Here is a 56,911-nt window from a genome sequence, read left to right as displayed (position 1 = left end):
GTTTGAGCGCGGCGGCCCGCGCGTTGGGCATTTCCCGACCGATGGTGAGCCGCTACCTTGAACAAATGGAGAAGTGGGCGGGAACGCGGCTGGTAAACCGCTCCACGCGCAAGCTGACGCTGACCGCGGCAGGGGAAAAGGTGCTGCAAAAAACGCGGACGCTCTCGCAGATTTCGCAGGAAATCGAGGGCCAGTCGGAGAAAGATCTGCCGTCCGGCACGCTGCGGGTGGCCTGCGCCCATTTTACCGCCATGCACCTGATTGCGCCGGTCCTGCCCGGTCTGCTCTTGCGCTACCCGCAGCTGCGCATCGAGCTGGACGTGAATAACCACCCGGTCAGCCTGGTGGGAGAGCGCATTGATGTCGCCGTGCGCATTACCGACAACCCCGAACCCGGCATGATTGCCCGCCGGCTGGGGGAATGTCGCTCGGTGCTCTGCGCCTCGCCGGCGTATCTGGCACAGCACGGTATCCCCGTCAGCCCCGAAGAATTAGCGCAGCACAACTGTCTGCACTACAGCTTTTTCGCCGGGCAGTCCTGGCACTTTCTGACGCCGGAAGGGGAAAACCTGAGCGTGGCCGTCAGCGGCAACCTGAGCGCCAGCATCTCTTCGCTGTTGATGGACGCGGCGATTAAGCACTGCGGCATCGCTATGCTGCCGGAGCGCGAAGCGTCTGCCGCGCTGGAACTGGGATTACTGGTGCCGGTGCTGGAGGCGCTTGAGCCGAAACCGCTTGCCATCCATGGCATTTATCAGTCCCGGGAATACCAGCCTGCCGCGCTGCGCGTGTTCCTTGACGAAGTGTCGCGCTACCTGGCATAAGAAGGGATTACTTCGCCTTTAGCCAGGGAGACGTCGTGCTCCAGAAAATAATATCGGCACCGAGATAACTTTCGCCGAAGCGGACAAATTCCGCTTTGGTGAACGGTTTTCCGGTCTGAGGATCCTTATAGGTCAGGGTCGGTTCCTGAACCGCCATGGCGATGAGCGGCAGCGTCTGTTTATTTTTATTAAAGAAGGGATAGGCATTCTTCATGTGTGCCTTGCGGTTGGGAACAATGTCCGGCCCACCCAGGCCGATATTGTTGGCGCTGGCATACGCAAACAGACGCCCCATGTAGTTGTGGTCATTATCCCATTCGCACGGCCAGAAGTTCACGTACTGCACCACGTGTGATTTCTGAAAAGCCTTTCGCGCAAAGGCCAGGTTTTCCATTTCACCCGCGAAATAGCTGTCGCAGGTAAATCCGGCGGGCGGATTTTTTCCGTCGATATCAATGGCGGTTTCGGGCAGGTTTACACCATACACCTCGCCATCAAAGCGTTTCGCGAGGGCGGCCAGCAGCGCCTGATAGCGCTGGCGTACGGCAGGATCCCACTGACGCGCCACCCACCCTGAACCGACCGGCTTGCCTTCGCCGGGGTTATCGAACTGCGGCGCAATCCCGCCACCGTACTGCGTGTCGCGCATCAGATAGTCCGGAACGTAGCGGGCGTCCGGCTCAAAGAAACGATCCTGGATTTGAATGAAGAGCTTTTTTCCGGCGGCATTTACACGCGCCAGATCCTGTTCAATCCGCGAGAAGTCATAGCTGTCCTTCTCGGGTTCCAGCAGGCGCCAGTTGTAAACGATCTGCACGCCGCCGATATCGCTTCGCGCAACGAGCGGAAACGCTGCGTCGAGATCGCCAGAGCTGGTATAGATAAAGTTCTCCGGCGTTTTCGCCAGTGAAGAGAGCGACAGAGCCAGCGTGGTCACGGCAACGGCCATCCTGATTTTTAGCGCCATATCATTATCCTTTTTGTTGGTACAGCAGGTGAAAGTCCCGGAATTGTCTGTGTTCCAGGGAGGGGCAGATGCGTAGTCTATACTTAACCCTTTGTAAGCCAAAAGGAGAGCAAGAATGACTATTCATAAGCACGGTTCGGCACACTGGTCTGGCGACATTAAGCGCGGAAAAGGAACGGTTTCCACCGAGAGCGGCGTTCTCAATCAGCAGCCTTATGGTTTCAATACCCGCTTTGAGGGTGAAAAGGGGACCAACCCCGAAGAGCTGATTGGCGCGGCACATGCGGCCTGCTTCTCAATGGCGCTGTCGCTGATGCTCGGGGAAGCGGGCTATACCGCCGATTCCATTGATACTACCGCGGACGTCTCTCTGGATAAAACCGACGGCGGCTTCGCCATCACTAAGGTTGCCCTGAAAAGCAAGGTAACCGTTCCCGGCATCGCCCCGCAGCAGTTCGACGGCATTATTCAGAAAGCAAAAGCGGGCTGTCCGGTCTCGCAGCTCCTGAAAGCTGAGATTACGCTGGACTATAAGCTTAACTAAGCCCCAGCCGGGTTCGCGCCCGGCTACCCCTTCAGCGCGGCGGGGAACACCTCCGCCAGCCAGGCGATAAATACCTTCAGCCTGTGCGTCAAATGCCGGTTCTGCGGGTAAACCACATGAAACGGATAGGCGGCAGGGCGCCAGTCGCCCAGGATCGCCGCCAGCGTTCCCGCCTGCAAATACGACTTTGCCGAATACTCAAAGGTTTGAACGATCCCCAGCCCCGCCGCGGCAGCCGCCAGATGGGCATTACTTTCATTGACGCCGAGATAGTGCGGAATGTTGATTTCCAGCGCCTCGCCGTTCTGCCGGAAGCGAAACGGAAACGGCCGTCCGGTGACGGGAGATAGATAGCTAATCAGCTTGTGGCCGTTGCGCAGCTCCTGCGGATAGGCCGGGACGCCGTGATTTTTCAGGTAACCCGGCGTCGCGCAGGTGACCATTTCGGCGTTACCGAGATGACGGGCGATGAGGGTCGAGTCGTCCAGGGGCCCGCCGCGGATCACGCAGTCTACGTTACCGCTGATGAGATCGACCGGCCGGTCGGCCACGCCAAGGTCGATGCGGATATCCGGGTAGCGCTGCATAAATTCCGGAAGCAGGGGAATGAGCACGTCCCGGGCGGTGGACCCTCCCACGTCAACCCGCAAATGCCCTTTTGGCGTCGCGCGGGAAACGCGAAACGAGGTGTCGATATCTTCGATATCAATCAGCACCCTGAGCGCTTTTTCATAGTATTCCATCCCTTCAGGCGTCGCGACCACCCGGCGAGTGGTGCGGTGCAGAAGGCGTATCTCCAGGTGCGACTCAAGCGATTTGACCAGCTTGCTCAGCGTGGCGATCGGCATATTCAGCGAGTCCGCCGCGCGGGTAAAGCTGCCAGACTCCACGACCCGCGTAAAGGCGCGCATCGCCATGAGCTGGTCCATAATGACCTCGAATTATTTCTGTGTGTGAATAGTCATTTTCATTTTTGCCTGTTTTTCACTAATGCCGCAAGGGCTAAAGTTTGTTCAACGCGAGCGAAAGCGCGCACCGCAAACACAACAAAAGGTAAATGACATGAACACGACTCTCTCAGGAAAAATCGCACTGGTCACCGGCGGCAGCACCGGTATTGGTCTTGCCACGGCGCAGGAGCTGGCGGCGCAGGGCGCGAAGGTTTATATCACCGGTCGTCGTCAGGCCGAACTGGACGCCGCGGTAGCAGAGATTGCTTCTGACGCCGTGGGCATTCGCGCGGACGTTTCAAAGCTTGCCGACCTGGATGAGGTTTATGCCCGGATAGCCAAAGATGAAGGCCGTCTTGATATCCTGTTCGCCAATGCCGGTGGCGGCGATATGCTGCCGCTGGGCGCGATCACCGAAGAGCAGTTTGACCGGATTTTTGGCACCAACGTCCGCGGAGTGCTGTTCACGGTGCAGAAGGCGCTGCCGCTGCTCTCCGCCGGATCGTCGATTATTCTGACCGGCTCGACGGTGTCCATTAAAGGGACGGCCAACTTCAGCGTCTACAGCGCCAGTAAGGCCGCCGTGCGCAACTTTGCCCGCTCCTGGGCGCTGGATTTGCAGGGCCGCGGGATCCGCGTCAACGTGGTGAGCCCGGGCCCGATCAAAACGCCAGGTCTCGGCGATCTGGTGCCGGAAGAACACCGTCAGGGGCTGTACGACGCGCTGGCCGCCCAGGTACCGCTGGGGCGCTTAGGCGCGCCGGGCGAGGTGGGTAAAGCGGTGGCGTTTTTGGCCTCCGACGCGGCCAGCTTTATTAACGCCATCGAGCTGTTTGTGGACGGCGGAATGGCGCAAATCTAATCCAGACTGCGCCAGCATCGGACGTTACGGCCCTCGCGTGAGGGCTGTAGCGGCTGCGGGCGTTCACACCCCTGCGTTGCCATCGGGCAACGGTCGCGGAAAAAACAGCCTTCGGGCAGATGACGGTTGCCGGGAAGTTCCGTTTTGCGTAACGCCAGATTTTCATCCAGCGGTTCACCGGTGCGGGGAACCGAGTCGAGCAGCAGACGGGTATAGGGATGGCGCGGCTCGCAAAGGACCTGCGCGGCGCTGCCCAGCTCCACAATCTGCCCAAGGTACATCACCGCCACCCGGTCGCTCATGTGTCTGACCACCGAGACGTTATGCGAGATTAACACGTAGGTCAGATTACGCTGCTGTTGCAGGTTCACCAGCAGGTTGAGGATCTGCGCCTGCACGGAGATATCCAGCGCGCTGGTGGGTTCATCAAGCACGATAATATCGGGATCGGACGAGAGCGCCCGGGCGATGGCGATGCGCTGGCGCTGGCCGCCGGAGAAGGCGTGGGGAAGCCTGTCGAGGTATTCCGGGCGAATGCCCACCTGCAGCGCCAGATCCTCCGCCAGCTGACGGCGCTCGCGCTCGCTGCTGCGTTTTTGCACCCACACCGGCTCGGTGATGATGCGCCAGACCGGCAATCGCGGATCGAGCGAGGAGAGCGGATCCTGAAACACCATCTGCATGCCGCCCGCGTGGTGCGCCCGCTGGCACGCGCCGGTGCTGGGCTTAAGCATGCCCATCAGCAGCTGGGCCAGCGTGCTTTTCCCGCAGCCGGATTCCCCGACGATACCCAGCGTTTCCCCCCGATGGATCTGAAGATCGAGCCCGTTGAGGGCATGGACCTGTTCCGTTACCCGGCCCAGCCAGTTTTTGCGCGCCGCAAAGTTCACGTGCACGCTATCCAGTTCCAGCAGTACATCAGACATGGTGTTTCTCCCGTTGTGGATACCAGCAGGCAGCCTGTTGGCCCTCTGCACCGTTGGGCTGTAAGCGCGGCGTTTCGCTGCATTTCGCCCCGGCGGCAAAGCAGCGCTCGCGGAAGGCGCAACCCTGCGGAAGCTGGCTGAGGTTGGGCACCGTACCGGGGATGGCGGGAAGCAGGTCGCGCGGCTGACCGTTTTCCGGCGCGCACCGCAGAAGGCCGATGGAGTAGGGATGCACGGGTCGGTGGATCAGCGTTTGCGTGGCACCGCTCTCGATCACGCTCCCGGCATACATCACGTACATTCTGTCGCAGAGCTGCGACACCACGGCCATATCGTGGCTGATAAATAACACCGAGGTCCCGCTGGCCCGCGCCTTATGCTTCAGCAGGCGCAGCACCTGGAGCTGGACGGTGACGTCCAGCGCGGTGGTCGGTTCGTCGGCGATAATCAGCTCCGGCTCGCAGGAGAAGGCAAGGGCGATCATCACCCGCTGGCGCATGCCGCCGGAGAGTTCAAACGGATAACGCTCCATGACCTGCTTCGCGTCCGGGATTTGCATCTCTTCCAGCAGGGTAATCGCCTTCTGCTGTGCCTCGCGCCGCGAAAGCGGCTGATGCTGGCGGATCACCTCCACCATCTGTTTGCCAATCCGCCGCGTCGGGTTGAGGGCGGTCATCGGCTCCTGAAAAATCATCGCCACTCGGGCACCGCGCCACTGGCGAAGCTGCTTCTCGGACGCCGTCAGGACGTTTTCACCGAGTAACTTCACCTGTCCGTGATGAATACGGTAGCTGCCCTCGGGCAGCAGCCGCATGGCGAGCATGGCGGTCACGGATTTACCCGAACCCGACTCGCCCACCACGCCGACGATTTCACCCCTGCCGATCTCCAGCGAAACGTGGTTCAGCGCGTGGACCTCACCGCGAAAAATCGGGAAGCTCAGGTGCAGGTCCTCAATACGTAATACCGGTTCGGTCATTACTGTTTTCCTCCCGATTTCGGATCCAGCAGGTCGCGGATACCGTCGCCAAACAGGTTAAAGCCTACGGCGGTAATCAAAATAGCCGCACCGGGAAAGGCGCAGTACCACCACTGGTCCAGGACGTAGTTACGGCCAACGGCCACCATCGCGCCCCATTCGGCGGTCGGCTGCTGCGCACCCAGGCCGATAAACCCCAGCGTGGCGGCCATCAGAATGGCGCTGCCGATGTCCAGCGAAGCCTGCACAATCAGCGGCGGCAGGGCGTTGCGCAGGATATGCCAGCGGATCAAATGCCAGCGGGACGCGCCAAACGTGCGGGCGGCCTGAACGTAGGTAAACTGGCGCACCACCAGGGTTTGCCCGCGCGCCAGGCGGACGTAAAACGGGATGCGGACAATCGCAATCGCCAGCATGGCGTTGAACAGGCTCGGACCGAGCGCGGCGGCCAGCGCCATGGTCAGCACCAGGGAGGGAATGGAGAGCATGATATCCATCACCCGCATGATGATGGCGTCGCCGCGCCCGCCCAGAACGCCGGAAAAACAGCCCAGCAGTGAGCCAATGCCGCCCGCAATCGCCACCACCGCCAGCCCGGCGGTAATCGACTGCTGGCTGCCCGTCAGCACGCGGCTGAACAGGTCGCGTCCCACCTCGTCGGTACCAAACCAGTGTTGTGCTGACGGCGCCTGCAGGCGGGCGGTCAGATCCAGCGCGTTCGGGTCATGCGGCACGATCCACGGTGAAGCCACCATCAGGAAGAGCATCGCAATCATAATGACGCCGCCAACGATCGTGAGCGGGCTTTGACGCAGCATCCAGAACAGCTTTGCCCAGTTGATGCGTCGTCCGGCGGTTTTAGCCGGGACGAGCGTTTCCTGCGTTAACATCATTCGGCACCTCCGCGCCCGATTCGCGGGTCAATCCACAGGTAAAGCAGATCGACCACCAGATTAACCAGCACGTAGGCCAGCGAAACGACGACGGCAAAGCCCATCACGGCAGGGAAATCGAGCGCCTGAATGGACGTCACCACCCAGGCGCCCATGCCCGGCCAGGCAAAGACGGTTTCGGTCAGCACGGCGCCGTAAAGCAGATCGCCCAGCGCCAGCCCGAGCACGGTAATGGACGGGATCATCGCATTCGGCAGGGCGTAGCGCAGGACGATGTACCAGCCGGGCAGCCCGCTGGCGCGCGCGGTGCGGATGTAGTCCTCGCTGAGCTGCTCCAGCATCGCCGAACGAACCTGGCGCGCTACGATCCCCAGGTGAACAAACGCCAGCGTCAGCGAGGGCAAAATCAGGTGCTGAAGCGCGTTGAAAAAGACCTCACCGTTGCCCTCGAGCAGTGCGTCCAGCAGATAAAAGCCGGTGACGTGCGTCGGCGGATCGAGCCAGTCGTCCAGCCTGCCGCCGCCCGGCAGGATCTGCAGGTGCCCGTAGAACAGCACGATGACGCCCAGCCCGAGCCAGAAGGCCGGCGTGGAGATCCCGGTCATCGCCATTAAACGCACCAGGTGATCCAGCCAGCGGTTGCGGTACACCGCCGACAAAATCCCCAGCGGCACGCCGATGACCAGCGCCAGCAGTAGAGAACAAAAGGCCAGCTCCAGCGTGGCGGGGAAAAGGGCCTTCAGGTCTTCCGCGACCGGGCGTCCGGTACGGATAGACGTGCCTAAATCGCCGTGGGCAAGAGCGTCCACGTAGCGGCCAAACTGAACATACAGGGGCTGGTCCAGCCCTAGCTGCTGGCGGATGTTCTGCACGATTTCGTCGCTGGCGCGGTCGCCGGCCAGCAGACGGGCCGGATCGCCGGGGATCAGGTGTGAAATAATAAAGGTGATAATACAGACACCGGCCACCACCAGGATTAACCCCCAGCAGCGCTGGCGCACTATGCTCCAGAACGTCATACGCTTTCCCCCGGCGAGAACCGTTATTTGCTCATGGTGGCGATGTTGAACACCTGCTCGAGCATCGGATTAAAGGTGAAGCCTTTGACCTCTTTGTTCATCGCCAGCTGGTAGTTTTTCTGGAACAGATAAACGTAGGCCGCCTCGTCGATAACCACCTTTTGCGCCTGCTGATAATCTTTGGTGCGTTCCGCCTGGTCGGTGGTTTTCAGCGCGGCCTGCAGGAGCGAATCGACCTCTTTGTTCTCATAGAACGAACGGTTGCCCGGCAGCCCTTTTTTGTCCGATTCAAACCAGTAGTTCATGAACATGTACGGGTCGGCAAAGTCCGGGCTCCAGTTGCCGATGGCAATGTCGTAATCGCCTTTTCCGACGCGGTCGCGCATGGTGGCATTGGCCAGTTTTTCCAGCTTGACGCTAATACCGATCTTGCCGAGGCTGGCCTGAGTGGAGAGGGCGATAGGCTCCCAGTTCGGGTCGTTATCCGAGTAGAGGAAGGTCAGGCTGGCGGGTTTGTCTTTGACCTTCTCCAGCGCCGATTTTGCTTTGGCCTCATCGAAGCTGTACTGCATTGCCGTGGCGTCAAAGCCCCACATGCCTTCCGGGATCGGGCCGCGCATCTGCTTGCCGTTGCCGCTCAGGATGCCTTTCACCATGCCCTGGTAATCCGTCGCCCAGGAGATGGCCCGACGTAAATCCACCTGATTGAGCGGCGCTTTGCTGTTGTTGAGATAGAGGTAAGTCACGCGCAGGGACGGGTATTCCGCGACGGCGACTTTGCCTTCCTGCTTCAGCGCTGCGAGCTGATCGACCGGCAGGGAATCGGCAATGTCAAGATCGCCGCGGGAAAGCTGCAGTCGGCGCGAGGCGCTCTCACCGATAATTTTCACCGATACGCGCTTAAAGTGCGGCTTTTCACCCTGCCAGTGAGGGTTAGGGACCAGAATCAGCTGCTGGCCTTTCTGCCAGCTTTTCAGCATAAACGGCCCGGAACCGGCGGTGTTTTGCGCCAGAAAACCGCGCGCATCGTCCGCCGCATTGGCCTTCAGCACCGCCGGGTTAATAATGGACGCCCCGTCGTTTGCCAGCGTGTAGAGGAAAGGCGCGAAAGGCTGGCTGAGGGTGAACTTCACCGTATGGTCATCGACGGCATCAACTTTCAGGTCTTTCGGGAAGGCTTCAGACGGCCCCTGGCCGAGCTTCAGCAGGCGCTCAAAGGAGAGTTTTACCGCCTCGGCGGTGACCGGCGTGCCGTCGGAAAATTTCGCGTTATCCGCCAGGGTAAAGGTCCACTCTTTCTGGTCTTCAGACGCCTTCCAGCCCGTCGACAGATCGCCTTCCACCTCGGTAGAGCCCGGCTTGTACTTGACCAGACGCTGGTAGGACGGATAGGTGACGGTCCAGTCGTTGTTATCAATGGTGATGGCAGGATCGAGCGTTTGCGGGTCGGCGGCTTTACCGATCGCCAGCATGTCTTTCGGAACGGCAGCCAGCGCCAGCGGGGCGCTCAGGGCCAGCGTGGCGGCGATCAGGGTCGAGACAAGCGATGTTTTCATGGCAGTGCTCCAGGTTTAAAGAGAAGTGTGCGTCAGGGGAAAACAGGCAAAACGGTCGTCAAGCAGCGGGTAGCTGGCGGCGTTCGGCAGTTCGAAGTGCCACCATTCGCTGCTGATACCGACAAAACCACCGCCGAACATGATGGCGTTCAACAGCAGACGGTTGCGCTGGGCGTGCGGCGGCACGGAAGGGTGATACGGATGCGAGCGGTCGTGCATTTCGTCAAAACCGGCACCCATATCCAGCACGGCGTTATGTTCATCCATCAGGGTGACGTCGATGGCCGTACCGCGGCTGTGATTGGAGCCAATCGCCACGTCGACCACGTATTCCGGGTTCGGGCAGGCATCCCACAGCTGGGCCTGCGCCTGCTGCGGCCGATAGGCGTCGTACACCACCAGCTTCAGCCCGGCCAGCGAGGCAATGCTGATGGCTTTTGCCAGCGCGGTGGCGGCATCGGTATGCAGCAGGCACAGCGCCTCCTGATAGATCGGACGGCCGGTGATGTTGTCGGCGGTGGCGTATTTCAGATCGATATGCAGCGTGGGAAACGTCTTCGCCACATCAATCAGTTCACTCTCTTCGGGCATAGCTCCGCTCCTTTAGCGTTCGAATTGACCAAACTCTTGTTGTAATTGCCGGTTTACCGCCAGACGCGCCGGGAGCGCATCACCCAGCGCTTCCACCACGCCCGACAGCAGCAGGTTGAACAGACAGCTCACGGGGGCAAGCGAATCCCAGAAGTGACCGGTATCGGTTTTCACCTGCAGTAAATCCATCGGGTAATCCCGCGCCCACGGGCACCAGATGTCGGTGATTAAGGCCAGCGGAATGCCTTTCTCGCTGGCGACGCGGCAGTACTGACGGGCCATCGCGGAGTAGGTGCGCGTATCGGTCAGCACGACGTACGGGTGTGAAAACCCCGAGTTGAGGGATTCCACCCAGCTGCCGGAAGCGCCTTCTGAATAGCTCACGCGCGGGCGGAGGTACTCGAGGTGGCTGAAGAAGGCGTTGGCAATCCCGCGCGTGGACTGGATCCCCAGCACGAACACCGCGTCGGCGTGGGCGAGGTTGTGCACCACCTGACGGAAGGCGTCCGTTTGCGCCAGCTGGTACACCTGCGTGATGGCATCCACTTCCAGCGACAGGGCATGCTGAAGGCGGCTGGAAAGGGGGCGCTGCTGCTGCCAGGAGTCCAGCCGCTCGTTCATACCCCAGGGCTGATACGGATCTCGCAGGCTCTTTTTGGCATCTTCCAGGTTGCGATACCCCAGCTTGCGCAGGAAGCGTCCGACGGTAATTCCGCTGGTCCCGCTCGCCTGACCGATGCTCTCCGCCGTTTCAAACGGGATTTGCGCGGCGTGCGCCAGCAGCCAGCTTCCGACCCGCTTTTCGCTGGGCGTGAGCTGGCTGAACGTCGCTTCGATACGGCTTAACACCTCAGGTTTCGTCGTCATACCGCCTCGCTGTTAACAGGCTGTCAATGGCCGAATTTTTGTTACCTGGTTAACAATGCATGACGCGTGCCATGTTCACAGGGCGGGTGAAACCCGCTGTGCAGTAAACTTCATGCAATATTTGTTTAACCAATGATCAACATTTGTGCAGCGTAGTTCACTTTTGGTGCACTGTCTGACGCGGCAGGTATGAATTTGGTGAATACGTCAGTCCGTTCACATTTTTGATAAGATAGATGTACTGTGAATATAAAAGGGATCCCGGCATGGCAAATCTGCCCTGGCGAGTCAGCGTGCGCCTGATGGCGCTTGCAAAGAAAATAGGGATTGTCGTCGGGATCGTACTGGTCGTCCTGCTGGCGGTTAGGGTCTATCTCTCGCAGCAGGGACCGGAACTGCACCTCTGGCATACCTGGCGGGCCGATGAGATGTCCGTGCGCGAGATGGATAACGCCAATTTTGCCGGGTATATCGCCCGGGAAAACGCCATTTTCGCCGATCTTGATAATGCGGTGACGGCGAAAACAGAGGGCGAGGAACGCACGCCGTTAAACCGCTATTATCGCCAGAGCCTGGTGTGGCCGGGACAGTTTACGCCCGATGCCAACCGCTCCTTTGTGCTGATGCCTGCCGGAAAGCCGCGCGGCGCGGTGGTGCTGCTGCACGGTCTGACGGACTCGCCTTACAGCGTCCGACGCCTTGCGGTGAACTATCAACAGCACGGCTTTGTGGCCGTGGTCCCGCGCCTGCCCGGGCACGGCACCGCGCCCGGCGCGCTGACGGACGTTGACTGGGAGATGTGGCTCGCGGCGACGCGTCTTGCGGTGCGGGAGGCCACGCGTCTGGCGGGCGAGGCTGCGCCTTTGCATCTGGTGGGTTACTCCAACGGCGGGGCGCTGGCGATGAAATATGCCCTCGATGCGCTGGACGCGCCTTCTCTGCGTAAACCGCAGCAGGTGATACTGCTCTCACCGATGATTGGCGTGACGGCCTTTGCGAGGTTTGCCGGTTTCGCCGGGTTACCGGCGCTGCTGCCGGCGTTTGCCAAAGCGGCGTGGCTGAATATCTCTCCGGAATATAACCCGTATAAATATAACTCGTTCCCGGTGAACGCCGCCCGCCAGTCATGGCTTCTGACGAAGGCCCTGCAGGAGCAAATCGGCCGCGAGGCGCGTGACAACAGGCTGGCGAATTTGCCGCCGATCCTGGCGTTCCAGTCGGTCATGGATTCCACGGTCAGCACCCGCGCGGTGGTGACCGGCCTGTTTGACCAGCTTCCGGCAAACGGCAGCGAGCTGGTGGTGTTTGACATCAATCAGGCAGCCAGCTTCCGTCCGCTGTTCAAACCGTCGTCGTGGACGGCAACTTCGGCGCTGCTTCCGGTTGCGCAGAGACGTTACGGTGTCACGATTATTACCAATGCCAGCGAGCATAGTTTCTCGACGGTGGCGAAAATCACTCCGGCAGGCAGTACCCGGGAGACGGTCGTGCCGCTTGCGCAGGCCTGGCCGCAGGATGTCTATTCGCTGTCGCACGTTGCGGTGCCGTTCCCGCCGGATGACGATCTCTATGGCCGTGAGCCTGGGGTGAAAAACCGCTACGGCATCAGCCTGGGGACAATTGCGCTCTGGGGCGAAACCTCCGTGTTGAGCGTCGGAAAAGAGGCGCTGATGCGGGTCACCTCGAACCCGTTTTACGACTATATGCAGGAGAGGATCGACAGCCGAATTGGCAACGGGGAAAAGTAACGTTCCCCTGTGGTGTGAATATGTTAGGTCGCATTGATTAAGTATGTTAAATAGTAACTTCAAGGCACCTCTCTTTCTCATCGGAACCCATTTTTGTGCTGACGACTCTGATTTACCGAAGCCAGTTGAATTTATCCCGCCCCTCCACCGAGCTGCGGGAACTGGTGGAGCGCGCCCGGATCCGCAATGCCAGTCTGAATATCACCGGGGTTCTGCTCGCAAAAGGCAGTGACGTGCTGCAAATACTCGAAGGGTCGGAAGAGAGCGTGCTTAAGCTGTTCCATAAAATCCGTGACGACAAGCGGCACAGTGGAGTGGTTGAGCTGATGCGGGACTATGGCCCGCGCAGACGCTTCGAAAACGTCGGTATGCTGCTGTTCGATCTGCAGACGCAGTCACCGAAAGAGGTGCTGCAGTCGGTTCTGAATTACAGCAAGCTGGAAAGCTATCTCACATCCGATGACCGGGTGTTCAAATTTATCCAGACGTTTATCACGGGTAAACGTCCGGCCCTGTCGGGTGCACGCTACGTACCTGAAAAATGGACGCTTTCACCCGAGGCGTTGCCCTTTGGCGAACACCTGGGGCTGATGGCCAACCAAACCTGTCAGTTTGCGCTCCAGCCCATCGTTGAGCCCTCGGAAGGGAAGATCAGTTCGCTTGAAGCCCTTATTCGCGGCAACGAAGGCGGCAGCCCGGAGCATTTCTTCAGCGCCCTCGACCCGGACAAAATCTACGAAGTCGATCTCCAGACGAAAGCGTATGCCTTTGCTCTCGCGGAAAAGCTGGGCATTGGCAGCCATAAGATTGCGGTAAACCTGCTGCCTATGTCGCTGGTGAATGTCCCCAACGCCGTGGAATTTCTGGTCAGCGAGATAAAAAAACATGGCCTTCAGCCGGAGCAGGTGGTCATTGAAGTGACGGAAAGCGAGATGATCTCCGGCTTCAACCAGTTTAATAGCGCCATTAAGCAGCTTCGCGGTGAGGGGATTGGCCTGGCGATCGATGATTTCGGTTCCGGCTATGCTGGTCTTTCGCTGCTGACCCGCTTCCAGCCGGATAAAATTAAGATCGACCGGGAGATAGTCAGCGATATCCACCTCAGCGGTCCGAAGCAGGCGATTGTGCGCTCAATCGTCAGCTGTTGCTCCGATCTCGAAATTACCCTGGTGGCCGAAGGGATCGAGAAGATAGAGGAGTGGTGCTGGCTCGAGTCTGCCGGGATCCGCCGCTTCCAGGGCTTTCTGTTTGCCCGCCCGCAGCTTAATGGCGTCGGTGATATTCACTGGCCGCATCTGGTGCGTTAGCCAATTTTCCTCCCGCGTTATTTCCCCTTCGCCCTGCCTGTGTTTAAATAGCTAAAACGGTTTAACATAGTTTAGCTACGAGGATCACATGAAAAAAATCTGGGTACTTGGCGATGCGGTGGTGGATTTGCTGCCCGAAGGAGAAGGCAGATTGCTGCAGTGTCCCGGCGGCGCACCGGCAAACGTTGCGGTCGGTATTGCCCGGCTGGGCGGCCAGAGCGCCTTTATCGGCAGGGTTGGCGACGATCCCTTCGGGCGCTTTATGGCGAAAACTCTCGCTGACGAGCGGGTCGATGTGAAGTTTTTGCGCCTTGACCCGGCGCACCGCACCTCAACGGTGGTGGTCGATCTGGATGACCAGGGCGAACGCTCGTTTACCTTTATGGTGCGTCCGAGCGCCGATCTGTTTCTCGAATCCGCCGATCTGCCGATGTTCAGCGCCGGGGAGTGGCTGCACGTCTGTTCCATCGCATTAAGCGCAGAGCCGAGCCGTTCCGCGACGTTTGAGGCGATGGCCGCCATTCGTGAGGCGGGCGGTTACGTCAGCTTCGACCCCAATATTCGCCCGGATCTCTGGCCGGATGAGAACGCGCTGCGCCGCTGCCTGGAGCTGGCCCTGCAGAGCGCCGACGTGGTGAAACTCTCCGTTGAAGAGCTGGCGTTTTTAACCGGAGATGCAGAGGTGAACGTCGGTCTGGACGCGCTGATGCTGCGCTGCCCGGCGCGTCTGGTGCTGGTCACCCAGGGAAAAGAGGGGGTAATCGCCTGGCATGACGGCGCCGTGGAGCACTATCCGGCAACGCCTGTAGAGTGCGTCGATACCACCGGCGCGGGCGATGCTTTCGTGGCGGGGCTGCTCTACGGGCTGGCTGCCGGGCAGGACCTGACGCCGGTCATCGCCTTAGCCCAGCGCTGCGGCGCATTAGCCACCACGGCCAAAGGGGCAATGACCGCATTACCCTGGCAGCACGATCTGTAATTCCCTCCTTCACTGGCCGCCATCCGGCGGCCTGAATTGTCGCCTCGATCACACTTACTAAAACGGTTTAGCAAAAAAGATTGCCGATCCAAAATTCAGAGGTTTAGTATCAGCAACCTAAACCGGTTTAGCAATTTAGCACGTTTAATGACTTCTTTTAGGGATGCGACAAAATGTATAAAAAACGCAGACTTGCCGTGATGATAGGCATGCTGGCCGGAAGTACCTCTGTTTTTGCCCAGACGGATATGACAAGTATCGAAGCGCGTCTTGCCGCGATGGAGCAGCGCCTCCAGGCGGCGGAAACGCGTGCGCAGGTGGCTGAAAAACGCGCCACCGATGCAGAACAAAAAACGCAGCAGCTGGTTGCCGCCCAGCAGCAGACGCAAACGACCACCCAGGCGGTGGCGCAGCGCACCACCGCGCTGGAGAAGAAGGCGGATCAAAGCAGCGGGTTTGAGTTCCACGGCTACGCCCGTTCGGGCCTGCTGATGAACGATGCGGCCTCCAGTAGCAAAAGCGGTCCTTATCTGACCCCGGCCGGAGAAACCGGCGGCGCGGTAGGGCGTCTGGGTAATGAAGCCGACACCTACGTCGAACTGAACCTGGAGCACAAGCAAACTCTGGATAACGGGGCCACCACGCGCTTCAAAGCGATGCTGGCCGACGGTCAGAGAACCTATAACGACTGGTCAGCCGATACCAGCGATCTCAATATTCGCCAGGCCTTCGCGGAGCTGGGCAATCTCCCTGATTTTACCGGCGCGCTGAAGGGCAGCACCTTCTGGGCGGGTAAACGCTTCGACCGCGACAACTTTGACATTCACTGGCTGGACTCCGACGTGGTGTTCCTCGCCGGTACCGGCGGCGGCGTCTACGACGTGAAATGGAACGATTCGCTGCGCAGCAACTTCTCCATCTACGGCCGCAACTTCGGCAGCGTGGAGCAGACCGACAATAACGTTCAGAACTATATCCTCAGCATGAACCACTTCGCCGGACCGTTCCAGCTGATGGTGAGCGGCCTGCGTGCGAAGGATAACGACGACCGTAAAGACACCAACGGCGATCTCATCAAAACCGACGCCGCCAATACCGGCGTTCATGCCCTGGTCGGCTTGCACAACGAGAGCTTCTACGGCCTGCGGGAGGGGACGGCCAAAACGGCGCTGCTGTACGGTCACGGGCTGGGTGCGGAAGTGAAAAGCATCGGTTCCGACGGCGCACTGCTGTCTGAGGCGGATACCTGGCGTTTCGCAAGTTACGGTGTCACGCCAATCGGCGGCGGCTGGAGCGTTGCGCCCGCCGTCCTGGCGCAGAGCAGTAAAGATCGCTACGTGAAGGGCGACAGCTATGAGTGGGTAACGCTCAACACCCGCCTGATTAAAGAGGTGACGCAGAACTTCGCCCTGGCGTTTGAGGGAAGCTATCAGTACATGGATTTAAATCCGGAAGGCTATAAGGACCGCAACGCCGTTAACGGCAGTTTCTACAAGCTGACCTTTGCGCCAACGTTAAAAGCGAGCAAAATCGGCGATTTCTTCAGCCGTCCGGAGCTTCGTCTGTTTGCCACCTGGATGGACTGGAGCAGCAAACTGGATCATTACGCCAGCGATGATGCCTTTGGCAGCAGCGGCTTCAACGCCGGCGGGGAATGGAACTTTGGGGTCCAGATGGAAACCTGGTTTTAACCCATCACGCTCCCGCTTTGCGGGAGCGTTTCGCACATCATAAAAAGAAGTCAGGCAGAGGTATCTATGGATTTTAATCAAATCGCCCGCGAGCTTATTCCGCTGCTCGGTGGCAAGGAAAATATCGCCAGCGCGGCGCACTGCGCAACGCGTCTTCGTCTGGTGCTGGTCGATGACGCGCTTGCCGATCAGCAGGCGATCGGCAAGGTCGACGGCGTAAAAGGCTGTTTTCGTAACGCCGGACAGATGCAGGTGATTTTTGGCACGGGCGTGGTCAATAAGGTCTACGCCGCGTTTATTCAGGCGGCGGGGATTAGCGAATCCAGTAAATCGGAGGCCGCGGACCTGGCGGCGCGCAAGCTGAACCCGTTCCAGCGCATTGCCCGTCTGCTCTCCAACATCTTTGTCCCGATCATCCCCGCGATTGTGGCCTCCGGCCTGCTGATGGGTCTGCTCGGCATGGTGAAAACCTACGGCTGGGTCAATGCGGATAACGCCATCTACATCATGCTGGACATGTGCAGCTCCGCGGCGTTTATCATTCTGCCTATTCTGATCGGCTTTACCGCCGCGCGGGAATTTGGCGGCAACCCGTATCTCGGCGCGACGCTGGGCGGCATTCTGACGCACCCGGCGCTGACCAACGCCTGGGGCGTGGCCTCCGGCTTCCACACCATGAACTTCTTCGGCCTTGAGATCGCGATGATTGGCTATCAGGGCACGGTGTTCCCGGTGCTGTTGGCCGTCTGGTTTATGAGCATCGTGGAGAAAAATCTGCGCCGCGCGATCCCGGACGCGTTAGATCTGATCCTGACGCCGTTCCTCACCGTCGTTATCTCCGGCTTTATCGCCTTGCTGATTATCGGCCCGGCGGGGCGCGCGCTGGGCGACGGCATCTCCTTTATCCTGAGCACGTTAATTGAACACGCGGGCTGGCTGGCCGGGCTGCTGTTCGGCGGGCTTTACTCGGTGATTGTGATCACCGGTATTCACCACAGCTTCCACGCGATTGAAGCCGGGCTGCTGGGCAACCCGTCGATTGGCGTGAACTTCCTGCTGCCGATCTGGGCCATGGCGAACGTGGCGCAGGGCGGCGCCTGTCTGGCGGTGTGGTTCAAAACCAAAGATGCCAAAATCAAAGCCATTACCTTACCGTCGGCGTTTTCTGCGATGCTGGGCATCACCGAAGCGGCCATTTTTGGTATCAACCTGCGCTTCGTGAAACCGTTTATCGCCGCGCTGATCGGCGGCGCGGTGGGCGGGGCCTGGGTGGTATCTGTCCATGTTTACATGACCGCCGTTGGGCTGACCGCTATTCCGGGCATGGCCATCGTGCAGGCCAGCTCGCTGCTCAACTATATTATCGGTATGGTGATTGCCTTCGGCGTGGCGTTTACCGTCTCACTGTTGCTGAAATATAAAACGGACTCTGAATAATGACGTTACCTTCCCGCTGGCCTGCGATCCTGCAGGCCGTTATGAAAGGTCAGCCGCGGGCGCTTGCGGATAGCCACTATCCGCAGTGGCACCCCGCGCCGGTGACGGGGCTGATGAACGATCCCAACGGGTTTATCTGGTTTGCCGGCCGCTACCACCTGTTCTATCAGTGGAATCCGCTGGACTGCGAGCATCGGTTTAAATGCTGGGGGCACTGGAGCTCTGCGGACCTGGTGCACTGGCAGCACGAGCCGCTGGCGCTGATGCCGGATGAAGAGTATGACCGCAACGGCTGCTACTCCGGTAGCGCCGTGGACAATCACGGCGTTCTGACGCTTTGCTACACCGGCAACGTTAAATTTGATGACGGCAGCCGCACGGCCTGGCAGTGCCTCGCCGTGGAACAGCCGGACGGGACCTTTACGAAGCTGGGGCCGGTGCTGGCGCTGCCGGAAGGCTACACCGGACACGTGCGCGACCCGAAGGTGTGGCAGCACGACGGGATGTGGTACATGGTGCTCGGCGCGCAGGATGTGCAAAAGCGCGGCAAGGTGCTGCTGTTTACATCCGCCGATTTGCACGCCTGGACGTCCTGCGGGGAAATCGCCGGTCACGGCGTCAACGGCCTGACGGACGCGGGGTATATGTGGGAGTGTCCGGACCTGTTCGCGCTCGACGGAACGCACATCCTGATCGGCTGTCCGCAGGGGCTGGCGCGCAAGCCGCATCGCTATCTCAACACCTATCCGGCTACCTGGATGAGCGGGACGTTTGACTATGAAAACGCCGCATTCGATCACGGCGAGCTGCACGAGCTGGACGCGGGCTTTGAGTTTTACGCTCCGCAAACGACGCTGGCGGAAGACGGCCGACGCATTCTGATCGGCTGGATGGGCGTACCGGACGGAGAAGAGATGCTTCAGCCAACCCGGGCGCACGGCTGGATGCACCAGATGACCTGCCCGCGCGAATTACGCTATCGCGACGGCAGGCTCTTGCAGACCCCGGCGCGCGAGCTGGCGGCGCTGCGTGAAGATGAGCAGCGCTGGCAGGGGCGCGCCAGCGAGGCGCCGGACCTGGACGCGACGCGCCTGGAGTTTGAGCTGAGCGCATCGCAGGTGAACGTCGATTTTGGCGGCGCGCTGCGTCTCACGGTCGATGAGCAGGGTATACGTCTTGAACGCGCGAGCCTGAAAACCGGTGAAACGTTGACCCGCTACTGGCAGGGCGACGTCACTCATTTACGCGTTCTCTGCGACAGCTCCAGCGTTGAAATCTTCATCAATCACGGTGAAGGAGTAATGAGCAGCCGCTATTTTCCTGACCATCCGGCCCGGGTGCGATTCGAAGGTGCGTCCGATATCACATTACGCTACTGGTCGCTGCGCGCCTGCATGATAGAATGAGGGTTTTGGCAGCCGGATCTAAGTCGTTGTGAGAAAAACAAAACGCGTCACCATTAAAGACATCGCGGAGCTGGCGGGTGTGTCAAAAGCCACCGCCAGCCTGGTCCTGAACGGGCGCAGCAAAGAGCTTCGCGTGGCGGAAGAGACGCGCGAGCGCGTGCTGGCGATTGCAAAAGAGCACCACTATCAGCCCAGCATTCACGCCCGGTCGCTGCGCGATAACCGCAGCCACACCGTTGGTCTGGTGGTTCCGGAGATCACCAACTACGGTTTTGCCGTGTTTTCTCACGAGCTGGAAACGCTGTGCCGCGAGGCGGGCGTTCAGCTGCTGATCTCCTGCAGCGATGAAAACCCGGGGCAGGAGACGGTGGTGGTGAACAACATGGTGGCGCGTCAGGTTGACGGACTGATTGTGGCCTCCAGCATGCTTAACGATGCGGACTACCACAAGCTGAGCGAGCAGCTGCCCGTTGTCCTGTTTGACCGCCACATCAACGACAGCGCGCTGCCGCTGGTCATCACCGACTCCATTACCCCGACGGCGGAACTGGTGGCCGACATTGCGCGCCAGCATCCTGATGAATTCTATTTTCTCGGCGGCCAGCCGCGCCTTTCTCCGACGCGCGATCGTCTGGAAGGGTTTAAGCAAGGTCTGCGAGAGGCCGACGTGGAGCTGCGCCCGGAGTGGATCATTCACGGCAACTATCACCCGAGCTCCGGTTACGAGATGTTTGCTGAACTCTGCGCTCGTCTGGGGCGTCCGCCGAAAGCGCTGTTCGCCGCCGCCTGCGGGCTGCTGGAAGGGGTGCTGCGCTATATGGGCCAGCACAACCTGTTGCAAAGTGATATCAGGTTAGCCAGCTTTGACGATCACTATCTCTACGATTCGCTGACGATCCCGGTGGATACCATTCGTCAGGATAACCGCCAGCTCGCGTGGCACTGCTTTGATTTGATTAGCAAATTAATCGAAGGGGAGACGCCGCAGCCGTTGCAGCGCAAGCTCAATGCCACCCTGCAGCGACGCTATAAGCCAGCGAAATAGCCCGGTTCGATACTTCAATAACTTTAATTAATTTAAGTTTTGGAATGGCCGATAACCATAAGGAATAATTCTCCTTGAGGTATTGGTTTATGTCGTTGAAAAAGTCGTCCCTGATCGTCCTGTTCTCGCTGCTTTTCTTCTTTGTTGTCAGCATTGTGACCAGCGTTGGCCTCATCATTAAAAGTAATAATTCCCTGGATAACGTCAACAAAGAGATCCAGGTTGTGCTGTCTATTATTGACCCCATCAACCACAGCCGTACGCTGCGCGTGCGGGTGATGGAGTATGTGAAGATGGTGGAAGCGGGCAACTCGGCGGACGGGGCTGCAAAGCTAACCGCCGTGAAAGAGGCGCTGACCAAAGCGGACCACGCCTTTGCGGCCTTTATGGCTTCGCCGCGTCTGACGGATGAAGCGCCGCTGGTGACTGCCTATCAGGACGCCTGGCAAAACTACCGCAACCAGGGGCTGGCGCCGCTGATCGATGCCGCCGAGGCGCACGATGTGGCCAAATTTAACGCGCTGATCCCGGAAGTCTCCCGCCTCGACCGCCAGTACGAGATCGTTCTCGACCAGGTCCTTTCCGTCCACCAGAAATACGCCAAAAGCCTGAACGAGGATGCGAGCAGCAATTTCGTCTCTGGCCTGGCGATTATTGCCGCTATCGCCAGCCTGTTTGTGGTGGTGATTGTCGCCGTCAGCCTGCTGATGAAGCGCTTTGTCTTTGCGCCGGTAAACCTGGCGCGCGAGCACTGCAGCCAGATTGCGGCGGGCAAGCTGGACGTTCCGGTGCCGGTCAAGGGGAGCGCACATAACGAAATCGATCATCTTATGAGCTCTATGGAGCAGATGCGTCAGGCGCTGCTGGCGACCATCGCCCAGGTGCGCGATGCGAGCCATACCGTAACGCACGCGGCGCAGGAGATTGCCTCCGGAAATATCGACCTGGCGTCACGTACCGAGCAGCAGGCTTCCGCATTGACCCAGACGGCGGCGAGCATGGAAGAGCTGAGCGCGACGGTGGCGAACAATACCGACAATGTGTATCAGGCCGGAAAACTGGTGCAGGACGCGGTGAAAAATGCCCACACCGGTGAAGCGGTAACCCGCGAAGTGATCGACACGATGAATACCATCGCGGCGAACTCGAAGCGCATCGAAGACATTACCAGCGTGATTAACAGCATCGCCTTCCAGACCAACATTCTGGCGCTGAACGCGGCGGTTGAAGCGGCGCGCGCCGGTACGCAGGGTCGCGGCTTTGCGGTCGTGGCCAGCGAAGTACGCACCCTGGCGCAGAAAAGCGCGGTGGCGGCCAAGGACATCGAGAGCCTGATTGCGCAGTCGGTCTCCAGCGTGAAAAACGGCGCGGAACTGGTCAGCCGCTCGGGCGAGGTGATTGACTCGATTATTTCGTCGGTGAATAAAGTGAATACGCTGATGGAGCAGATCTCCGTCGCCTCCGAAGAGCAGAGCCGCGGGATCAGCCAGGTCGGCCAGGCAGTGACCGAGATGGATGGCGTGACCCAGCAGAACGCCGCGCTGGTGCAGCAGTCCGCTGCGGCAGCGGCATCGCTGGAAGAGCAGGCGCAGCAGCTTTCACGGAGTATTTCGAGTTTTAGTTTGCCGGTGCAGGCTTGATTGTATGAGAGGAGGCTCCTGCGGGAGCCTTTTTTGTATCTGGTTTAACCGTTTCTGTATAATTCAGGACGTCTCTATAGGCAGCACAAATCTAATATTAATTATCACCAGGGAAAATTATGTTAATTATTTTTAGTGGGCTACCCGGCTGTGGTAAAAGCACCGTTGCAAAAATAGTTACTCAAAGGCTGGGGGCGGTCTATCTGCGGGTTGATACTGTTGAGCAGGCCATTCGTTCAGTCTATGAACCGGGTGAGGAAACGGGGCCGGAGGGCTATTTTGCCATCTATGGTTTAGCAAGTGAGAATCTTAAGCTCGGCTCCACCGTTGTGACCGATTCCGTTAATGATATTAACCTTGTGCGAGATGCTTTCCGCAATATTGCTCTGTCGTTGAATGTCCCTTTCCTGGAAGTTGAAATTGTCTGCTCAGACGAAAAAGAACATCGTTATCGCGTAGAGAACAGAGTATCTGATATCCCGGGACTCACGCCTCCTGACTGGGAACGGGTAAAAAACCGTGAGTATGAACCCTGGGAGAGAGAACATCTCATATTGGACACCGCCCTGTTATCAGCGGCAGAGTGTGCAGATAAAATCCTGGAAATTAAGAACGCTCTAAACCGGCCTTAAACGGTGAACAAGCGCCAGCAATTGCTTTCACGGGGCGTGTGAAAATACGCTCTCCGCAAAATTATTCATTCACCCCAGCAATATTTCCCTTCCTCATCCGTCTACCTCATCACAAGCCATAATCAGTTACTGTAAACGAGGTAAACACCATGAGAGATTTTGATATGCACGGCAGAGGTCACGGGCGCGGATTCGGTCGCCACCGTATGGGCAAGGGCTTAGTCATCGGCGCGGTGATTTTCATCGTGCTCGGCCTGGTGGTGATGACCCTGTGGAACGCCTTGCTCCCGGCCATTCTCGGCGTGAAGGCCATTGGCTTCTGGCAGGCGCTGGGCATTCTGGTGCTGAGCCGCATTCTGTTTGGCGGGCTGGGTTTCCGCCCGGGGATGTTTGGCGCGCACCGCCGCATGCACGAGCGCTGGATGAACATGACGCCCGAGCAGCGCGAGGCGTTTATTCAGCAGCGCCGCGAAGGGTTTGGTCGCCACGGTCGCGGACACTGCGGCTGGCACGGTCATCGTGACGATAAGCGCGACGACGCCACGCCAAAAGCGCCGGAAGCAGAGTGAGCGAAATGAAAGCCGGGGAGGCGGGCGGATCCATGCTGATGTCGGCGCTCAATGCCTGCCGCGCCCGGCTGACAGCCTTCATTCGCGGACGGACCTCCGTTCGCGATGATGCCGACGACATTTTGCAGGAAGTCACCTATCAGCTGATGAAAGTGGAGCAGCCGGTCGAAAACGTCGCCGCCTGGCTGTTCCGCGCAGCGCGTAACGAGATGACCGACCGGGCGCGTAAAAAGCGCGAGGTCTCACTCTCCGGCTATTTTACGGGCGTAGACGAAGAGGGTTTCCCGGAGGACGAGCTGGCCGAAACCCTGTTCGGCGTGCCGCACACGCCGGAAGAGGAGTATCTCAAAACGCTGCTGTGGGAAGAGCTGGGGCAGGCGCTGTCTGAACTGCCGCCGCCGCAGCGCGAGGTGTTTGAAAAGACCGAACTCCACGGCTACAGCATTAAAATGCTGGCAGAGGAGACGGGCGCCAGCGAGCAGGCGCTGTTATCCCGCAAGCACAAGGCGGTGCTGTTTCTGCGCACGCGGCTGCGGGACGTCTATGACGCGCTGACGGGCGAATAGCGGCGACAGACAAAACCTTACACTTCCGGCACTTGTAGATTCATCACTATCGTTTATGATCGAGGCGTCTTGTTACTCTGGAACGTTATGCGCAACCGTCAGCTCCTCGGAAAATGGCTTTTGATCGTCACCTGTCTCGCGATGGCGCTTTGCCTCGTGCAGCGTGCGGTGATGCTCAACCATTTTTTACAGGGACTGGATCCGCAAATTTCACTGAGTGCTGATGCCCCGGCTCAAAGCAGCAACACCGAACAGCCCGGCCCGTCGCCTTGCCAACTTGGCGCACACTCGCTGCTTTGCGCCCAGCCGCTGTTCTTCGACGGCGCGCTGCCGGCCATTATTATCTTCTTCGCGCTGCTGCAGCTGTTTACGCAAGGGCGGGCATTGGCTCCCGCAGAACAGCCCGTTCAGGCACCGCCTCCCCGAATACACCTTAAAAACTGCGTTTTCCGTGAATGAAAATCATCGTCCTCACACGATAATTTTCACTGTTCACGGAGTAAAACATGGTTAACCTCTTCAGGGGATTCGTCTTCCTGTGGCTGTCCTGCATCGGCATTGTCCATGCGGCAGACACCGGCTGGCAGGTTTCCCCACAAAACGATCACGCCCGCATCCGCTTTCAGGCGGAAAGGGAACAAACGCACGTTAAAGGCCTGCTCACCGTTGAGCTAAAGCCCGGCTGGAAAACCTACTGGCGATCGCCGGGCGAGGGCGGCGTCGCGCCAAAAATCGGCTGGCCGGAAGGCGTAACGGATAGCTGGTCCTGGCCGGTCCCGTCGCGCTTCGATATCTCCGGCATGACGACGCAGGGCTATCACGATAAGGTCACTATCCCGATTACGCTCGACGGGGTGAAGGGCGACACGCTCGACGGGACGCTCACGCTCTCGACGTGCAGTAACGTCTGTCTGCTGACGGACTACCCGCTGCATCTCGATTTTACCCAGCCGGTGGACGAGGACTTCCGTAGCGAGTTCGAGCAGGCGATGCGTGCCGTGCCCGGTACGTCAGGCGTATCCGCGGATCTCTCCGCCTGGCTCGCTGGCGACAAGCTGGTGATTACCGGCACGACGGACGGGAAGTGGGATAACCCGGGGATCTACTTTGACCCGCTGGCGGGTGACATTCTTCCCGGCGAGCCGGTCATCAAACACGACGGCAATAAGCTTCGGGTGACGGTACCCGTGACCGACGAATGGGGAGACAAGCCCGCCTCTCTGGAAGGCAAGAGGCTGTCGTTTGTGCTGACCAGTGGCGGTCACGCGCAGCAAACCACCATGACCGTTGGCGCGACGCCTGCTGCACCTTCTGCGCCTGAAGGAACGGGCAAAATGGTGCTCTTTGCGCTGCTGGGCGGGCTGATCCTCAACCTGATGCCCTGCGTGCTGCCGGTCATGGGCATGAAGCTTAACAGCATCCTGCAGGCGGGATCGGACAGGCGCGCGATCAGGCTGCGCTTTCTGGCCACCAGCGCCGGGATCCTCACCTCCTTTATGCTGCTGGCGGGGATGGTGACCGCGCTGAAGCTGGCCGGGGCGTCGCTGGGGTGGGGCATTCAGTTCCAGAACCCGTGGTTTATCGGCCTGATGGTCGCCGTCACCTTCCTGTTTGCGCTGAACCTGTTTGGCGTGTTTGAGATGCTGCTGCCTTCCGCCGCTACGGGACGGTTGGCTACGGCAGGTGGTGCGGGGATTGGCGGCAGCTTCTGCGAAGGGATGTTCGCCACGCTGCTTGCCACGCCGTGCTCCGCGCCGTTCCTCGGTACGGCGGTCGCCTTTGCCCTTGGCGCACCGCTGCACTCCCTGTGGCTGATCTTCCTGATGCTCGGCGTGGGCATGAGCCTGCCGTGGCTGTTTGTCGCTCTGGTGCCGAAAACGGCCATGCTGCTGCCGAAACCCGGCCGCTGGATGAACACGCTAAAAGTCGTTCTGGGCCTGATGATGCTCGCCTCCAGCCTGTGGCTGGCGACATTGTTAAGCGTGCATCTTGGCGAGGCGGTCAGCCAGATTGTGATGCTGGTGCTCATCGCCGTCGCGCTCGCGCTGTTCGCGCTGAAGGGGCAAAAATCCTCCCCATTGTTTTGGATCGTTGTGATCGCGCTGTCGGCGCTCGGCGGGTATCAGGCGCGCGGGCTGCTTAACGCTCCGCCTGACGCTCCGGCGCAGAATGCCGCTCAGACCATCCCGTGGCAGCCGCTCAGCGAGGAGGCCATCCAGCAGGCGCTGGTGCAGGGGAAGCGGGTGTTTGTGGATATCTCGGCCGACTGGTGCGTGACCTGCAAAGTTAACGAGCATCGGGTGCTGAATCAGCCGGACGTCATTGCCGCGCTGCGCCAGCCGGACGTGGTGGCCCTGCGCGGAGACTGGAGCCAGCCGTCCGCGTTTATCGCGGATTTCCTGGCGAAGCGAAACCGTTACGCTATTCCGTTTAACGCGGCGTATGGCCCCGGCCTGTCTGACGGTGAAATCCTCTCGCCGCTGCTGGACAAGCGCACCCTGATCGCCACCCTGAACAACGCAAAAGGCTAACTGTGTTATGAAAAAATTCCTTATTACGCTTCTGCTCCTGCTGGCGCCGGTTCAGGCGTTCGCTGCCCAGCCGCTGACGCCGGACCAGGAGCAGCGTGCGCAGAAGATGATCGCTGATTTCCTGTTTAACGATCCGAACTCCCCGCGCATCGGCGCGAAAAACCCAAAGCTCACCCTGGTGGTGTTTACCGACTACAACTGTCCGTACTGTAAAAAATTCGATCCGTATCTGGAGAAGATCGTCGAAAAACACCCGGACGTGGCGGTGGTCTTTAAGTTTTTACCTTTCCGCTCGGAAAGTTCGCTGACCGCCGCGCGGGATGCGTTAACGCTCTGGCGTCAGGATCCGGGGCAGTTTATGAAGCTTAACCATACTCTGATGGCGAAGAAGGGCTACCACGATGACGCCAGCATTCAGGAGGCGCAGAGGCGGGCGGGCGTGAGCGTCACCGCGCCGGATGACGAGAGCCTGATGACGATCAAGCGCAGCCTGATCGTCGCGGAAAAAATGGGGATCCAGGGCACGCCCGCCACGCTCATCGGCGAGGGACTGCTGCCCGGCTGGGTGCCGTTTGAACAGTTCGACGAAATGGTCAGTGACGCACTGAAAAACCGCTAACCTGAAGGGGGCGGAATGCCCCCGACAAACCGGAGAGGGAAATGAAAAAATTACTGTTACTTTCAGCGCTGGCGACGTCAGGGCTGGTGCAGGCCGCTGAAGCCATACCGGACGTGGTGAAGCACTTCGGCGAGCAGCAGAACATTAAAATCATCAAGAAGCTGGATGCGCCCGGCGGCGCGCCCGCCTGGCTTGGGCAGTATCAGGACATGGGCGTGACGCTCTTTTTAACGCCGGACGGCAAGCACGTCATCTCAGGCTATTTGTACGATGACAAAGGAAAAAACCTCAGCGAAGGCTATTTCCAGAAAGAGATCTACGCCCCGATGGGCCGCGAGATGTGGAAGAACCTCAACGCGGCGCATCCCCTGAAGGAAGGGGCGGATAACGCTCCGCGTAAAGTCTTTGTTTTCGCCGATCCGTTCTGTCCGTACTGCAAGCAGTTCTGGGCCGAAGCGCAGCCGTGGGTGAAGGCGGGCAAGGTGCAGCTCAACACGCTGCTGGTGGCGTTTCTCAACCCCAACAGCGGACGTAACGCCTCCGCGATTCTGAATGCGAAAGATCCGGTTTCGGCCTGGCGCGAATACGAGCTTTCCGGGGGCAAAAAATTACCGAAACCAGAGGGCGAGGCTTCCCGTGAGACGGTTGAGATCCTGCAGAAGCACCAGACGCTGATGGACAGCCTGGGCGCTAACGCCACGCCGGCCATTTACTATCTGAATGCGGAAAATGAGCTGCAGCAGGTGGTCGGTATGCCGGATGCGCAGCAGCTTGAGGCGATGTTCGGGCCGAAGCCGTAAAAAAACAGGCAGAAACGGGGCGTTTCTGCCTGATAGTAACTTAGCTTCCCCAGCGTCCTTTCAGGTAGTTCACCGCCTGCTGCGTCTGCGGCTGGTTCAGGTAATCTTCCCGGAACAGGATGGTGCCGTTCACGTTGGGCAGCGAATCGTTGAGATCGAGCTGCTTTTTCAGCTCCGGCACGCCGCCCTGAACCGTCCAGTCCGGCTCGTTTCTCGACGGCTCGCCCACCTTGTAGAACGCAATGCCGATATACAGGCGAGTGTGGGTTGGCTTCACGACGTCGGCCCACCATTTGGTCAGCACGTCGTAGCGCGCGGCATCCCGGGAGAAGGGCCAGTAAATCTGCGGAGCGATGTAGTCGAGCAGGCCCTGCTGAACCCACTGACGCGTATCGGCGTAGGATTCATCGTAGGCCGCGGCGCCGCGGGTGTCCGAGCCAGCCGGGTCAAAGGAGCGGTTACGCCACACGCCCGCCGGGCTGACGCCAAACTCAACGTCGGGCTTAGTCTGTTTAATCGCGCGGGAAACCTGGACGATCAGCTGCTGCGTGTTGTGTCTTCGCCAGTCGGCCTTTGAGGCAAATCCCTGACCGTACTGCCGCCAGGTCTGCGAATCATTGAGCGCGGACCCCGGTGATTCGGCGTAAAAGTAATCATCGAACTGCACGCCGTCTACCGCGTAGTTCGCCACAACTTCAGTCACCACTTTGGTTATCCAGTCGCGCACTTCCGGAATGCCGGGGTCGAGAACAAAGCGGTCGCCCGAGATGCGCACCCACTCCGGGTGCTGGACATAGACGCTGGACGGGGTCTGATAGGAAGTGCGGTTCAGGGCGGCGATGGTGGACGGTTTGGTGTTGGTCGACACGCGGTACGGGTTGAACCAGGCATGGACCTTCATGTCGCGCTTGTGCGCTTCATCCAGCATAAACTGCAGCGGATCGTATCCCGGATACTCGCCGATGTTGCCCGTCAGCATATCCGACCACGGCAAAATTTTTGATGACCAGAGGGCCGTGCTGTCCGGCTTCACCTGGAAAAACACCGTGTTAATGCCGAGGTGCTTAAGGTTGTCGAGCTTGCTTATCAGCGCCTGCTTCTGCATCGCGATGCGCTGGTCCGCGCTGCGGCCGTTCACCGAGGCTACCGGCGGCCAGTCGAGACGCGAGACGGTCGCCAGCCAGATCCCGCGCATTGGCTCGTTTGCCTGCTGCGTCGGTTTGTTCGCGGTGGGGAGAGGGGTAACCAGTGATTTGGGTGGTTTTGAGGAGCAGCTCACAAGTAAAAGCGCGCAGGCAGCCAGCGCACCAATCCGTTTTACGTGTCGCGTCATTTGCGTATTAGCTCTTGATAATCCGACTGTTGGCCCAGGGATTAAAGGCGGGCGCCGCCTGTTCTGTGCTTACCTCATCGTTGAGGGAGTCCAGATACAGGGCTTCCACTTCCGCACGCGCCCACGGGGTGCGGCGCAGAAATTTCAGGCTCGATTTAACGCTGGGATCTTTTCTGAAACAGTTAATTTTGATTCGGTCGCCCAGTTCGCTCCAGCCATATTTTGCCACCAGGGCATTGACCATCATCTCCAGCGTTACGCCATGCAAAGGATCTTTGGAAATATGTGCAGTCATAGGTGTCCGGATGTCTCAATGTTTGTGGGGGCAGGGTTTCCGGTGAAAGGGTACAAGAAAGCAGGGGAAGCGGCAATAATATCAAGATCCCCCTTTTTTTGGGCATTAGTTCTCTTCTAACTATTTGTATAATCAATAGAGTAACAATGAAAAACAGGTATACCGATGACGCATAATCAGGTGCTGGGAATCGATCTCGGGACAACGAACAGCGCGGTCAGCGTTTGGCTTGAGGGGCGGCCAGTGCTGGTTACGAATAAATTTGGTGAGGTTTTGACCCCTTCAGTCGTGGGTCTTGATGATGACGGCAATATCCTGACAGGCCGTCCTGCCCGGGATCGTTCACAAACTCACCCGCATCTCACGCAGGCGAGATAGTACCATTACAATTGCAACGCTTATTTTCTACCTTTACGTCAGCGATATGGTGTTGATAAGCGCCCATTCCAGACCCAGATTGCTCAGCGCTTTTATGGGCATTGAGTTCCTGCTTTCACTCATTATTATTCAGTGGTTCTTTGGCGGACTCTATTTTGCTGCTCTTTCGGCCATTACTAGACCCGGTCTGGGGCCACCACTCCTGGTGACGGCGATCTTTTTGCTGCTGTCGGCGATAGCCGTATGGGCAGTGTGGCCGAATCGAAAAGTACCGGCGATCCGCTTGCCCGGAATTATCATGAGCAGGCTCTTTTCCAGTCCATGGCGGATCCTTGAGGTGATGAATTTCGCCTGGTATAGCTTTATCTGGCTTTTCATTCATTACTTTATTTGTGCTGCGGTTATGGCGGCGCTGATTAATCAGTTTAGTGAGAGATGAATTAAATATGACGCTCTAATAATAAAAGGTCACCCGGATTAAGCCAGAGTGACCTTATTAAATTTTTCAGCTATTTATTTCTTATCAGCGAACAGCTCCGGCGCCCACGGACGCGGATCCACCTCCATAAACGGCGCGCGCTCGAAGCGGTCCTTCAGCGCCCACGGCACCGTGCAGTCGAAGATGGTCTTGCAGGAGATGCCGTTTGCGCGAATTGAGGTGCTGTAATCCGGCGACTGGGACGGATCCAGCTGGTGGCCGCGGATCCCCGGAATATTGGTGATGCTGACATCACCCTGCATGCGGGTAGTCATCGCCCACAGGATGTCGTCGCTGTCGAAAATATCCACGTCTTCGTCGACAAGAATGATGTTCTTCAGCTCCGAATAGGTGGCTAAGGCAATGAGCGCCGCCTGGCCCTGACGTCCTTCGTCTGACGGCTGGCGTTTTCTCACCTGCAGGATCCCGAGGAATTTACCGCCGCCCGCGGTATGCGCATAGACGTTTTGCAGGAAGCCCGGAATCGCCTCTTCAACGGCATTGCGGATGCTGGCTTCCGTCGGTAAACCGGCCAGGGTGGTATGCTCTTCTCCCGGTCCCACCAGCGTTTGCAGGATCGCGTGGTTTCGCATGGTCACCGCTTTCACTTTGATCACCGGCAGGGACGGGTTCGCCTCGCCGCAGTAGCCCGGGAACTCCGGCATCGCGTGGCCGGTATTGGTGTGCTGATCTTCTCTTACGCGCACGCCCGGCAGCAGTTCGCCCTCGATGATGATTTCCGCCCGCGCGATCGCCTTCTCTTTTACCGCCACGCCCTGCACCAGCTCGACCGGCTGCTGGCGCAGCGCCCCGGCGACGCCCAGCTCGTTGTAGCCAAACGGCGTGGTGGGTGCCTCAAAGCACGCGCCGATATAGATGGCGGGATCGAGCCCCATGTTGATCGTCACCGGCAGCGGTTTTCCGGCTTCTTCCGCCTTTTTGCGGAAGACTTCGATATGCCGACCGGCGGCAAGGAACATGGAAAGCTCGTCGCGCTCCTGAACGCAGAGGCGGTGAATGGTGACGTCCGTCAGCGAGCTGTCTTCCGGATCGCTTGCCAGCACCAGCCCCAGACAGAAGAACGGGCCCGCATCAATCGGCGTGTTTGTTGGTGCCGGAAGCAGCTTGCGCAGGTCGAAGTCAGGATCGTCTGCGTAGAAGATCTGTTCCTGGCAGGGCGCCTGCGAGGCCGGAACGACAACCGGCGCAACCGGCTTTTTCACCGCCTGGCCGACGTGTTTTGCCAGTTCAGAGGGCTCGCAGCCCAGAAGCAGCGCCGCGCGCTCGCGGCTGGCGTGCATGCCCACCAGGATGCGGGAGCCCGGATAACCCTTCACGCTGTTAAACATCATGGCCGGGCCCTTACGGGTTGGACGTTTTACCGTGCCGCCCGCGCCGATATGGCGGTAGACTCCCGCCAGCTCCGCGTTGGGATCGACCGGATGATCGGTTTCAAGATACTGCCCTTCGTGGCGCTGAAGCAGGGCGATGGCGCTGCGGAGATCGTTGATCGGGTTTTCCATATTTTCCTCCCTCGTTTTGAATACCTCCATTTTTATGGCAATGACCAATAGCATCAATTGCATCATTACTGCTAAATTGATAAGTAAATTCATATCAAAAGGAGGCGTTCCGTGCAGTTTCGTCAGATGCGCCATTTCATCGTGGTGGCCGAAGAGCTCCACATGCACCGGGCCGCTGAGCGTCTGAACATGGCGCAACCGGCCCTGAGCCAGCAGATAAAGGCGCTGGAAGAACGTTTAGGCGTCACGCTCTTTAGCCGGGCGAACCGCCGCTTAACCCTGACGCCCGCGGGTGAAGCATTTCTGGTGAAAGCCAGGCTCGCCATTTCCCTCACCGAGCAGGCGGTTCTGGACGCCAGGCAAACGGCAAGGGGCGAGCAGGGGGTATTAAACCTGGGGTGCGTGTCGAGCGCGATGTTCGACGGCAGGCTGCCCACCGCGCTGCGCCAGATGCATACGCGCTGGCCGGCCATTACCATGTCGCTGGTGACGGGAAACGTGCAGACGCTCTACGCGGCGGTGCAGAGCAACCAGCTCGACGTGGCCATTATCCGGGCGCCGCTGCCGTCGCTGCCTGACGATCTGCAAAGCCGCCCGTTCACGTCAGAGAAAACGGTGCTGGCGCTGTATCGTCAGCATCCGCTGGCGGGATCTTCCGCGCTGACGCTTTCGTCGGTGAAGGACGAAAAATGGATCTCCCTGCGCGACCCGGAGGGAATGGGGCTGGAACAATACTTTTATGACGCCTGCAGCGGGGCGGGCTTTCAGCCGGACGTGGTGCAAAACGCGACCGACGTGCCCACGGTGATAAGCCTGGTCTCGGCGGGGTTTGGGCTGGCGCTGCTGCCCGCGTCGGCAAAGGCGGTGAGCGTCGAGAACGTGGTTTACGTGGACATCCTCGACCGGCTCCGTGAAAGCGAGCTGACGCTGGTTTGCCACCGGATTATTCGCTCAGAAGTGCTTAAAAAATTCCTGATTACCCTCGATCAGACCTGACGGCCGGCGGCCTGCAGCAGCTGCTCGCGCAGCCAGGCATTCGCCGGATCCTGGCTGTTTTTCGGGTGCCAGTACATGTAGATGGTAATCGGCTGGAGCGGCAGCGGCGGCGCAAAGAGATCCAGCGTGCTGGCAAACTGTTTCAGCATCCGTTCCGGTAGGGTGCACACCAGGTCGGTACCGGCGACAAGCGCAGGCGCCATGGCATAGCTCTGCGTGGACATCGCGACGTGCCGCTGGTAGCCCAGCCCGGCCAGGGTTTGATCGACAAAGCCGGTAAACGGATCCCCAGCCGATGACACCACCAGATGAGAAAGCGCGCAGTAGCTTTCCAGGTCTAACGCTCCGGTCCCGCGCGGATGGCCTTTGCGCTGGGCGGTGGCAAACGTATCGTCGAGCAGTTTGCGCCTCACCCAGCCGTCATGGGCGCCCGCGCTTACGCCGATGTAGATATCCACATCTCCGTTTTCCAGCTGCTGCGCCAGTTCGGACATCTGTGGCAGGGCGAAGCGCAGGCGAATACCTGGAGCTTCGGTACCCACCTGGTTAAGCAGCCCGCTGCCCAGCATCAGCGCCGGGTTTTCGTGCAGGGCGATAACAAAGGTCCGGCTGCTGGTGGGGGCATCAAACGTAGTGGGGGCAAACAGCGCGCTGATGCCGCGCAGCACGCTCTCTACCTGCGGCTTAAGCGCTTCCGCTCGCGGCGTGGGCAGCACCCCACGTCCATGTGGGGAAGGAATAAACAGCGGTTCGCCAAACAGCGTTCGCAGACGCGCGAGACGAGCGGACAGCGCGGGCTGGCTGATGCCCAGTCGCGCGGCCGCATGGGTGATATTCCTGTCCTGAAGCAGGGCGTCCAGGGTCAGGATCAGGTCTATGTCCATGTCAGAGCTGGGCGTCATTTTATTTCGCGCTGCCGGCGTCCCGGTTGGTATAGGTCACAGGGACCCAGGCATAGCCGCCGTTTTCGCCTTTGGTGACATAGCCGATACCCGGGAAAGGCAGATGGGGCGCGGCAACCAGATCTTTATTTTTCACAAAGTCGGCAAACGCGTGTTCGCGCACGCTTGCGGCTTTGTTCTGATCTTCATCGTAGGTAATGGTCACGTCAGGCTGCGGGAACTGTACCGCCGCGGCATGAATGATGTCGCCGACAAAGGTGATCTTCTCGCCGTTGCTCGTCAGCGTGTAGAAGGCTGAGCCGGGCGTATGACCGGGATGAACCGTGCCGGTCAGCCCCGGGAGAATCTCCGATGTGCCGCTAAACGGCACCACTTTACCGGCATCAAGATAGGGTTTTAAGGTCTTCTGCGCGACGTCAAAGTAGTTCTTGCCGTAGCCGGTTTTTTTCTGATTCTCGTCGTTAAAGAAAAAGTCGACGTCCGGTTTGCCAACGAAAACGCGCGCGTTGCTGAACACCACCTTGCCGTCTTTCACCAGGCCGCCCGCGTGATCGGAGTGGGCGTGGGTCAGCAGGACTTCAGTAATGTCCTCGGGTTTAATTCCCTGGGTGGCAAGGCTCTCAATCAGACGTCCGCCGTTGCCGGGGCCAAAGAGCTGGCCTGAGCCCGTATCCACCAGAATTTTATGTCCGGGCATCGCAATCAGAAACGCGTTGATGGACACCTCAGGCGGGTTGGTCTGGAAATTTTTCGCGAGCAGCGCATCGATTTTTTGCGGCGTTGTCCGGCGCAGCAGCTTGTGCAGATCCTGCGCGACGGTCCCGTCCGTAAACGAGGTGACCAGAACGTCGCCGACCTGAACGCTGTATCCGCCCGCCGGTTGCTTAACGACGTGCTGGGGCGTCTCCGCCGCCGCCTGCAGCGCAGGGTAGAAAAGCAATGAACTGGAAATCAACGTAGAAAGAGCAAGTTTTTTCACGGTAAGCATACGAGTCTCCTTTGAAAGCGCTCATCTTACTTCTTCGTAAAATTATAAGAACCTGCCCAGAAATGATAGGACCTATAAACGCAGTGGATAGCACAGCGCAGAAGCCGGGTGGCGATGCTGCCTTTCCCGGCTCGTAACACGTTATTTTTTCAGCGGCGCGTTCCAGCTGTCCGGCGCGGCTTTGGACCAGGAGCCATAAGCGGCATTAGGCAGCACAATCCAGTCGTTTCCGAAGTGTTCCGCGCTGGCCTCAACCAGCTCACGCTGCTGTTCGCTCGGCTTTTTATTTTTAAACTGCACGGCGAAATCCGGCAGGCTATCGCCAAACAGCATCACGATCTGCTGTTTTTTGAGGATGCTCTGGCGACGCTCTTCCTTGCTGACCGTGTCCAGAAGCACGCTTTCATCGGACACCTGCGGAAGTCCCAGGGCTGTTAACGTCCTGAGCGTATCGGCTTTATTTTCCTGCATGCGGTCCGAAACATAATAGATACGAACCTTGCTTTGATTCACATGGTCAAGAAACGCCTTCGCGCCCGGAATTAAGCCGGGTTTACCCTGTTTCTCCCAGTCGCTCCAGGTGTCCCATTTTGTATAGTCGTGACACTGCTCGGTGTCGCGCACCAGCAGAGGGGTGTTATCCAGCACCGTTTCATCCAGGTCCATTACCACGGCGTAATTTTCAGGCGTTTTCAGCTCTTTTAGCTTCTCGTTGAAACGCTCGGTGGCAAACCGATACGTCTGCAGCTGAAGAGCCACGATCTCTGCCGATTTCTGCTGATAGCGCAGCGCCATTTCGTACGCTTTGGGTTCACACAGATCGCCCCCGGCGGCCGTCGCCGCTGCCGTGGCACTCAAAACAGGTAATGCCAGCAGTAATGCCTTAGCCATTGAATTCACACTTCTTTCCTCAACACCGTGGTTAAAATCCTGAAAGCGTAATGAAATTCAATGACAGAAATATGAAGGCCGCGCCGTTAGACCAGCATGTAATACCAGAACAGGGCGACTTCGTCTTTTTCCGGTAAGGCGTTGTAGAGATAACGATCGTATCCGCCCAGGGTAAACCCGTAGTTGCGGTAAAACAGACAGGCAGAAACGTTCACATTTTGTGTTTCAAGCCGTAATCCCGGCGCGTTTACGCTGCGGGCCCACACGTGCGCGGCGGCCATTAATTTTTGCGCGGCGCCGGTTCTGCGTTTCGTGCGATCCACGGCGATGTAATCCACCGAGATAAACTTATTCCAGCCGATCGACGCGGTAATAAATCCGGCAATTTCCCCGTCTTCCGTCTCGGCAATAAGAAATATGGCGTCCGGATTAACGCAGTGGTTTTCAAGGGTTTGGATGTCGAGCTCGTAGGTTTTAATCCAGGGTTCGGCGACGGCTTCGATATGCAAATCGCAGTGGATAAAGGGCTCTCGCGCAATGTGGCTAATGGTGAAAGAAAAGTCACAGCATTCAAGGCGCGTGAGGTCGGTACTGAGTCCTTTTCGAATCTGCATAGTATTCCCGGTAGTGAGTTATTTCATAAAGAATAGACGAAGCGGTTAAATTCGCTGGCCTAACACACTTTTAATCCTGAACTAAGCTTGTACTTCGTTCCGCGTAAAATGTGGGTCATTCGAGGACAATGAATGGAATTCAGGACATTTCAAAAGCAGTGGGGTGCTGAGTTTATTTCCGATGACGTTGTACGTTTTCGCGTCTGGGCAGAAGGACAGAAAGAACTTACGCTACGTCTGGCGGCCGCCGACGTGCCGATGACGGCAGCTGGCGACGGCTGGTTTCAGGCAGACGTACCCGGCGTCACGCACGGTGCAGAATACCAATTTGTTCTGCAGGACGGCATGACGGTGCCCGATCCCGCCTCGCGTGCGCAAAAAGGCGACGTTAACGGCCCCTCCATCGTTATCGATCCCCAACGCTATCAGCCGGTCAACCGGGACTGGGCAGGGCGGCCGTGGGAAGACACGGTTATCTACGAGCTGCACATCGGCACGTTTACCCCGGAGGGCACCTTCCGGGCCGCCATAGACAAGCTGCCGTATCTGGCAGAGCTCGGTATTACCCAGCTTGAAGTGATGCCCGTCTCTCAGTTTGGCGGAGCCCGCGGCTGGGGGTATGACGGCGTGCTGCTGTACGCCCCGCACTCTGCCTACGGTACGCCGGAGGATTTCCACGCGTTTATCGACGCCGCGCACGGGCTGGGGCTTTCCGTGGTGCTGGATATCGTGCTCAACCACTTCGGCCCCGAGGGGAACTATCTGCCTCTGCTGTCGCCCGCGTTTTTTGACGCACAGCGGATGACGCCGTGGGGCAACGGAATTGCTTATGAACGCGAGCCGGTGAGGCAGTACATCACCGATGCGCCGCTCTACTGGCTGACGGAGTATCGTCTGGACGGCCTGCGCTTTGACGCCATCGACCAGATTAAAGACAGCGCGGAGACGCACATTCTGGAGGAGATTGCCGCTAAAATCCGCGAGGCGCTCCCGCACCGCCACGTTCACCTGACCACGGAAGACAGCCGCAACGTGATTTTCCTGCATCCGCGCGATGAACAGGGCAACACGCCGCTGTTTACCGCCGAGTGGAATGATGACTTCCACAACGCTGCCCACGTGTTTGCCACCGGCGAGACCCACGCGTATTACCAGGATTTTGCCTTTGAACCGGAGAAAAAGTTCGCCCGGGCGCTGGCGGAAGGCTTTGTCTACCAGGGCGAGATTTCGCTGCAAACCGGTGAATCCCGCGGAGTGGAGTGCCAGACGCAGCCGCCGCAGTTCTTCGTCGATTTTATTCAGAACCACGATCAGACCGGGAATCGCGCCCAGGGCGAGCGGCTGATCGCCCTGGCCGGTGCCGACAAGACGCGGGTGCTGCTTGCCGCGCTGCTGCTTTCTCCCCATATCCCGCTGCTGTTTATGGGCGAGGAGTTTGGTGAAACGCACCCGTTCCTGTTCTTCACCGATTTTCACGGCGATCTGGCAAAGGCGGTGCGGGAAGGGCGCGCGAAAGAGTTTACGGGCCATGCCGGGCACGATGAAACCGTCCCGGACCCGAACGACGTGAACACCTTCATCCGTTCAAAACTCGACTGGAATAAGATTGCCACCGACGAAGGCAAAACGTGGCTGCGCTTCACGCGCCACCTGCTGACGCTGCGTCATCGCCATATCGTTCCGCTTCTGCGTCATGGCGGCGCCGTTGAGGGCAAGGTAATCAAGACCGCGCCCGGCATGGTGGCGGTGAGCTGGCATTTCCCGTCAGGGACGCTTTCTCTGGCGCTGAATATCGGTAATAAGCCCGCCGCGCTGCCCGATCTCGCGGGTGAGACGCGCTTTGCCTGGCCGGAAGTCACTGACGTTTTACCGCCGAACGGTATTGTCGTTCGCTTTGCTGATGGAGAAGCATCGTTATGATCCCTTCCGCCACGTATCGTATTCAGTTCCGCAATGGCATGACCTTCGACCGCGTTGCGGCGCTGGTGCCTTACCTGAAAGATCTCGGCATCAGCCATCTCTACGCGTCGCCCGTATTTACCGCCACAGCGGGTTCCACTCACGGCTATGACGTCACCAACCCGAATGAAATTGACCCCGCAATCGGCGGACGAGACGGTTTCGACCGCATGGCCGCGGCGCTTAAGCAGGCCGGCATGGGGCTGATTCTGGATATTGTCCCGAACCATATGTCCACCTCGCTGGAAAACGCCTGGTGGCGGGACGTAATTGAATACGGCCAGCAGAGCCGCTATTTCCGCTATTTCGATATCGACGGGTCGCGCCCGCTTACGCTGCCGTTCCTCGGCGACACCTTTGAGGCGGAGCTGGAGAAGGGGACCATCACCCTGAAGCGTGACACTGTCACGGGAAAGGCCTCTCTGGTCTATTACGACACGGCGTATCCGCTCAACCCGGGCACATACAGCGAGGATAAGAGCATCGCTGAACTGCACGACGCGCAAAGCTGGCGGCTGATGTCCTGGCGGGAAGCGCCGAAGCAGCTCTCGTGGCGGCGCTTCTTCGAGATCACCGGACTGGTCGGCGTTCGGGTTGAAGACGAGCCGGTATTCGACGATACGCACCGGCTGATCCTGGAGCTGGTTCACGCCGGCGTGGTGGACGGCCTGCGAATCGATCACATCGACGGCCTGGCCGATCCGCTGGGGTATCTGCAGCGCCTGCGGGAGAAAACCGGACCCGACTGCTACATCACGGTTGAAAAAATTCTCGCGAAGGGAGAACAGCTCCCCGCCGACTGGCCGGTATCCGGCACCACCGGCTACGAGTTTATCGCCTCGCTGGCGGAAGTGCTGGTCGACGACGATAACCTGTCGCGCCTGGAGACCATCCACGACGAAACGCTGGGGATAACGGTCGATCGCCACGCGGAACTGCGCGATGCCAAGGGCCTGATGACCGATCGCAATTTTGAGGGTGAATTCACCACGCTGCTAAACCTTGCTGACGATCTTGCCCGCCGCAATGAGGTTGCGCTACCGCGCGAGGAGATCCGCCACGCGCTGCGCGAGCTGCTTATCGCCTTTCCGGTCTACCGCACCTACGGCACCCGGGAGGGATTAACCCCGCCTGACGTGGCGCTGCTTAACCGCGTGGTCGCCAGCGTGGAGACGTCTGAAGCGGCGCTGAGCCTGCTTGTGCGCATTCTTACCGGCGACCTGCCGGAAGATTGTCGCGAGTCCGCCGCGCTTTTCAGAACCCGCTTCCAGCAGCTTACCGGGCCGCTGATGGCGAAGTCCGTTGAAGACACGCTGTTCTTTCGCCACAACCTCGAGCTGGCGCTCAATGAAGTGGGCGCCGACCCGACGCCGCGCGCGTTTTCATTATCCCGCTTCCACCAGGAGATGCGCATTCGTCTGGCCCGTCAGCCCGACGCGCTGCTGGGCACCTCCACGCACGATACCAAGCGCGGGGAAGACGCCCGGGCGCGTCTCTACACCCTGACGGAAGCGCCGGAACGCTGGGGTGAGAACCTGGCCCGCTGGCGACAGATGAACCAGACCCAGGTGCGTTTTCTGAATGACGGCACCGCGCCGAACGCCGCCGATACCTGGATGATCTATCAGGCGCTGGCGGGCGTCTGGCCCGCCACGCTGTCTCCGGACGACGCTGAAGGGCTTGCATCACTGGAAGCGCGTTTTATCGGCTTCCTCGAGAAAGCGCTGCGCGAGGCAAAACAGCGCACCGACTGGATCGACAGCAACGAGAGCTATGAGAGCGTGGTGCTGAGCTACGCGCGGCACCTGCTTTCGCCGGACAACGCCCTGTTCCTGCATGATTTTAGCGAGGCGATGCAGCCCTTTATCCGGGCCGGGCTGATGAACAGCCTCAGCCAGACGGTAATCAAGCTCACGGCTCCCGGCGTGCCGGACATCTATCAGGGCAGCGAGGCGCTTAACTTTAGCCTCGTCGACCCGGATAACCGGCGGGAGCCGGATTTCAACGCGCTGGTGCATAACCTCAGCGCGGCGGATGCCTCGGTGTTTGACAACCCGGCCTGCTGGCGAGACGGGCGCGTTAAGCAGTTCGTCACCGCCACGCTGCTGCGGCTTCGACCACACTACGACGCGCTATTCCGCTACGGCGACTGGCTGCCGCTTAAGGTCTCCGGCGAGCGCGAGGAGAATCTGATTGTCTATGCGCGCGTTAAGGACGAGGAGGCGCTGATTGTCGCCGTGCCGCGTCTGGTTTTTGATGTCACCGATAATCATCAGCTGTGGGTTAATACCACGGTGGCGATACCCGAGCAGCTGGCGGGGAAACGCTATCGGGATCTGTTCAGCGGTGAGAGCCGCATTCTGCAAGAGACGCTGAATTTAACGTCAGAAAAGGGATGTGTACTGGTTCTGCTTACCTGCGAATAATCGTGGAGAACGAAAATGGCAAAGGATACAACGTTTGAAATTCGGGCCGGTCATGGCCAGCAGTTGGGGGCGAATTATGACGGGAAGGGCGTCAACTTCGCGCTGTTCTCCGCTCACGCCGAGCGGGTGGAGCTCTGTCTGTTTGATCCGTCCGGGAAAACCGAAATCGCCCGACTGGAGCTGCCGGAATATACCCATGAGGTCTGGCACGGCTATGTGCCGGATCTGAAGCCCGGCGCGCTGTACGGCTATCGCGTCTACGGCCCTTACGATCCGGAAAACGGTCACCGCTTCAACCCGCACAAGCTGCTTATCGACCTTTACGCCCGCGAACTGGTGGGCGATATCGACTGGAACGACGCCCATTTCGGCTATGAGCTGGGGCATGACGAATTAGATTTAAGCTTTGATACGCGCGACAGCGCGCCGTACACCCCGAAATGCAAGGTCATCGACCCGAACGCCTTTGACTGGCAGGACAACAGCCGGCCGAACGTGCCCTGGCCGCATACCGTCGTCTATGAGAGCCACGTGAAGGGCTTTACCCAGATGAACCCGGCCATCCCGCCCGAGCTGCGCGGCACGTTTGAGGGGATGGGACACAAAGCCTCGGTCGACTACATCAAGAGTCTTGGCATCACCTCGGTGGAGCTGCTGCCGGTGCACTGGTTCCCCGACGACCAGCATCTGCTCGACCGCGGCCTGAAGAACTTCTGGGGCTATAACACCCTCGGCTTTTTTGCTCCGGCGTCGCGCTATTACGGCCCGGCGGGGATCCAGGGCTTTCGCGACATGGTGCGCGCGTATCACGATGCGGGCATCGAGGTGATTCTGGACGTGGTGTACAACCACACGGCGGAAGGAAATGAGCTTGGCCCCACGCTCTCGTTTAAGGGGATTGATAACTATAGCTATTACCGCACCCTGCCGGACCAGCACCGGTACTACATCAACGACACCGGGACGGGAAATACGGTCAACACCTCGCACCCGCGCGTGCTGCAGATGGTGATGGATTCGCTGCGCTACTGGGCGGAATCGATGCATATTGACGGTTTTCGCTTTGACCTGGGGACGATACTGGGCCGCGAGCCGGAAGGGTTTGATCCGCGCGGCGGTTTCTTCGACGCCATATCCCAGGATCCGGTGTTATCGAGACTCAAGCTGATTGGTGAACCCTGGGATATCGGTCCCGGCGGGTATCAGGTCGGCGGTTTCCCGCCGGGCTGGGGTGAATGGAACGACAAATACCGCGATACCGTACGCGAGTACTGGAAGGGCGATAACGTCTCTACCGACTTTGCCGCACGCCTGCTGGGCTCCGGGGATCTGTACGATCTGCGCGGGCGTCGTCCGTGGGCCAGCGTTAACTTCATCACCGCTCACGACGGCTTTACGCTGAATGACCTGGTGTCGTACAACGAGAAGCACAACGCCGACAACGGCGAGGACAATAACGACGGGCATAACGATAATCGCTCGTACAACTATGGCGAAGAAGGGCCGACGGAGAACCCGGATATTATTGCTACCCGCGAACGGCAGAAGCGGAATTTCCTGACCACGCTGCTGTTTTCCCACGGCACGCCGATGCTGCTGGCGGGGGACGAGTTTGGCCGCACGCAGAAGGGCAACAACAACGGCTACTGTCAGGACAGCGAGATCTCTTGGATCGACTGGAACGGGATAACCGAAAACGACGCTGCGCTGCGCGAGTTTACCCGACGGCTCATTGCGCTTCGCGCATCGCAGCCGTTATTGCGCCGTGAAAGCTGGCGCGACGGGCTGGAGATCCGCTGGTTCAATGCCGGAGGCGGCCCACAGCAGGCCGAGCAGTGGGATGAAGGCTCGACGCTCGGCGTCTCCATCAGCAGGCCGGATCTCAGGCAGGAGGACGGCATCTGGCACGACGTGCTGATGCTGTTCAACCCGTTTGAAGGCACCGTGCCGTTCCAGATCCCGCAGTTTGGCGAAGGGGGATGGGTGCTGGAGCTGTCTACGGCAGATGGCGCTGCCGCCGGGACAGCGTTCACCGAAACCGTAGAGTACGAACTGGCCGGACGCAGTATTACGCTGTTCAGACGTCCTTAGCCCTAGAGTGATGCCGCCGCGCGGGCGGCGGTGTCATACAGGGAGGAGATCGTGCGTAACAGCTGTGCGGTCTCGCCAATCGACTTCCCGGCAATGCCGCTCTCCGCGTGGATTGCTATCAGACACGCCTCCCGCACGTCCCGGTACTTCATACACAACGCTTTTCCTTCCTCGGTAGTCGAGAAAAAGAGCTCTTTGCCCGCTTTCTCGCTCGTCACGTAGCCCGCTTTGACCAGCTTTTTCAGGGCGTAGGTCACCACGTGGGTATCTTCTACGTTAAGAACGAAACAGATATCGGCCAGCTTTTTCTTGCGGTCGCGGTGGTTCACATGATGCAGCAGCGAGACGTCAAAGGCGCCCATATCCGGTTCACCGGCAGCGGCCATGCAGCGCACCATCCATTTATTGAACGCGTTGCTGGTCATGATCAGCGCGTACTCCAGCTCTGACAGCTCCGCGCAGCGCTCGGACACCAGATGGCGGGAAGAGACGATCCGGCCATCGTTGATATCGTCGCGATCGGGTGAAGCACTCTTTTTCGAGGTCATAACGTTCCTTAGCCAGAAATGTAAACTCATCGATAAAATAAGAACATTTTATTGATAATTTGTTTACATGTTTTTGAGGTTCAGATATAGCTTTTTAGCGCAGGTTTTCCGAAACCTGACGAAAAACACAACATCGCTCGCCGCAAATTAAAAAAATAGCCGTCGGCGCGCAACGCTCACTTTGGATAGGGTAAACGTTATGGACGGTACTACGATGTTGCCGCTGATCGGGATACCGATCGTGGTTATTGGTTTTGCACTGCGCTTCAACCCGCTGCTGGTGGTCGTGGTGGCGGGGCTGGCGACGGGTCTGCTGGTCGGCATGGATTTCGGGATGCTGCTGGAGACCTTTGGCGAAAAGTTCGTGAATAGCCGATCGCTGGCGACCTTCATTCTGATCCTGCCCGTGATTGGTCTGCTGGAATATTACGGGCTCAAGGAGCGCGCCCAGGCCTGGGTGGCGAAGATCGCCAGCGCGACCTCGGCGCGAATTCTGATGCTCTATTTTGTCGCCCGTGAGGGCACCGCCGCGCTGGGGCTGATGTCGCTTGGCGGTCATGCTCAGACGGTTCGCCCGCTGCTGGCGCCGATGGCCGAAGGGGCGGCGCTGAACGAATACGGCGAGCTGCCGCAGCACATCCGTGACAAAATCAAAGCTCATGCCGCCGCGTGCGACAACATCGCGGTCTTCTTTGGCGAAGATATCTTTATTGCCTTTGGCGCGGTGCTGCTGATCGACGCGTTCCTGAAAGAGAACGGTATTGCGGGCATCGAACCGCTGCATATCGGCCTGTGGGCTATCCCAACCGCCATTGCGGCATTAGTTATTCATATGACGCGCCTGCTGCGCCTGGATGCCAGCATCCGTCGCGACGTCATGGCCTGGCGCGCGGAGCAAGGCACGCAGGAGGCCGCGCAATGATGACGCTTATCACCATTAACCGCGTGTACTACCTGATCGGCTTCGTCGTGATGCTGCTGGTTGTGATGACCCTGCGCGATCGCGCCAATCCGAAGCGTTTTACCACGGCGCTTTTCTGGTTCTTATTCGGCGGGATCTTCCTGTTCGGTGACCTGATGGTGCAGGAGCTGGGGAAATCGCTGGCGTACCGAATAATCGGCGGGGGTGTTATCGCTATCGCGCTGCTGGCGGGCTTTGGTCTTGTCGGGAAAGGGCACTATAAAATGTCCACCGAAGACGAACGTCTCACCTCGTCAAACCGCCTTAAAAACTGGCTATTCCTGCCCGCGCTGATGATCCCGGTGGTGACGGTTCTCGGCACCCTGTTCCTGAAGGGCGTGTCGATTGGCGGCGTGTTCCTGCTCGATCAAAAGCAGCTTACCCTGGCGGCGCTGTGCGTGGCCTGCGTCGCGGCGATCCTCACCGGATGGTGGCTGACCAAAGGCACGCCGCTGCACGCCATTCGCCAGTCTCGTCGTCTTGTCGATACCATCGGCTGGGCGGTGATCCTGCCGCAGATGCTGGCCATGCTCGGCGGCGTGTTCGTGGCGGCCAATACTGGTGATTCGGTGCAGAAGGTGGTGAGCCTGTTCGTTAACCCGGATAACCGCTTTATGCTGGTGGTGATTTACTGCGTGGGGATGGCGCTGTTTACCATGATCATGGGAAATGCGTTTGCGGCCTTCCCGGTGCTGAGCGCGGGGATCGCCTTGCCGTTCCTGATTAACGTGCATCACGGCAACCCGGCGCCGCTGCTGGCGATTGGCATGTACGCGGGCTACTGCGGCACGCTGATGACGCCGATGGCCGCGAATTTCAATATTGTTCCCGCCGCGCTGCTGGAGCTGAAAGACAAATATCAGGTGATCAAGATCCAGATCCCGACCGCGTTAACCCTGCTGGTGGTGAACGTGTTCCTCATGTATTTCCTCGTGTTTCGCTAAGGAGCTGTTATGGAATTAACGCAACATCAGGCTGACGCGTTTGCCCGCATGCCTTTGACCTATTTGCGCCAGGAATACCCGAACCACATCATGCACCTGCTGAATGATGATGGCGACGTTCTGCCGCCGCGCGAACTGCACCCCATTTTCTACGGCTGTTTTGACTGGCACTCGGCGGTTCACGGCTACTGGCTGCTGCTGCGCTGCGTGCGCCTCTACCCGGATCTGCCGAGCCGGGACGCGATCGTCGCGCTTGTCGACGAGCACCTGACGGAAGCGAAAGTGGCTAAGGAGCTGGCCTATTTCACCGCGCCGTTTCGCGCCTCGTTTGAGCGCCCGTATGGCTACGGCTGGCTTCTGGCGCTGGCCCAGGAGCTAAAGCAGTCGTCGCTGCCGCAGGCCGCAGGCTGGTATCGGACGCTTGAGCCGTTAACCCAGGATATTCGTAACCGGCTGGTGGATTACCTCAGCAAGCTCACCTATCCGATCCGCGTCGGGACGCACTACAACACCGCATTTGCCCTCGCGCTGGGGCTGGATTACGCCCGCGCCGTGGAAGATAGCGCGCTTGAGCAGGCGATTGTGACGGCGGCGGAGCGGTTTTATCTCGCCGACACGCGCTATCCTGCGCACTACGAACCGGGCGGCGATGAGTATATTTCCGGGGCGCTGACCGAGGCGCTACTGATGAGCAAGGTGTTAAAAGACTTCCCGGCCTGGTTTGACGCGTTTCTGCCGGATGCCGGCTCCGTTGCAGCACTGATGAACCCGGCGGAAGTGAGCGATCGTACCGATCCGAAAATTGCCCATCTTGACGGATTAAACCTCAGCCGCGCCTGGTGCATGAAGCATATTGCTAAAGCGCTTCCCGCAAACCATCCGGCGCAGAAGGCGCTGCGCGAGGCGGTGACGAAACACCTGACGGCAAGCGTTGAGCATGTTGTCGGCAGCCACTACAGCGGCGGGCACTGGCTGGCGAGCTTTGCGCTGCTGGCGCTGGAGTAAACGAACGCGCCGTCTTTCTTGCCGGGTGGCGCTGCGCTTACCCGGCCTACATTGTGCAAAGCTTCCTTGTAGGCCCGTGCAAGCGTAGCGCCGCCGGGCGAATCAGACTGATGCCCGAACCGCAGGGCGCAGCCGACTCACGCTAAACAACACCGATCCCGTTGAGGCTATCACGGCTATCCACAGCGCAAAATGCACGGCCCGGTCATGGTCTGATTCGGTCGTCGCCAGCAGCACGCCCACCGCGGCGGCACCGAGACACTGGCCGAATGTCCTCACAATCGACAACACGCCGGAGGCGTAGCTGGCATATTCCCGCGCCACGTTAGAGAGCATCTCCCGGTTATTGGGGCTCTGGAAGCAGCCAAACCCAATCCCGCAAACCAGACTGCGCAGGCAGATATTCCATGCGGAAGGGCTTTCCGGCAACGTCGCCAGCAGGATCAGCCCACCGACAAAAATCATCAGCCCGATTGTCGAGATCAGCGGCGCGGAAATCGTATCTGCCCAGCGTCCCGCATGCGGTGCAATCAGCACGATGCCAATTGGCCACGGGGTGAACAGCAGCGCGGAGACCACAGGGCTGTAGCCATACACGCTCTGAAACAGGAACGGCAGCGCGACAAAGGTGATGCCCTGACTGACAAACGAGGCCAGCGAGGTCAGGGCTGCGAGGGTAAAGCGTCCGTTTTTGAACATGACGGGCGGCAGTATGGGACTTTGCGCGCGCCGAATCCGCCAGATAAAGGCGAGAGCGCTGACCAGCGTGAGCAGCCCCCAGCCTGTGGCCGCCTGGTTGATGTCTTGCGTCACGCGCTGAAGGCTGTCGGCCAGCATAATCGCCGAACCTAACAGCGCGGCGGAGAGCATGGCGCCCGGCGCGTCAAAGGGCGAGCGGTCAATGGCCGTTTCCCGCGGCAAGGCCCGCCACGCCAGCAGCAGGGCAATGCTGCCCGGGACAATGTTAATGGCGAACAGCCACTGCCAGCTCAGCGCGTCCAGTATCGTTCCGCCCAGCACGGGGGCAATCGCCGTGCTGGAGGCGATAAGCAGGGCGTGCAGCCCCAAAATGCGGCCAAGCAGTCGACCCGGAAAAACGGAGCGCAGGATCGCCGGGGCGATACTCAGGGTGGCCGCGCCGCCGATGCCCTGCAGAATACGCATGCCGGTTAACATTTCCGGCGTTGCTGCCAGCGCGCAGCCGAGCGAGGTGAGCGTAAAGGTGGCAAGCCCGGCAAGAAACACCGGGCGATAGCCCACGCGCGCCGCCAGCGCCGCGAAGATGGCTAGCGTCATTGCCGCTGACAGCAGGTAACCGTTGGCGAACCAGACCGCAACGTTCGCGGGAACCTGCATCGCCCTTGCCATGGAGGGCAGCGCGATGTTGATCATGGTGCCGTCAAAGACGCCCATCAGCGTGGTGGTCATGACGGCGGCCATGACCCGGGCGCGTTCATGACCGGGTAAGCCTTCATCGCCGGGCAGGTTTGAAAATAGCGTCATCGTCGTTACTCCGCATAAGAATAGTGATGACGAAACTATAATCATGCGGTATACAGGGCGGAAGACGCATCAGTTGCACTTAATCGTTGCATATAACGCCTTATCTTAGGAGTCACCGTGGTCGATCCTGACTTTAACCTTCTGGTTGCGCTCGACGTTCTGCTGGCCGAAGCCAGCGTGGCGGGCGCGGCGCGACGTTTGAACCTCAGCACATCCGCTATGAGCCGCACCCTGAGCAGGCTGCGGGAGGTGACCGGCGATCCTATTCTGGTGCGGGCCGGTCGTCATATGGTGCTGACTCCCTGGGCCGAAGCCACGCGGGACCGCGCCAGAACTGCCGTGCATGAGGCGAGGGCGGTGCTGCAGCCCTCCACCGACGCGCTGAAGGTGGAAAGTCTCGAGCGGCTGTTCACCATCAGGGCCAACGACGGTTTTGTGGTGGCGTTTGGGCCACTGCTGATTGCGGCGGTGGCGAGCGTTGCGCCCGGGGTGTGCATCCGCTTCTCGCCGAAACCTGAAAAAACCTCGCGCTATTTGCGTGAGGGGCTGGTCGACCTGGAGATCGGCGTGCAGAGCAATATGGGGCCGGAAATACGGCTGCAACGGCTCTTTCAGGATCGGTTTGTTGGCGCGGTGCGCAAGGGGCATCCGCTGTCATTACGGCCTGACGTCAGCCTTGACGATTATGTCGCGTGGGGCCACGTGGTGGCCTCACCGGACGGATCGCTACACGGGTTTGTCGATGACGCGCTGGCGGAACGGGGGATAAAGCGCAAGGTCGCCAGCGTGGTGCCCGGATTTCCAACGGCGCTATCCGTGGCGCTCGCGTCCGATCTGATTGCCATGGTGCCGGCGCTGTACCTGCTCAATCAGCCGATGAACGAGCGCGTACACGTCTTTGAACTGCCGTTTAAAACCCGGACTATTACGGTGTCACAGATGTGGCATCCGCGCATGGAAAGGGATCCGGGGCATCGCTGGCTCAGGGAAAAGGTGCTGGAAGTGTGTCGGACCGTGCGCTGACGCCTCAGGCCACTTTTCCCGGCACGGAGAGGATGAAGCGTGTCGACACCGCATCCGATTCCACGCGGACTTTTCCGTGGTGCGCGGTGACGATGGACTTCACGATGGCAAGCCCGATCCCGCTGCCTTCGCCTTTGCGCTGCCTTGACGGATCGACGCGATAGAAACGGTCAAACAGCTTTGGCAGATGCTCTTGCGGGATCGGCGTACCGGGATTTTCTATCATCAGTTCAACGTTGTTATCCTGTTCTCTGATGGAGACCGTCACCGCTTTCCCGGCTGGCGTATAGCGCAGGGCATTGGAGAGCAGATTATTCACTGCTCTTCTGAACATCTGCGGATCGCCCTCTATCAGGCAGGGCATCCCGCTAAATTTTAGCGTAACGTTGCGTTCTTCCGCCCAGGCTTCGAAGAAATCAAAGACTTTCATGACCTCTGCACTTAAATCAAACATCACCCGGTCAGGGACGAGCTGGTTATTATCCGCCTGCGCCAGGAAAAGCATGTCGCTGACCATCCGGGTCATCCGGTTGTACTCTTCAAGGCTGGAGTACAGAACATCTTCCAGCTCTTTCTGCGAGCGGTTCTGGCTCAGCGCGATTTCCGTTTGCGTCACCAGGTTGGTGATGGGGGTTCTGATTTCATGCGCGATATCGGCGGAAAAATTCGCCTGGCGGGTAAAGACATCTTCAATCTTTTCGATCATATGGTTGAAGGAGATGACCAGCTGTTCCAGCTCAACGGGCACGCGGGACGGCTCCAGCCGCGCGTCCAGGTTTTCTGAAGTGATATTTTTAATGGCGTTGCTGACGTTACGCAGGGGCAAATGTCCCTGACGAACCGCGATGCGAATGACAAGAATAATCAGCAGGCTGATCGCCGCGGCAATCATCAGAAGATTTTTTTTCAGCGCCTCAAGGTAGTGCAGATGAAAATTAATCGAGAGCCCGATAAGCATGACGTAGCCCTGCGTTTTGCCCTGCAGCGTCGCCGTGCCTGAAGAGGCGATAATCCGGTACGTTTCCATTTTCATGTCGGACCCGGCGTGCATGGGGTTGGCCGGGTCTTCTACCGTCCAGAGAAACACATCCTGCGTGCGGCGGTGTTCGCTAAAATCCGCCGCGTTCATCGCAGGGCGCAAAGCCGCCCCTTGCGCCGAGCTGAACAGGGTATTGCCCTGCGGATCCAGAAGCAGAACGGCCACGTTGCGGTAGCTGGCCATCGACTCTTTGATCTTGCTGATTTTCTTTTGATCGGGATCGACCGGAGACTGCAGTATGCGGTGCATCGCGGTGCTGATTTGCTGCAGGTCGCTGATATCCTGCTCGGCGAAATGCTTTTCAACGGAATGGAGCATAAACCAGGTAAAGGCGAAAAAGGCCAGTATCGTGGAGAGGCTGATAAAAAAGGTCAGCCGCAGGGCAAGAGAAAAGGGGCGCCTGGCAAGCTTAACGCGCATCCGGTACCTCCAGCATATAGCCCACGCCGCGCACCGTCTGGATCAGCTTCGGTTCAAAATCGTTATCGATTTTCGCGCGCAGCCGCTTTACCGCCACATCAATCGCGTTAGTGTCGCTGTCAAAATTCATGTCCCACACCTGGGAGGCAATCAGGGAGCGGGGAAGCACCTCTCCCTGATGACGCATGAAAAACTCCAGCAGGCTGAACTCTTTGCTGGTTAACGAGATGCGGCTTCCGGCCCGGCTTACTTTTCTCGACACGAGGTCAACCGTCAGGTCTGCTACCTGAAGCTGGCTTTCCGCAATCACCGTATTTCCGCGTCTCAGCAGCGTCCTCACCCGGGCGAGCAGCTCAGCAAAGGCGAAAGGCTTAATCAGATAGTCATCTGCGCCCAGCTCAAGCCCTTTAACCCGGTGTTCAATCGTGCCGAGAGCCGTGAGTAACAGGATGGGCATCCCTTTTCCGGCAGAGCGGAGCATGCGGACAATGTCCCAGCCGTTCACATCGGGCAGCATGATATCCAGAATCAGCAGATCGTATTCAGCGGTCATGGCGAGATGGTAGCCGTTCAGGCCGTTATCCGCGTGGTCCACAACAAACCCCGCTTCAGTCAGCCCCTTACTCAGGTACTCACCGGTTTTCATTTCGTCTTCGACGATCAGTATTTTCATCGTGCTCCCCTGACTGGCTGCTGATGACATTCTAGTGAGCGTACCTCCGTTAACAATGACTTACGCTAAAAATGACAACATTGTCATTATCCTGTCACCCGTCAAACAGGATGCGTTGCGTAGAGTAGCCCTAAAACTACTCTGGACTTTATTTGAACCGTTATGTTCCTGTTAAAACGACTAAGCATCAGTACGGTATTTATTCTGGCAGGCTGCGTCTCGCTGGCCCCGGAGTACCAGCGGCCAGAAGCACCTGTACCCCGGCAGTTTTCGCTCTCCCGTAACGGCCTGACGCCCGCGGCGGCGGGGTATCAGGACACCGGCTGGCGCAACTTTTTCGTCGATCCTCAAGTTGCGGGGCTGATTACGGAGGCCCTGAAGAACAATCGCGATCTAAAAATGGCCGCCCTGAAGGTCGAGGAAGCCCGGGCGCAGTTCAACGTGACGGATGCGGACCGCTATCCTCAGCTGAATGCCTCCTCGGGCATCACGTACAGCGGCGGGCTGAAAAGTGACAAACCCACCGCGCAGCAGTACGACGCGGGCATTGCGCTTAGCTACGAACTCGACTTCTTCGGCAAGCTGAAGAACATGAGCGATGTCGACCGACAAAACTTTTTCGCCAGCGAAGAGGCCCGTCGCGCGGTGCATATCCTGCTCGTCTCTAACGTGTCGCAGAGCTATTTTAACCAGCAGCTGGCGTATAAACAGCTGAGCATTGCGCGGGATACGCTGACAAATTACCAGCAGTCTTATGCGTTCGTTGAGCAGCAGCTGGTGACGGGCAGTACGAACGTCCTGGCGCTGGAACAGGCCCGGGGACAGATCGAAAGCACGCAGGCAGAGATTGCCAAAAGAGAGGGTGAGCTGGCGCAGGCCAATAATGCCCTGCAACTGGTCCTCGGCACGTATCGCGCGCTGCCGGGCGACGGCGGCATGAACGCCAGCGACGTTGCGCCGGTAAAACTGCCTCCTCATCTTTCCTCCGCGATACTGCTGCAGCGCCCGGATATTATGGAAGCGGAGTATCAGCTTAAAGCGGCCGATGCGAATATCGGCGCGGCGCGCGCCGCCTTTTTCCCGTCCATATCTCTCACCAGCGGGCTATCAACGGGCAGCACGGAGTTGTCCAGCCTGTTCACGTCAGGGAGCGGGATGTGGAATTTTATTCCTAAAATCGAAATTCCCATTTTAAATGCGGGCAGAAATAAGGCCAACCTGAAGCTGGCCGAAATTCGCCAGCAGCAGTCGGTGGTTAATTACGAACAAAAAATTCAGTCCGCCTTTAAACAGGTTGCCGACGCGCTCGCGCTGCGGGACAGCATTAACCAGCAGCTTGCTGCACAGCAGCGGTATCTGGATTCACTCCGCATCACGCTTCAACGTGCCAGAGGGCTATATTCCAGCGGCGCGGTCAGCTATATCGAAGTGCTTGACGCGGAGCGTTCTCTTTTCTCTACCCAGCAAAATATTCTCGACCTTATTTATGCCCTGCAGGTTAATGAAATTAATCTCTTCACCGCGCTCGGCGGCGGTTGGGTCGAATAACGTTATTTAATTAAACAGGAAAATAACCATGCGCAATTCACTTAAGGCCGTTGTATTTGGTGCGATCTCCATTGTGTTTTCTGCCAGCCTCCAGGCTGAGGTTCATCAGCACGAGATGATGAGTGCTGCCAGCGAAGGGACCTCAGAGCAGGTCATCACGGGAACCGGCATCGTGAAGGACATTGATCTCACGAATAAAAAAGTCACGATTTCCCATGAAGCGATCCCGGAAATTGGCTGGCCCGCGATGACCATGCGTTTCACCTTTATTCAGGCTGACGAGAGTATCAATGCCTTAAAAATCGGCAGTCACGTTGATTTTTCATTTGTTCAGCAGGGCAATATCTCTTTACTCAAGAGCATTAAATAGCGAGACGCGGCATGGCCTCATTAAAAATAAAATATGCTGCCATGATAGTCAGCAGCCTTATTGCGGGAGGGCTGATATCGGTGACGGCATGGCAGGCGCTTCATTCATCTGAAAAAACAGAAAATAGAACCTCTGAAAGAAAGGTGCTTTTCTGGTATGACCCAATGAAGCCAGACGTTAAATTCGATAAGCCCGGCAAATCGCCGTTTATGGATATGGATCTGGTAGCGAAATATGCGGATGAAAATGAGAATAAAAGCAGTGCCGGTATCCGTATTGACCCGACGCAGGTTCAGAACCTGGGATTAAAAACGCAAAAGGTGACGCGCGGAACGCTGAATTATGCCCAGACGATCCCGGCCAACGTCAGCTATAACGACTATCAGTTTGTCATTGTGCAGGCGCGCGCGGAAGGCTTCGTGGAGAAAGTGTACCCGCTGACGACGGGCGATAAGGTGAAGAAAGGCACGCCGCTCGTTGATATTACCATTCCTGACTGGGTCGAGGCGCAGAGCGAGTTTCTGCTGTTATCCGGCACCGGCGGAACGCCGACGCAAATCAAAGGGGTTCTGGAACGGCTTCGGCTGGCGGGTATGCCGGATGAGGATATTCAGAGGCTGCGTGCGACCCGCACTATCCAGACCCGGTTTACCATCAGGGCACCGATCGACGGAGCGATCACGGCCTTTGATCTGCGTACCGGCATGAATATTTCCAAAGATAAGGTAGTAGCGCAAATTCAGGGGATGGATCCGGTCTGGATCGGCGCGGCAGTGCCTGAGTCTATTGCTTATCTGCTGAAAGAGACCTCGCAGTTTGCTGTTTCGATACCGGCTTATCCGGATAAATCCTTCCCGGTTGAAAAATGGAGTCTTCTGCCGAGCGTGGATCCAACCACCCGTACGCTGCAGGTGCGTCTGCAGGTCTCTAACAGGGATGAGCTGCTGAAACCGGGCATGAACGCCTACCTGAAGCTGAATACCCAAAGTCAGGAAATGCTGCTGATCCCCTCCCAGGCCGTTATCGATACCGGTAAAGAACAGCGCGTGATTACCGTCGATGCGGACGGGAATTTTGTACCGAAAAGGATCCACGTACTGCACGAATCTCAGCAGCAGTCCGGCATTGGTAGCGGACTGGAAGAGGGCGAGTCGGTAGTGGTCAGCGGTCTGTTCCTGATTGACTCGGAGGCCAATATTACCGGCGCGCTGGAGCGCATGCGTCACGCTGAAGCTGCTGACGGCGCGAATTCTGGCCATTAAGGAGACGATGATGATTGAATGGATTATCCGGCGGTCAGTCGCCAACCGTTTCCTGGTCATGATGGGGGCGCTGTTTCTCAGCGTCTGGGGGACATGGACCATTATCAACACCCCGGTCGATGCCTTGCCCGATCTCTCTGACGTGCAGGTGATTATCAAAACCAGCTATCCCGGCCAGGCCCCGCAGATTGTTGAAAACCAGGTGACCTATCCACTCACCACCACCATGCTGTCGGTTCCCGGCGCAAAGACCGTGCGCGGTTTTTCGCAGTTTGGCGATTCGTACGTGTACGTCATTTTTGAAGACGGCACCGATTTGTACTGGGCCCGTTCGCGCGTGCTGGAGTATCTGAACCAGGTTCAGGGCAAGCTGCCTGCCGGCGTGAGCTCCGAAATCGGTCCTGATGCCACGGGCGTGGGCTGGATATTTGAGTATGCGCTGGTGGATCGCAGCGGAAAACACGATCTCGCTGAGTTGCGCTCATTGCAGGACTGGTTCCTGAAATTTGAATTGAAAACTATCCCGAACGTTGCCGAAGTGGCCTCCGTCGGCGGCGTGGTGAAGCAGTATCAGATCCAGGTTAATCCGTTAAAACTGGCTCAGTACGGCATTAGCCTGCCGGAGGTTAAGCAGGCCCTTGAGTCGTCTAACCAGGAGGCGGGGGGATCGTCAGTTGAAATGGCGGAAGCGGAGTATATGGTCCGCGCCAGCGGCTATCTGCAGACGATGGACGATTTCAATAACATCGTTCTGAAAACCGGCGAGAACGGGGTACCGATTTACCTTCGGGATGTCGCCCGCGTACAAACGGGTCCGGAAATGCGCCGCGGTATTGCCGAGCTGAACGGGCAGGGGGAAGTTGCGGGTGGCGTGGTCATCCTGCGTTCGGGAAAAAATGCGCGCGAAGTCATTACGGCGGTGAGAGATAAGCTTGAGACGCTGAAGGCCAGCCTGCCGGAAGGCGTTGAGATTGTGACCACCTACGATCGCAGCCAGCTCATCGATCGGGCAATCGACAACCTGAGTTCCAAACTGCTCGAAGAGTTTATCGTGGTGGCCATCGTCTGTGCACTGTTCCTGTGGCACGTCCGCTCTGCGCTGGTCGCGATTATCTCTCTGCCGCTTGGCCTGTGTATTGCCTTTATCGTCATGCATTTCCAGGGGCTGAACGCCAATATCATGTCGCTGGGAGGCATTGCCATTGCCGTTGGCGCGATGGTGGATGCCGCTATCGTCATGATTGAAAACGCGCACAAACGGCTGGAAGAGTGGGATCACCAGCATCCGGGAGAGCACATTGATAACGCCACCCGCTGGAAGGTGATCACCAACGCCTCTGTCGAGGTTGGCCCGGCGCTGTTTATAAGCCTGCTGATCATCACCTTATCCTTCATTCCTATCTTTACCCTTGAGGGTCAGGAAGGGCGGCTGTTTGGTCCGCTGGCTTTCACCAAAACCTACTCCATGGCGGGTGCGGCTGCGCTGGCTATCATCGTTATCCCCATCCTGATGGGGTTCTGGATCCGGGGTAAGATTCCCGCTGAGACCAGTAACCCGTTGAACAGGCTACTGATTAAAGCCTATCACCCGCTACTGATTAAGGTGCTCCGCTGGCCAAAAACAACCCTGCTGGTTGCGGCCTTGTCCATCTTCACGGTGATCTGGCCTCTCAGCCAGGTAGGCGGTGAATTCCTGCCGAAGATTAATGAAGGCGATCTGCTGTATATGCCGTCAACATTGCCGGGCGTTTCTCCGGCAGAAGCGGCCGCGCTGTTACAGACCACGGACAAACTCATCAAAACCGTACCTGAAGTGGCCTCGGTGTTTGGCAAAACCGGCAAGGCCGAAACGGCTACGGATTCCGCGCCGCTCGAAATGGTGGAAACCACGATTCAGCTCAAGCCTGAGGATCAGTGGCGGCCCGGCATGACGATTGACAAGATTATTGACGAGCTCGATAAGACCGTTCGGTTGCCCGGCCTGGCGAACCTCTGGGTTCCGCCCATTCGTAACCGCATCGATATGCTTTCGACCGGGATCAAAAGCCCGATTGGTATCAAGGTCTCAGGTACTGTTCTGTCGGATATTGACGCCACGGCGCAGAGCATCGAGACGGTAGCCAAAATGGTGCCGGGCGTGGTGTCTGCCCTGGCTGAACGTCTGGAGGGCGGGCGCTACATTGATGTCGATATCAACCGGGAAAAAGCCTCGCGCTACGGGATGACGGTGGGCGATGTGCAGCTCTTTGTCTCCTCGGCCATCGGCGGCGCGACGGTAGGGGAAACGGTGGAAGGCGTCGCCCGATACCCGATTAATATCCGCTATCCTCAGGACTACCGGAACAGCCCGAGCGCGCTGAAGCAGATGCCGATCCTGACGCCGATGAAACAGCAGATCACGCTGGGCGATGTGGCGGATATCAACGTGGTTTCCGGCCCCACGATGCTGAAAACGGAGAATGCCCGGCCTGCGAGCTGGATTTATATCGATGCCCGCGGCAGGGATATGGTGTCGGTGGTGAACGACATTAAGACGGCCATTAGTCAGAACGTAAAGCTGAGGCCGGGCACCAGCGTCTCATTCTCCGGGCAGTTTGAGCTGCTCGAACACGCCAACAAGAAACTAAAGCTGATGGTGCCGATGACGGTGATGATCATCTTTATTCTGCTGTATCTGGCGTTCCGTCGCGTGGATGAAGCGCTGCTGATCCTGATGAGCCTGCCGTTCGCCCTGGTCGGTGGGATATGGTTCCTCTACTGGCAGGGCTTCCATATGTCTGTGGCAACCGGCAC

At 58.6% G+C, this 56,911-nt stretch carries 51 protein-coding genes and 1 pseudogene (2 of these 52 cut by a window edge); 32 read left to right on the top strand and 20 right to left on the bottom strand.

Going from position 1 to position 56,911, the window contains the following annotated elements:
- Nucleotides 1-824: the 3' portion of a LysR family transcriptional regulator gene (locus ACMGGX_RS21490; protein ID WP_420298963.1), read on the top strand. Its footprint begins 52 nt before the window's first position; only the last 824 of its 876 coding nucleotides appear in the window; its start codon lies off the left edge, out of view; its stop codon occupies nt 822-824.
- Nucleotides 825-831: 7 nt separating this feature from the next.
- Here the strand turns inward: ACMGGX_RS21490 and ACMGGX_RS21485 are convergent, their stop codons facing one another.
- A complete protein-coding gene (locus ACMGGX_RS21485; RefSeq protein ID WP_420298962.1) occupies nt 832-1,791 on the bottom strand; it encodes a hypothetical protein in 960 nt (319 codons plus the stop codon).
- A 115-nt stretch (nt 1,792-1,906) separates the two neighbouring features.
- On the opposite strand from ACMGGX_RS21485, the gene ACMGGX_RS21480 reads away from it, so the two are divergent.
- Nucleotides 1,907-2,335, top strand: coding sequence for an OsmC family protein (locus ACMGGX_RS21480; RefSeq protein WP_023311893.1), 429 nt, complete (start codon nt 1,907-1,909; stop codon nt 2,333-2,335).
- Nucleotides 2,336-2,358: 23 nt separating this feature from the next.
- Here ACMGGX_RS21480 and ACMGGX_RS21475 read toward each other — a convergent pair whose 3' ends face one another.
- Entirely contained in the window at nt 2,359-3,264 is a 906-nt protein-coding gene (locus ACMGGX_RS21475; RefSeq protein WP_420298961.1) for a LysR substrate-binding domain-containing protein, read from the bottom strand.
- 133 nt (nt 3,265-3,397) lie between these two features.
- On the opposite strand from ACMGGX_RS21475, the gene ACMGGX_RS21470 reads away from it, so the two are divergent.
- Nucleotides 3,398-4,147 (top strand): SDR family NAD(P)-dependent oxidoreductase, encoded by a 750-nt coding sequence (locus tag ACMGGX_RS21470; protein WP_047647659.1) that lies wholly within the window; start codon nt 3,398-3,400, stop codon nt 4,145-4,147.
- On the opposite strand, the gene ACMGGX_RS21465 is transcribed toward ACMGGX_RS21470, so the two are convergent.
- From ACMGGX_RS21465 to ACMGGX_RS21435, 7 genes are read right to left on the bottom strand one after another with little or no spacing between them, the layout of a single operon-like run.
- Nucleotides 4,144-5,073: an oligopeptide/dipeptide ABC transporter ATP-binding protein gene (locus tag ACMGGX_RS21465; protein WP_420298960.1), complete on the bottom strand. Its 930-nt coding sequence runs from the start codon at nt 5,071-5,073 to the stop codon at nt 4,144-4,146. The two genes, ACMGGX_RS21470 and ACMGGX_RS21465, sit on opposite strands and share 4 nt — an antisense overlap.
- Complete coding sequence (locus tag ACMGGX_RS21460; RefSeq protein ID WP_033145622.1) at nt 5,066-6,052, bottom strand: ABC transporter ATP-binding protein; 987 nt, start codon at nt 6,050-6,052, stop codon at nt 5,066-5,068. Before ACMGGX_RS21460 ends, ACMGGX_RS21465 begins: the two co-directional genes overlap by 8 nt.
- The gene (gene ddpC / locus ACMGGX_RS21455) at nt 6,052-6,945 is read right to left on the bottom strand and encodes a D,D-dipeptide ABC transporter permease (RefSeq protein WP_420298959.1); all 894 of its coding nucleotides are present in this window, start codon (nt 6,943-6,945) and stop codon (nt 6,052-6,054) included. Before ddpC ends, ACMGGX_RS21460 begins: the two co-directional genes overlap by 1 nt.
- Entirely contained in the window at nt 6,942-7,964 is a 1,023-nt protein-coding gene (locus ACMGGX_RS21450; protein ID WP_420298958.1) for an ABC transporter permease, read from the bottom strand. Before ACMGGX_RS21450 ends, ddpC begins: the two co-directional genes overlap by 4 nt.
- A gap of 23 nt (nt 7,965-7,987) precedes the next feature.
- The gene (locus ACMGGX_RS21445) at nt 7,988-9,520 is read right to left on the bottom strand and encodes an ABC transporter substrate-binding protein (RefSeq protein WP_420298957.1); all 1,533 of its coding nucleotides are present in this window, start codon (nt 9,518-9,520) and stop codon (nt 7,988-7,990) included.
- A 15-nt stretch (nt 9,521-9,535) separates the two neighbouring features.
- Nucleotides 9,536-10,111: a D-alanyl-D-alanine dipeptidase gene (gene ddpX, locus ACMGGX_RS21440; RefSeq protein WP_023311885.1), complete on the bottom strand. Its 576-nt coding sequence runs from the start codon at nt 10,109-10,111 to the stop codon at nt 9,536-9,538.
- 12 nt (nt 10,112-10,123) lie between these two features.
- The gene (locus ACMGGX_RS21435; protein WP_069302862.1) at nt 10,124-10,978 is read right to left on the bottom strand and encodes a MurR/RpiR family transcriptional regulator; all 855 of its coding nucleotides are present in this window, start codon (nt 10,976-10,978) and stop codon (nt 10,124-10,126) included.
- 266 nt (nt 10,979-11,244) lie between these two features.
- Between ACMGGX_RS21435 and ACMGGX_RS21430 the strand changes: the two genes are divergently transcribed.
- The 15 genes from ACMGGX_RS21430 (at nt 11,245) to dsbG (ending at nt 27,948) form a co-directional block, all read left to right on the top strand.
- On the top strand, nt 11,245-12,726 hold the full coding sequence (locus ACMGGX_RS21430; RefSeq protein WP_348561182.1) for an alpha/beta hydrolase: 1,482 nt from the start codon (nt 11,245-11,247) through the stop codon (nt 12,724-12,726).
- A 95-nt stretch (nt 12,727-12,821) separates the two neighbouring features.
- A complete protein-coding gene (locus ACMGGX_RS21425) occupies nt 12,822-14,033 on the top strand; it encodes a diguanylate phosphodiesterase (protein ID WP_348561181.1) in 1,212 nt (403 codons plus the stop codon).
- 88 nt (nt 14,034-14,121) lie between these two features.
- Nucleotides 14,122-15,012, top strand: a complete 891-nt coding sequence (locus tag ACMGGX_RS21420) for an aminoimidazole riboside kinase (RefSeq protein ID WP_420298956.1) — start codon at nt 14,122-14,124, stop codon at nt 15,010-15,012.
- A gap of 173 nt (nt 15,013-15,185) precedes the next feature.
- Entirely contained in the window at nt 15,186-16,703 is a 1,518-nt protein-coding gene (locus ACMGGX_RS21415) for a carbohydrate porin (RefSeq protein WP_133549058.1), read from the top strand.
- A gap of 66 nt (nt 16,704-16,769) precedes the next feature.
- Nucleotides 16,770-18,140, top strand: a complete 1,371-nt coding sequence (locus tag ACMGGX_RS21410) for a sucrose-specific PTS transporter subunit IIBC (protein ID WP_048974816.1) — start codon at nt 16,770-16,772, stop codon at nt 18,138-18,140.
- The gene (locus ACMGGX_RS21405) at nt 18,140-19,546 is read left to right on the top strand and encodes a sucrose-6-phosphate hydrolase (protein WP_420298955.1); all 1,407 of its coding nucleotides are present in this window, start codon (nt 18,140-18,142) and stop codon (nt 19,544-19,546) included. The genes ACMGGX_RS21410 and ACMGGX_RS21405 overlap by 1 nt, the downstream gene beginning before the upstream one ends.
- A 28-nt stretch (nt 19,547-19,574) precedes the next feature.
- Nucleotides 19,575-20,591: a LacI family DNA-binding transcriptional regulator gene (locus tag ACMGGX_RS21400; protein ID WP_181595080.1), complete on the top strand. Its 1,017-nt coding sequence runs from the start codon at nt 19,575-19,577 to the stop codon at nt 20,589-20,591.
- An 89-nt stretch (nt 20,592-20,680) separates the two neighbouring features.
- Entirely contained in the window at nt 20,681-22,231 is a 1,551-nt protein-coding gene (locus tag ACMGGX_RS21395; RefSeq protein WP_096151077.1) for a methyl-accepting chemotaxis protein, read from the top strand.
- 119 nt (nt 22,232-22,350) lie between these two features.
- Nucleotides 22,351-22,863 carry an AAA family ATPase gene (locus ACMGGX_RS21390; RefSeq protein ID WP_181595082.1) on the top strand — a complete coding sequence of 171 codons (513 nt, stop codon included), beginning with the start codon at nt 22,351-22,353 and terminating at the stop codon, nt 22,861-22,863.
- A 149-nt stretch (nt 22,864-23,012) separates the two neighbouring features.
- Nucleotides 23,013-23,432, top strand: a complete 420-nt coding sequence (locus tag ACMGGX_RS21385; protein ID WP_126795444.1) for a hypothetical protein — start codon at nt 23,013-23,015, stop codon at nt 23,430-23,432.
- 5 nt (nt 23,433-23,437) lie between these two features.
- Complete coding sequence (locus ACMGGX_RS21380) at nt 23,438-23,998, top strand: RNA polymerase sigma factor (RefSeq protein WP_109844134.1); 561 nt, start codon at nt 23,438-23,440, stop codon at nt 23,996-23,998.
- Between the two features lie 87 nt (nt 23,999-24,085).
- Complete coding sequence (locus ACMGGX_RS21375) at nt 24,086-24,457, top strand: hypothetical protein (protein ID WP_033145608.1); 372 nt, start codon at nt 24,086-24,088, stop codon at nt 24,455-24,457.
- A gap of 47 nt (nt 24,458-24,504) precedes the next feature.
- A complete protein-coding gene (locus ACMGGX_RS21370; RefSeq protein WP_420298954.1) occupies nt 24,505-26,529 on the top strand; it encodes a protein-disulfide reductase DsbD domain-containing protein in 2,025 nt (674 codons plus the stop codon).
- Between the two features lie 7 nt (nt 26,530-26,536).
- Complete coding sequence (locus ACMGGX_RS21365) at nt 26,537-27,148, top strand: DsbA family protein (RefSeq protein WP_126795440.1); 612 nt, start codon at nt 26,537-26,539, stop codon at nt 27,146-27,148.
- 41 nt (nt 27,149-27,189) lie between these two features.
- Nucleotides 27,190-27,948: a thiol:disulfide interchange protein DsbG gene (dsbG, locus tag ACMGGX_RS21360; RefSeq protein WP_333025429.1), complete on the top strand. Its 759-nt coding sequence runs from the start codon at nt 27,190-27,192 to the stop codon at nt 27,946-27,948.
- A 40-nt stretch (nt 27,949-27,988) separates the two neighbouring features.
- Here dsbG and ACMGGX_RS21355 read toward each other — a convergent pair whose 3' ends face one another.
- Together ACMGGX_RS21355 and ACMGGX_RS21350 are read right to left on the bottom strand one after the other, a co-directional pair.
- Complete coding sequence (locus ACMGGX_RS21355; RefSeq protein ID WP_348561176.1) at nt 27,989-29,281, bottom strand: glycoside hydrolase family 10 protein; 1,293 nt, start codon at nt 29,279-29,281, stop codon at nt 27,989-27,991.
- 7 nt (nt 29,282-29,288) lie between these two features.
- A complete protein-coding gene (locus tag ACMGGX_RS21350) occupies nt 29,289-29,576 on the bottom strand; it encodes a VF530 family DNA-binding protein (protein WP_033145603.1) in 288 nt (95 codons plus the stop codon).
- 165 nt (nt 29,577-29,741) lie between these two features.
- On the opposite strand from ACMGGX_RS21350, the pseudogene ACMGGX_RS21345 reads away from it, so the two are divergent.
- Together ACMGGX_RS21345 and ACMGGX_RS21340 are read left to right on the top strand one after the other, a co-directional pair.
- Nucleotides 29,742-29,948, top strand: a pseudogene (locus ACMGGX_RS21345) (Hsp70 family protein); the annotation flags it as partial.
- A 100-nt stretch (nt 29,949-30,048) separates the two neighbouring features.
- The gene (locus tag ACMGGX_RS21340; RefSeq protein WP_420298953.1) at nt 30,049-30,393 is read left to right on the top strand and encodes a hypothetical protein; all 345 of its coding nucleotides are present in this window, start codon (nt 30,049-30,051) and stop codon (nt 30,391-30,393) included.
- Between the two features lie 74 nt (nt 30,394-30,467).
- On the opposite strand, the gene ACMGGX_RS21335 is transcribed toward ACMGGX_RS21340, so the two are convergent.
- Nucleotides 30,468-31,955 carry a UbiD family decarboxylase gene (locus ACMGGX_RS21335; protein ID WP_420298952.1) on the bottom strand — a complete coding sequence of 496 codons (1,488 nt, stop codon included), beginning with the start codon at nt 31,953-31,955 and terminating at the stop codon, nt 30,468-30,470.
- A gap of 111 nt (nt 31,956-32,066) precedes the next feature.
- Between ACMGGX_RS21335 and ACMGGX_RS21330 the strand changes: the two genes are divergently transcribed.
- On the top strand, nt 32,067-32,951 hold the full coding sequence (locus tag ACMGGX_RS21330; protein ID WP_420298951.1) for a LysR substrate-binding domain-containing protein: 885 nt from the start codon (nt 32,067-32,069) through the stop codon (nt 32,949-32,951).
- Here the strand turns inward: ACMGGX_RS21330 and ACMGGX_RS21325 are convergent.
- The 4 genes from ACMGGX_RS21325 to ACMGGX_RS21310 form a co-directional block, all read right to left on the bottom strand.
- Nucleotides 32,942-33,853, bottom strand: a complete 912-nt coding sequence (locus ACMGGX_RS21325; RefSeq protein ID WP_420298950.1) for a LysR family transcriptional regulator — start codon at nt 33,851-33,853, stop codon at nt 32,942-32,944. The two genes, ACMGGX_RS21330 and ACMGGX_RS21325, sit on opposite strands and share 10 nt — an antisense overlap.
- A 1-nt stretch (nt 33,854) precedes the next feature.
- Entirely contained in the window at nt 33,855-34,841 is a 987-nt protein-coding gene (locus tag ACMGGX_RS21320; RefSeq protein WP_085841724.1) for an MBL fold metallo-hydrolase, read from the bottom strand.
- A gap of 141 nt (nt 34,842-34,982) precedes the next feature.
- Nucleotides 34,983-35,732 (bottom strand): 5'-nucleotidase, lipoprotein e(P4) family, encoded by a 750-nt coding sequence (locus ACMGGX_RS21315; protein ID WP_420298949.1) that lies wholly within the window; start codon nt 35,730-35,732, stop codon nt 34,983-34,985.
- A gap of 86 nt (nt 35,733-35,818) precedes the next feature.
- Nucleotides 35,819-36,346: a GNAT family N-acetyltransferase gene (locus ACMGGX_RS21310; RefSeq protein WP_063439415.1), complete on the bottom strand. Its 528-nt coding sequence runs from the start codon at nt 36,344-36,346 to the stop codon at nt 35,819-35,821.
- Nucleotides 36,347-36,478: 132 nt separating this feature from the next.
- Between ACMGGX_RS21310 and treZ the strand changes: the two genes are divergently transcribed.
- The 3 genes from treZ to glgX are packed head-to-tail and all read left to right on the top strand — an operon-like array spanning nt 36,479 to nt 42,822.
- Nucleotides 36,479-38,266: a malto-oligosyltrehalose trehalohydrolase gene (gene treZ, locus ACMGGX_RS21305; RefSeq protein ID WP_348561171.1), complete on the top strand. Its 1,788-nt coding sequence runs from the start codon at nt 36,479-36,481 to the stop codon at nt 38,264-38,266.
- The gene (gene treY / locus ACMGGX_RS21300) at nt 38,263-40,731 is read left to right on the top strand and encodes a malto-oligosyltrehalose synthase (RefSeq protein ID WP_420298948.1); all 2,469 of its coding nucleotides are present in this window, start codon (nt 38,263-38,265) and stop codon (nt 40,729-40,731) included. The genes treZ and treY overlap by 4 nt, the downstream gene beginning before the upstream one ends.
- A 15-nt stretch (nt 40,732-40,746) precedes the next feature.
- Nucleotides 40,747-42,822 carry a glycogen debranching protein GlgX gene (gene glgX / locus ACMGGX_RS21295; protein WP_420298947.1) on the top strand — a complete coding sequence of 692 codons (2,076 nt, stop codon included), beginning with the start codon at nt 40,747-40,749 and terminating at the stop codon, nt 42,820-42,822.
- 2 nt (nt 42,823-42,824) lie between these two features.
- On the opposite strand, the gene ACMGGX_RS21290 is transcribed toward glgX, so the two are convergent.
- Nucleotides 42,825-43,370: a winged helix DNA-binding protein gene (locus ACMGGX_RS21290; RefSeq protein ID WP_023335754.1), complete on the bottom strand. Its 546-nt coding sequence runs from the start codon at nt 43,368-43,370 to the stop codon at nt 42,825-42,827.
- Nucleotides 43,371-43,569: 199 nt separating this feature from the next.
- On the opposite strand from ACMGGX_RS21290, the gene ACMGGX_RS21285 reads away from it, so the two are divergent.
- The 3 genes from ACMGGX_RS21285 to ACMGGX_RS21275 are packed head-to-tail and all read left to right on the top strand — an operon-like array spanning nt 43,570 to nt 46,280.
- Nucleotides 43,570-44,292 (top strand): DUF969 domain-containing protein, encoded by a 723-nt coding sequence (locus tag ACMGGX_RS21285; RefSeq protein WP_181595099.1) that lies wholly within the window; start codon nt 43,570-43,572, stop codon nt 44,290-44,292.
- Complete coding sequence (locus ACMGGX_RS21280; protein ID WP_126795417.1) at nt 44,289-45,275, top strand: DUF979 domain-containing protein; 987 nt, start codon at nt 44,289-44,291, stop codon at nt 45,273-45,275. The genes ACMGGX_RS21285 and ACMGGX_RS21280 overlap by 4 nt, the downstream gene beginning before the upstream one ends.
- A 9-nt stretch (nt 45,276-45,284) precedes the next feature.
- Complete coding sequence (locus tag ACMGGX_RS21275; RefSeq protein ID WP_420298946.1) at nt 45,285-46,280, top strand: DUF2891 domain-containing protein; 996 nt, start codon at nt 45,285-45,287, stop codon at nt 46,278-46,280.
- A 102-nt stretch (nt 46,281-46,382) separates the two neighbouring features.
- Here ACMGGX_RS21275 and ACMGGX_RS21270 read toward each other — a convergent pair whose 3' ends face one another.
- Complete coding sequence (locus tag ACMGGX_RS21270; protein WP_420298945.1) at nt 46,383-47,783, bottom strand: MFS transporter; 1,401 nt, start codon at nt 47,781-47,783, stop codon at nt 46,383-46,385.
- A 117-nt stretch (nt 47,784-47,900) separates the two neighbouring features.
- Between ACMGGX_RS21270 and ACMGGX_RS21265 the strand changes: the two genes are divergently transcribed.
- Entirely contained in the window at nt 47,901-48,806 is a 906-nt protein-coding gene (locus ACMGGX_RS21265) for a LysR family transcriptional regulator (protein WP_420298944.1), read from the top strand.
- Nucleotides 48,807-48,810: 4 nt separating this feature from the next.
- On the opposite strand, the gene ACMGGX_RS21260 is transcribed toward ACMGGX_RS21265, so the two are convergent.
- Nucleotides 48,811-50,265, bottom strand: coding sequence for a Cu(+)/Ag(+) sensor histidine kinase (locus ACMGGX_RS21260; protein WP_420298943.1), 1,455 nt, complete (start codon nt 50,263-50,265; stop codon nt 48,811-48,813).
- The gene (locus ACMGGX_RS21255; RefSeq protein ID WP_029741284.1) at nt 50,255-50,938 is read right to left on the bottom strand and encodes a copper/silver response regulator transcription factor; all 684 of its coding nucleotides are present in this window, start codon (nt 50,936-50,938) and stop codon (nt 50,255-50,257) included. The genes ACMGGX_RS21260 and ACMGGX_RS21255 overlap by 11 nt, the downstream gene beginning before the upstream one ends.
- A 162-nt stretch (nt 50,939-51,100) precedes the next feature.
- Here ACMGGX_RS21255 and ACMGGX_RS21250 point away from each other — a divergent pair, with 162 nt between their 5' ends.
- The 4 genes in view from ACMGGX_RS21250 to silA are tightly spaced (at most 28 nt apart) and all read left to right on the top strand, a layout consistent with a single transcriptional unit that may run on beyond the window.
- Entirely contained in the window at nt 51,101-52,486 is a 1,386-nt protein-coding gene (locus tag ACMGGX_RS21250) for an efflux transporter outer membrane subunit (RefSeq protein ID WP_420298942.1), read from the top strand.
- Nucleotides 52,487-52,514: 28 nt separating this feature from the next.
- On the top strand, nt 52,515-52,856 hold the full coding sequence (gene cusF, locus ACMGGX_RS21245) for a cation efflux system protein CusF (protein ID WP_420298941.1): 342 nt from the start codon (nt 52,515-52,517) through the stop codon (nt 52,854-52,856).
- Nucleotides 52,857-52,867: 11 nt separating this feature from the next.
- A complete protein-coding gene (locus ACMGGX_RS21240) occupies nt 52,868-54,118 on the top strand; it encodes an efflux RND transporter periplasmic adaptor subunit (protein WP_420298940.1) in 1,251 nt (416 codons plus the stop codon).
- A 10-nt stretch (nt 54,119-54,128) separates the two neighbouring features.
- On the top strand, nt 54,129-56,911 hold the 5' portion of the coding sequence (gene silA / locus ACMGGX_RS21235) for a Cu(+)/Ag(+) efflux RND transporter permease subunit SilA (protein WP_420299031.1). Its footprint extends 358 nt past the window's final position; 2,783 of the gene's 3,141 nt are visible here — the first part of the coding sequence; the start codon lies at nt 54,129-54,131; its stop codon lies off the right edge, out of view.

This window comes from Enterobacter sp. BNK-29 (assembly GCF_048684785.1).
Lineage (GTDB): Bacteria > Pseudomonadota > Gammaproteobacteria > Enterobacterales > Enterobacteriaceae > Enterobacter > Enterobacter cloacae_M.
Note: the sequence above shows the minus strand (reverse complement) of the source record. Positions and strands in the feature narration are given on the sequence as shown.

Bases quoted from the DNA above. Each gene is read 5' to 3' on its own strand.
- ACMGGX_RS21260 (WP_420298943.1), bottom strand. From the start codon at position 50,265: ATGCGCGTTAAGCTTGCCAGGCGCCCCTTTTCTCTTGCCCTGCGGCTG.
- ACMGGX_RS21365 (WP_126795440.1), top strand. From the start codon at position 26,537: ATGAAAAAATTCCTTATTACGCTTCTGCTCCTGCTGGCGCCGGTTCAG.
- ACMGGX_RS21275 (WP_420298946.1), top strand. From the start codon at position 45,285: ATGGAATTAACGCAACATCAGGCTGACGCGTTTGCCCGCATGCCTTTG.
- ddpX (WP_023311885.1), bottom strand. From the start codon at position 10,111: ATGCCCGAAGAGAGTGAACTGATTGATGTGGCGAAGACGTTTCCCACG.
- ACMGGX_RS21415 (WP_133549058.1), top strand. From the start codon at position 15,186: ATGTATAAAAAACGCAGACTTGCCGTGATGATAGGCATGCTGGCCGGA.
- ACMGGX_RS21280 (WP_126795417.1), top strand. From the start codon at position 44,289: ATGATGACGCTTATCACCATTAACCGCGTGTACTACCTGATCGGCTTC.
- ACMGGX_RS21450 (WP_420298958.1), bottom strand. From the start codon at position 7,964: ATGACGTTCTGGAGCATAGTGCGCCAGCGCTGCTGGGGGTTAATCCTG.
- ACMGGX_RS21240 (WP_420298940.1), top strand. From the start codon at position 52,868: ATGGCCTCATTAAAAATAAAATATGCTGCCATGATAGTCAGCAGCCTT.
- treZ (WP_348561171.1), top strand. From the start codon at position 36,479: ATGGAATTCAGGACATTTCAAAAGCAGTGGGGTGCTGAGTTTATTTCC.
- ACMGGX_RS21340 (WP_420298953.1), top strand. From the start codon at position 30,049: ATGGGCATTGAGTTCCTGCTTTCACTCATTATTATTCAGTGGTTCTTT.
- ACMGGX_RS21475 (WP_420298961.1), bottom strand. From the start codon at position 3,264: ATGGACCAGCTCATGGCGATGCGCGCCTTTACGCGGGTCGTGGAGTCT.
- ACMGGX_RS21465 (WP_420298960.1), bottom strand. From the start codon at position 5,073: ATGTCTGATGTACTGCTGGAACTGGATAGCGTGCACGTGAACTTTGCG.
- ACMGGX_RS21430 (WP_348561182.1), top strand. From the start codon at position 11,245: ATGGCAAATCTGCCCTGGCGAGTCAGCGTGCGCCTGATGGCGCTTGCA.
- ACMGGX_RS21370 (WP_420298954.1), top strand. From the start codon at position 24,505: ATGGTTAACCTCTTCAGGGGATTCGTCTTCCTGTGGCTGTCCTGCATC.
- ACMGGX_RS21405 (WP_420298955.1), top strand. From the start codon at position 18,140: ATGACGTTACCTTCCCGCTGGCCTGCGATCCTGCAGGCCGTTATGAAA.
- ACMGGX_RS21285 (WP_181595099.1), top strand. From the start codon at position 43,570: ATGGACGGTACTACGATGTTGCCGCTGATCGGGATACCGATCGTGGTT.
- ACMGGX_RS21485 (WP_420298962.1), bottom strand. From the start codon at position 1,791: ATGGCGCTAAAAATCAGGATGGCCGTTGCCGTGACCACGCTGGCTCTG.
- ACMGGX_RS21350 (WP_033145603.1), bottom strand. From the start codon at position 29,576: ATGACTGCACATATTTCCAAAGATCCTTTGCATGGCGTAACGCTGGAG.
- ACMGGX_RS21320 (WP_085841724.1), bottom strand. From the start codon at position 34,841: ATGCTTACCGTGAAAAAACTTGCTCTTTCTACGTTGATTTCCAGTTCA.
- ACMGGX_RS21315 (WP_420298949.1), bottom strand. From the start codon at position 35,732: ATGGCTAAGGCATTACTGCTGGCATTACCTGTTTTGAGTGCCACGGCA.
- ACMGGX_RS21420 (WP_420298956.1), top strand. From the start codon at position 14,122: ATGAAAAAAATCTGGGTACTTGGCGATGCGGTGGTGGATTTGCTGCCC.
- ACMGGX_RS21355 (WP_348561176.1), bottom strand. From the start codon at position 29,281: ATGACGCGACACGTAAAACGGATTGGTGCGCTGGCTGCCTGCGCGCTT.
- ACMGGX_RS21470 (WP_047647659.1), top strand. From the start codon at position 3,398: ATGAACACGACTCTCTCAGGAAAAATCGCACTGGTCACCGGCGGCAGC.
- cusF (WP_420298941.1), top strand. From the start codon at position 52,515: ATGCGCAATTCACTTAAGGCCGTTGTATTTGGTGCGATCTCCATTGTG.
- ACMGGX_RS21270 (WP_420298945.1), bottom strand. From the start codon at position 47,783: ATGACGCTATTTTCAAACCTGCCCGGCGATGAAGGCTTACCCGGTCAT.
- ACMGGX_RS21375 (WP_033145608.1), top strand. From the start codon at position 24,086: ATGCGCAACCGTCAGCTCCTCGGAAAATGGCTTTTGATCGTCACCTGT.
- ACMGGX_RS21250 (WP_420298942.1), top strand. From the start codon at position 51,101: ATGTTCCTGTTAAAACGACTAAGCATCAGTACGGTATTTATTCTGGCA.
- ACMGGX_RS21335 (WP_420298952.1), bottom strand. From the start codon at position 31,955: ATGGAAAACCCGATCAACGATCTCCGCAGCGCCATCGCCCTGCTTCAG.
- ACMGGX_RS21480 (WP_023311893.1), top strand. From the start codon at position 1,907: ATGACTATTCATAAGCACGGTTCGGCACACTGGTCTGGCGACATTAAG.
- treY (WP_420298948.1), top strand. From the start codon at position 38,263: ATGATCCCTTCCGCCACGTATCGTATTCAGTTCCGCAATGGCATGACC.
- ACMGGX_RS21390 (WP_181595082.1), top strand. From the start codon at position 22,351: ATGTTAATTATTTTTAGTGGGCTACCCGGCTGTGGTAAAAGCACCGTT.
- ACMGGX_RS21445 (WP_420298957.1), bottom strand. From the start codon at position 9,520: ATGAAAACATCGCTTGTCTCGACCCTGATCGCCGCCACGCTGGCCCTG.
- ACMGGX_RS21380 (WP_109844134.1), top strand. From the start codon at position 23,438: ATGAAAGCCGGGGAGGCGGGCGGATCCATGCTGATGTCGGCGCTCAAT.
- ACMGGX_RS21310 (WP_063439415.1), bottom strand. From the start codon at position 36,346: ATGCAGATTCGAAAAGGACTCAGTACCGACCTCACGCGCCTTGAATGC.
- ACMGGX_RS21290 (WP_023335754.1), bottom strand. From the start codon at position 43,370: ATGACCTCGAAAAAGAGTGCTTCACCCGATCGCGACGATATCAACGAT.
- ACMGGX_RS21410 (WP_048974816.1), top strand. From the start codon at position 16,770: ATGGATTTTAATCAAATCGCCCGCGAGCTTATTCCGCTGCTCGGTGGC.
- ACMGGX_RS21325 (WP_420298950.1), bottom strand. From the start codon at position 33,853: ATGACGCCCAGCTCTGACATGGACATAGACCTGATCCTGACCCTGGAC.
- ACMGGX_RS21395 (WP_096151077.1), top strand. From the start codon at position 20,681: ATGTCGTTGAAAAAGTCGTCCCTGATCGTCCTGTTCTCGCTGCTTTTC.
- glgX (WP_420298947.1), top strand. From the start codon at position 40,747: ATGGCAAAGGATACAACGTTTGAAATTCGGGCCGGTCATGGCCAGCAG.
- ACMGGX_RS21435 (WP_069302862.1), bottom strand. From the start codon at position 10,978: ATGACGACGAAACCTGAGGTGTTAAGCCGTATCGAAGCGACGTTCAGC.
- ACMGGX_RS21385 (WP_126795444.1), top strand. From the start codon at position 23,013: ATGAGAGATTTTGATATGCACGGCAGAGGTCACGGGCGCGGATTCGGT.
- ddpC (WP_420298959.1), bottom strand. From the start codon at position 6,945: ATGATGTTAACGCAGGAAACGCTCGTCCCGGCTAAAACCGCCGGACGA.
- ACMGGX_RS21460 (WP_033145622.1), bottom strand. From the start codon at position 6,052: ATGACCGAACCGGTATTACGTATTGAGGACCTGCACCTGAGCTTCCCG.
- ACMGGX_RS21255 (WP_029741284.1), bottom strand. From the start codon at position 50,938: ATGAAAATACTGATCGTCGAAGACGAAATGAAAACCGGTGAGTACCTG.
- dsbG (WP_333025429.1), top strand. From the start codon at position 27,190: ATGAAAAAATTACTGTTACTTTCAGCGCTGGCGACGTCAGGGCTGGTG.